Raw genomic sequence first — 57,139 nt, 5'->3', positions numbered from 1 at the left:
CGGCATGACCCGTCCCGCGGGTTCGTCGGCGGCTACGAACTGGAGACCCTGTCACTAGGGCTGCCGTTCATGGCGGCGTTCCTCGATCCCGGCGCCTGGGGCCGCGAGTTCACCACGGCGCTGGACTCCTACGAGAACATGGCCGGGCTCTGGATCGTCGGCGAAGACATGCCCCAGGAGACCAACCGGATCACCCTGAACCATGATCTCAAGGACCAGTACGGGCTGCCGGCACCGAACGTGCACTTCACCGACCATCCCAACGACATCGCCATGCGCGCGCACGCTTACAAGCAGGGCATCGCGATCTACGAGGCGGTCGGTGCAACACGCACATTCCCGACCCCGCCCTATCCCTCCACCCACAATCTCGGCACCAACCGGATGTCGGAGAATCCGAGGGATGGCGTAGTCAATCGTTGGGGCCGGACCCATGACGTGCCGAACCTCTACGTATCGGACGGCAGCCAGTTCACCACGGGCGCGGCGGAAAACCCGACACTCACCATCGTGGCTCTGGCAATTCGCCAGGCGGACCACATCGCCTCGGAGATGTCACGCGGCACGCTCTAGCTCGCGCCGGCACATTCGGAAGGCGGCTCGGCATGTAACCTGGGCTGCCTCCCGGAATGATTGCATGATTTATCATATGTATGATTTTATATCTCCCACTCACCTGCCCGGATGAGGCTCTCCTTCCTTAGGGGAACAGCATCCGGGATCTTTGTGAGCAACAATCGGGGCGAAGATCCGAACCCCGCAGCCGTGGAGGCGGCTGCCTATTCCGGAGGAAACCCATGAAGACTTTCCTGCTTGCAAGCATCGGCCTGCTGGCCGCGACATCCCTTGCCGCCGCGCAGGCGCCGGTGCCGGACAACCTCGAAAAACTGTCGAACTTCCAGAGCACCGGCACCACGGAATTCACCTTCGTGGAGCAGAGCGGCGCCTATGCCGACGGCATTCGCGAAACCTTGAAGCGCATCAAGCTTCCGGCCGGGTTCAAGATCGATCTCTACGCCGTGGTGCCCGATGCGCGCCACATGGCAGTCGGCCCGCAGGGCATCGTCACCTTCGTCGGCACGCGCAAGGACAAGGTCTGGGCCGTGACCGACCGCAACAAGGACCGGGTCGCCGACGAGGTGAAGAACTTCGCCCCTTCGCTGAAGTTCGCGATCCCGAACGGTCCGTGCTTCTCGAAAGACGGTTTCCTCTACATCGCCGAGCAGAACCGCGTTCTGGTCTATCCGGCCGCCGAATTCTTCTACGAGAGCCCGGACGTTGCCGCCTTCAACGTCGTCAAGCAGGGCGAGCTCGTGCCGGCGACGGAGGAGAGCTACAATCACACCGCCCGCGTCTGCAAGATCGGTCCCGACGGCAAGCTCTACATCTCCCTCGGCCAGCCGTTCAACGTGGCGCCTGCCGAAAAGCTGGACCTCTACAAGGAGCACGGCATCGGCGGCATGATCCGCATCAACACAGACGGAACCGGGCGTGAGGTCTACACCTACGGCATTCGCAACTCGGTCGGCCACGACTTCCATCCCGAAACCGGCGAGCTGTGGTTCACCGACAACCAGGTGGACGGCATGGGTGATGACATCCCGCCGGGCGAGATCAACCGTCAGACGGCAGCCGGGCAGCATTTCGGACATCCCTGGTATGGCGGCGGCAGCGTGCGCACGACCGAGTATGCCGGACAGGAAGTACCGGTCGAGGTGGTGATGCCGGCAGTCGAGACCGTGGCCCATGCGGCCGATCTCGGCATGACCTTCTACACGGGTCGTCAGTTCCCGGAGAAGTACAAGAACGCGATCTTCTCCGCCCAGCACGGGTCGTGGAACCGCACGGAGCCGGTAGGCGCCCGCGTGATGGTGACCTTCGTCGACAGCGAGGGCAAGGCCACCACCGAACCCTTTGCCGAAGGCTGGATCGACGAGAACGGCGAATATCTCGGCCGGCCGGTCGACGTCGCGCAACTGCGGGACGGCTCTATCCTGGTCTCCGACGACCTTGCCGGGGCCCTCTATCGCATCTCCTACGAAGGGAACTGAGTATGAGACGATCGGCGATGGCGCTGGCCTGTGCAGCGCTTCTCGCAGGTCCGGGCCTGGGCGGGATGCTTCCCGCCCGGGTGCTCGGCTCCTCCCCCGCCCTTGCCGAGACCGTCAAGGGCGATCCGGCCGCAGGGCGCAAGCGTGCCGGCATGTGCCGGACCTGCCACGGACTGGACGGGATGGCACGCATTCCGATCGCCCCGCATATCGGCGGCGAACCACCGGCCTACCTTCGGGCCCAGCTGAAAGCCTTCCGCGACGGGCGGCGCGTGCATGAGATGATGAGTGTGGTGGCGAAGTCGCTGGACGATACAGCCATTGCCGATCTCGCCGCATGGTACGGATCGCATCAGGCCAGCGCCACGCTGCCCCCTGGCGTCTCCACGGAGGCCGCGCCGACCGAATGCAGCGCCTGTCATGGTGAAACCGGCATCGGCCAGATGGAGGACGTGCCGAACCTTGCGGGGGAAAGCGCCATCTACATCGATACGCAGTTGAAAGCATTCCGGCTAGGCAAGCGCAAGCACGAGGTCATGTCGTCAGTGGCTGCAGAGCTGACGGACGACGAGATACGCGCTTTCGCCGACTGGTATGCAGCGGTGAAACTGGAGATCGCGCCGCCGTGATTCTCGACCTTCTAAAATTTCACAACAAAGCTAGCCGGATCCTTGATGATCTCACGCAATCGAATGCTAACTCCCACCTTGGAGGCCTCAGGTGATAGAGTCTTGTTTCGACCAACTTCTTTCTGCATGAGGGTAACAAAATTACTTGCGCACATCCTAGCCAACGTCTCAAAATTCGCCTCATCTTCTGGCCATTCAGAAGCTAACTGATGCGCAAGAACAAGCTGATCGAGTATTATCGGTCGATAACCACGATACGATGCACTCTCTCTAGAGTGATCGCCCACCGACTGATCGTTTAAAAAAACAAGCGACCGCGCTCAATTAACACACTAGTGCGAAGCATTAAATCGCGACGCTGCGCAAATATAACACCTTCAAAAAGCGGGGAATTTCTTTTCTCCACCAACACAGATAGCGTCTGAAGACAATCTATGCATTCGTTTGCCCAAGAAAAAACATCCTCACGCAGCAATTCAGCGGACTGACGATCCTCCCGATCACTCTGCCATTTTACAAAGGCAAGATAAAGCCCGCCAACGCCGACAAGAACTGTAACAATGGAAGTAAAAAATTGAATAGAAATCATCTTAACGCCTCAACCTAACGTGCCTGGTCAAGTATCCGCTTGCACTCCAGCAGCTCGAACAGCGTTGCCTGCAACCGGCGGATATCGTCCTTGGAGAGGTTTCCGGAAGGCCCGTCGGCGCGGTCGCCGAGCAGCCTTTCCATCAAGCGGAAGCCTGCGCGCGCCTGCGGCAGGTCCGCGTGACCCGCGTCATCGGCGATGATGCCTCGCGGCAAGGGTTCGCCGTCCTCTTCCGCATCGGAGAACTGCGGCTCGGCCTTCGCCCGGGCGCGCGGATCTTCCTGGCGAGAAACGGTGTCGGCGGTCCGTGCCTGCGGCCGCGCCGGAGAGGCTTTCGGCGCTTCGACTTCCGCGTCATCATCCGCCGCAGCGGTTTGCTGTGCGGCGAGCGCGGCAAGGGCGATCCCGTCCTCTCGCCAGACCTGCATGACGAACCGAGGCCCCTGCTCCTTCAGGATCCGCTGCACGCCCTTGATCGTGTAGCCCTCGCCGTAGAGGAGATGGCGAATGCCGCGCAGAAGGTCGATATCGTCCGGACGATAATAGCGCCGGCCGCCGCCGCGCTTCAGCGGGCGGATTTGAGCAAATCGGGTTTCCCAGAAACGCAGGACGTGCTGCGGCAGATCGAGGTCGTCGGCGACCTCGCTGATCGTGCGGAAGGCGTCAGGGCTTTTTTCGACCGTCGCTGAAATGGCGCTTCATCATCCGCCGGCGCTGTCTCAGTCGCCGCTTTCGGACGCTCCCATCATGGTCTCGTTGATACGCTTCTTGAGCACGTTCGATGGCTTGAACACCATGACCCGGCGCGGGAGGATCGGAACCTCCTCGCCGGTCTTCGGATTCCGGCCGATACGCTCCCCCTTGGAACGCACCACAAAGGACCCGAAGGAGGACAGTTTCACCGATTCCCCGGCAACGAGGCAATCCGCGATCTCCGACAGGACCTTTTCGACGAGCTCCGAGGATTCCGATCTGGAAAGGCCGACTTTCTGGTAAACCGCCTCACAAAGATCGGCGCGTGTTACTGTCCTGCCGCTCATAGTCCCTCCTTGGCCGAACCTCGTGGCTCGACGGTGTCAGGGATTGTTTTCTTTGACCCTTCAGGGCCCACCGAACCCGGAAAGCAGCCTATTGGCTCGCGCGCAGGCGGTCAACAGTCTGACAGGGCTGCGGTTCGCAAAAAGTTCACAGGGCTCAAGCCCTTGCATGTGCTACCAGCGCACCAGCGAGGCACCCCAGGTGAAGCCGCCGCCCATTGCCTCGAGCATGATCAGGTCGCCGCGCTTGACGCGCCCGTCGCGCACCGCCTGATCGAGCGCCAGCGGGATCGACGCTGCCGACGTGTTGCCGTGATCCTCGAGGGTCACGACGATCTTGTCCGGGTCGATACCAAGTTTCTTGGCGCTGGCATCGATGATGCGGCGGTTGGCCTGATGAGGAATGAACCAGTCGAGCGCCTCGGCATCCGTGCCGGTCGCCTCGAAGGCTGCCTCGACCACGTCGGTGATCATGGAGACCGCATGACGGAAGACTTCCTTGCCCTGCATGCGCAGGTGACCGACGGTCTGGGTCGTCGACGGCCCGCCATCGACGTAAAGCTTGTCGCGATGGGCACCGTCGGAACGCAGATGCGAGGTCAGCACGCCGCGATCCGTCGTCGTCCCCTCGCCTTCGGCAGCCTCCAGAACGATGGCGCCGGCGCCGTCGCCGAACAGCACGCAGGTCGTGCGGTCTTCCCAATCGAGGATGCGGGAGAAGGTCTCCGCGCCGATCACCAGCGCGCGCTTGGCCATGCCACCGCGCAGATAGGCATCGGCCGTCGCGAGCGCGTAGACGAAGCCCGAGCATACGGCATGCACATCAAAGGCGAAGCCGCTGGAAATACCCAGCTTGTGCTGCACGGTAACGGCAGTGGCCGGGAATGTGTTGTCCGGTGTCGCGGTGGCCAGGATGATCAGGTCGATGTCGGTCGGCTGGCACCCGGCAGCGTCAAGCGCCTTGCGCGCGGCGGCAACCGCCAGATCGGAGGTGAACTCACCGTCAGCGGCGATATGGCGTGCATGAATGCCCGTACGCTGGACAATCCACTCGTCCGAAGTATCCACCATCTTGGCAAGATCGTTGTTGGTGAGCCTGCGTGCAGGAAGATAGCTGCCGGTTCCCAGAACGATGGATCGCTTCACTGTCACTTATCACCTTCCGATCCGTCTCGCGGCTCGAACCGGCCGCGATGGTAGCTCTTCAAATCCTGAGAAATCTTGTTCATCAGGTCGTTGCGCGCCATGTCGTAAGCCAGTTCGACAGCGGCTGCAAAGCCTTCCGCGTCGGTCCCGCCGTGGCTCTTGATGACGATCCCGTTCAGCCCGAGGAAGACACCGCCGTTCACCTTGCGCGGATCCATCTTCTCGCGAAGCCGGTCGAAGGCGTCCTTGGCCAGCAGGTAGCCGAGCTTCGCGCGCCAGGTCCGGTTCATGGCGGAGCGCAGGTAGCTGCCGATCTGGCGGGCTGTTCCCTCGGCCGTCTTGAGCGCGATATTGCCGGCGAAACCCTCGGTCACCACCACGTCGACGACGCCCTTGCCGAGGTCGTCGCCCTCGACGAAACCGGCATAGGTGAGAGACCGCAGATTGGCCTCGCGCAACAGCCGGCCGGCGGTGCGCACCTCTTCCAGGCCCTTCACTTCCTCGACGCCGATATTCAGCAGGCCGACGGTCGGGCGCTCGATGGAGAACAGAATACGAGCCATGGCGCCGCCGAGCAGCGCGAAATCGATCAGCTGCTGCGCATCGGCGCCGATGGTGGCCCCCACGTCGAGGACGATGGACTCACCACGCATGGTCGGCCAGATCGCCGCAATCGCCGGCCTTTCGATATTGGCCATGGTGCGCAGGCAGAATTTCGACATGGCCATCAGCGCGCCGGTGTTGCCGGCGGAGACGGCGACATCGGCATGGCCGGTCTTCACCGCCTCGATGGAGCGCCACATGCTCGACTTCCAGCGCCCCTGACGCAGGGCCTGGCTGGGCTTGGCATCCATCGCGACAGAGACCTCGCAATGATGCAGGGTCGACGCCTCGCGCAGGCGCGGATGCGCCTGCAGCAGGGGCGCCACGATGTCGGAGTTGCCATAAATGGAGAAGCTGATGTCGGGGCGCCGCTCAAGCGCCAGGGCCGCGCCGGGTACGACGACTTCCGCCCCCCTGTCGCCGCCCATTGCATCCAGCGAGATTCGAACCGTTTGAGCCATTGTCCGTGTCTTCTGGATCGGCGCCCGCATCTCGTTCATCCGAGCGCGGGACGCTGCCGATCGGCACTTCTGTCCCGAATTATCCACTCCTCCACCAGGAGCGGGGCGACGCTCTGCCGCCATATTCTTTTGTCGCCTGTGCCGCCCGACGGGTGGTCTCACAAGGTCCCGCACCTCGTCGATGACAGTGCGGCCGCTCCCCTCGACGGAAACATGCCAGCATGCTCCCATCATACTGAAGCGTTGGGAACATACCCGTTTACAACGGCGAGACAACAGCTTTCTGGCGAACTGTCCCAGCGGCAGGACCGCCCAGCCTACTCGTCGCGCTTGCGAAACCGCTCCAGGACAGCGAACGGCGATGGCGGCTTGTCGTCCGCATCCTCACCATGCTCCTCCCCATAGCCTTCCGGCAGTTCCGCTCCCGGTGCACGCGGAAACGGATCGAGCGCCAGCGCGAGCTGCTCGCAAAGGATCGCTCCCAGATCGATCCTGCTGCTCTCCAGCAGGTCAGGCGGATCCTCGGCAAATGCATCCACGTCGATCTCGCCATCCTCGGCAACACCGGCCAGTGCGTCCGCATCCGGATCGAAACGCATCGAGAAGGTCTCGTCGAGAGCCTGCTCCACCGGCGCCAGCGTCACAACGCAGGTCTGCGTGGCGCGCGCCTTGAGGGTTCCCTCCACCGCGACGCCCTCGCGTCGCCACCTGCGGAGCTCGAAACGAGCCAGGACATCGGTTAGCGCGACCAGCGAGTAGGCCTTGGCAATGCGCTTCAGGTCGGCCTCGTCCGGGCACACCTCCACGACCAGCGGCTTTGTCGTCAGATGCTGCACGTCCTGGGGACGCGAGAATGGAAAGTTTGCAAGGGTCATGTCCGTCCCTGTCTGCTCCGGCTTTCAGCCGATATCCGTCGGCTCTTCAGGCCAGACCGGTCCGCCGCCGATGATAGACGAGGCATCCTGACGCGCCAGCCCGTCGGCCGCACTTCTCAGATATCGAGCGATGGCATGCGAAGCCACGGCATCGGGCGCGTCGGCGAACAGGTTGCGATCGACGACGTTCTCGAGCTCCTGCAGGCCATCGGCAGCCAGCGCTTCAGCAATGGCGCCTGCGCGACCGTAGAAGGCTTCGGCCATCTTCTTCACCTTTTTCGGCACGCCCAGATCGCCAACGCCCATTTCGCGAAGCGACCCATCCATGTCGGCGAAAAACGTGTCGAAAAGCTGCTGGGAGAAGTCGGCAGCGACATCCCCCTCGCCGCGTAGGCGATTGAGAACCAGAATCATGTGCAGCATGATCATCTCGAAACGGCCATCGACCGTGTCCGGCACATTGTAGCGTACATAGAGCCAGGGCTGCCGCGCCTGTGCCACGATCGCCGTGTAAGCGGCGATCACTTCCGGACGCTGACGCCGGCGAAAGAGACCGAAGACCATGTGTTGCCTCGCTTGGACGAAGGTTGCCAAGTGGCCTAACGCAGGTTAGGGACTTTGCCAAGGATGCGCGGAGCGACAAATACGGCACGCGGCCGCCTTCCGGCCGTGACAGCCGCCAGAAAGCAACAGGATACGCTTCACATGAAGACATGGATTCGCGGAGCATTGCTGGTGAGCGTTCTGGCGCTGCCTCTGGCCGGTTGCTTCACCACCACCATCAATCACGGCCATGTCATCCGGCCCGAGCGGGTGCGCGACATCCAGGTGGGATCGAGTCGCGAGCAGGTCGAGCTGCTGCTCGGCTCTCCGTCGACCTCCTCCCGGCTCGATGGCGAGGCCTATTACTACATTTCCCAGGTCAAGCAGACGACCGCGTTCCTGACGCCGGAGACGGTCGAGCAGCGGGTCGTCGCCATCTACTTCGATGAGGAAGGCTTCGTCCGCGACACGGCCTATTACAGCCTGGAGGACGGCAAGGTCGTCGACATTCTCAGCCGCAAGACCCGCACCGGCGGCGCCGATTACGGCTTCCTGTCGCAGATCCTGCGCGGCGCGCAGAACCCGAGCCTCAATCTCTAGCAAGACGCGAGGGGCTGCCCCCTCGCCTTGCCGGACGGACAAACAAAACGCCCGCAGCACATGCTGCGGGCGTTTTGCGTTCCAAAGGCCTCTGCGGGTCGTGAAGGCGGGGCCCCGCCGTGAAAGCGAAGCCCCCTTCCCTCAATCCCGGTCAGCCGTGTGCCAGGACCGCCAACAGCAACAGTGCGATGATGTTGGTGATCTTGATCATCGGGTTGACGGCCGGGCCGGCAGTGTCTTTGTAGGGATCGCCGACGGTGTCGCCGGTGACCGAGGCCTTGTGTGCCTCGGAGCCCTTCAGGTGCTTGACGCCGTCCTTGTCGACGAAGCCGTCCTCGAACGACTTCTTCGCATTGTCCCAGGCGCCGCCGCCGGCCGTCATCGAGATGGCGACGAACAGGCCGGTGACGATGACACCGAGCAGCATCGCACCCACAGCGGCAAAGCCCTGCGACTTGCCGGCAATGGCGGTGACCACGAAGAAGACCACGATCGGCGACAACACCGGCATCATCGAGGGGATGATCATTTCGCGGATCGCAGCCCGCGTCAGCATGTCCACGGCGCGGCCATAGTCGGGCTTTTCGGTCCCTTCCATGATGCCGGGCTTCTCGCGGAACTGCCGGCGCACTTCCTCCACCACCGAGCCGGCGGCGCGGCCGACGGCGGTCATCGAAATGCCGCCGAAGAGATAGGGAAGCAGGCCGCCGAACAGCAGGCCGACCACCACGTAGGGGTTCGACAGCGAGAAGTCGACCGAGACCCCGTCGAAATAGGAGCCCGGCGCGGCATTCGCGGCGAAGTACTTCAGATCCTCGGTGTATGCGGCGAAGAGCACCAGCGCGCCGAGACCGGCGGAGCCGATCGCGTAGCCCTTGGTGACGGCCTTCGTCGTGTTGCCGACGGCGTCGAGCGCGTCGGTGGTCACGCGGACTTCACTCGGCAGGCCGGCCATTTCGGCGATGCCGCCGGCATTGTCGGTCACCGGCCCGAAGGCATCGAGCGCAACCACCATGCCGGCCAGCGCCAGCATCGTCGTCACCGCGATGGCGATACCGAAGAGGCCCGCAAGGTTGAAGGCACCGAGAATGCCCGCAATGATCACGATGGCGGGAAGCGCCGTCGCCTCGAGCGAGATGGCCAGGCCCTGGATGACGTTGGTACCGTGCCCGGTGACCGAAGCCTGGGCGATGGACTTGACCGGCCGGTAATCCGTGCCGGTGTAGTATTCCGTCACCCAGATGATCAGGCCGGTGACGACCAGGCCGAGAACGCCGCAATAGAACAGGTGCCGTCCAGTGAAGGTCAGGCCGCCCGACGTTGTATACTCGCTGGAAAAGCCCAGCCAGAAGAACACGATACCGAACAGCGCCACCGCGGACAGGACCGCTGTCGCGACGAAGCCCTTGTACAGGGCACCCATGATCGAGTTGTTGCTGCCGAGCTTGACGAAGAACGTACCGATGATGGACGTCACGACGCAGGCACCGCCGATCACCAGCGGCAGCAGCATCAGCTCCAGCGCCGCAGCACCGGTGAAGAAGATCGAGGCAAGAACCATCGTGGCGACGACCGTCACCGCGTAGGTCTCGAACAGGTCGGCCGCCATGCCGGCGCAATCGCCGACATTGTCGCCGACATTGTCGGCAATGGTCGCCGGGTTGCGCGGATCGTCCTCCGGGATACCGGCCTCGACCTTGCCGACCAGATCACCGCCGACATCAGCGCCCTTGGTGAAAATGCCGCCGCCGAGACGGGCGAAGATCGAAATCAGCGAGGCGCCGAAGCCGAGAGCCACAAGCGCGTCGATGACCACCCGGCTCTGAGCGTCGTAGTTGAGCACGCCGGTGAGAATGGCGAAGTAGACGGCAACACCGAGCAGCGCGAGGCCAGCGACCAGCATGCCGGTAACCGCGCCCGCCTTGAAGGCGATCTCGAGACCCGCGGCCAGCGAGGTGCTGGCGGCCTGGGCGGTGCGGACATTGGCGCGCACCGAGACGTGCATGCCGATATAGCCCGCCGCCGCCGACAGGATCGCCCCGATGGCGAAGCCGATGGCGACGAGGATGCCGAGCAGCCAGAAAACCAGAGCGAAGATGACCACGCCGGCGATGGCGATGGTCGTGTACTGACGGTTGAGATAGGCCTGCGCGCCTTCCTGGATCGCGCCGGCGATTTCCTGCATGCGGGCGTTGCCGGCATCGGCTGCCATCACGGACTGGATGGCCCATACGCCGTAGGCAACGGACAGCAGACCACACAAAATTACTATTACGAGCTCGAGCATTCTTCCCCCCAATGAAGGACGCGGAAGGACCTTTCCTTGGATTGTTATGCGGTCCTGCGGGAAGAACGGTATCTGTCCTGTGCGTCCCGTCAAGGACGAGTTTCCAACGTGCCGGGACGCGGCACCCTGCTTGCAGCAACAGGCAATGGCCATTTTGTCAGGCCATATCGACATCTCTTACGCTGCGGAAACAACGCCGAACGCGCGCCTCGGCAACATCTCTGCCGCAGGGGAAGATTTGCTCGCAATATCAAAGAAAAAGCCACGGCAGATCGCCGTGGCTCCATAAATGCACTGAGAGGACGGAAAGGAGGGGTTTCAGGCGCCCTCTTCCGGCTTTTCCGGCTTGGCCGGGCCGTCGAACTCGCTGCTGCGGAATTCGCGCGCCAGCTTGTCGAGCACGCCGTTCACCATGCGCGGCTCTTCCGCCTCGTAGAAGGCACGGGCGACGTCGATATACTCGCTGATCACCACGCGCGCCGGAACGTCCTTGCGCCGCATCAGCTCGAATGCGCCGGCGCGCAGAATCGCACGCAGCGTCGTATCGATGCGCCGAAGCGGCCAACCGGCCACCAGCGAGCGATGAATCACCGGATCCAGATAGCGCTGCTCGGCGACGACGCCCTTGACGAGATCGCGGAACCAGGACGCATCCGCCTCGCGGTACTGCTCTCCGTCGAGCTCCGCGCCCAGGCGAAACGCTTCGAACTCGGCCAGCACATCGGCAAGGCTGGAGCCGCCGACATCCATCTGATACAGCGCCTGGACGGCGGATAGGCGCGCCGCGCCGCGCTTGTTGGCGGGGCGGACGGCAGGCTCCGTCCGGGCTTCGTTGTCTTCAGTCATCGTCAGATTCCGAAACGGTCCCTGATCGCGATCATGTCGAGGGCAGCCTGCGCCGCGGCGCCGCCCTTGTTCTTCTTCGCCGGATCTGCGCGGACCCAGGCCTGCTCGCCGTTTTCGACCGTCAGGATGCCGTTGCCGAGCGGGAGCGCGGCGTCGATGGTGAGCTCCATCACTGCACGGGCCGACTCATTGGCGACGATGTCGTAGTGCGAGGTCTCGCCGCGGATGACGCAGCCGAGCAGAACGAAACCGTCATAGTCTGCGGTGCCTGCCTCCATGGTGGCGAGGGCCATGGCGAGAGCGGCCGGGATCTCCAGCACGCCCGGCACGGAGACGCGGGTGACGTCCGCGCCCTGCCCTTCGAGAACGTCCATGGCGCCGGCGACCAGGGCGTCGGCGATGTCGTCATAGAAGCGGGCGTCAATGATCAGGATGCGAGGGGTCGTCATGTCGCTCTCTTCGCTTTCATGTCGTGGCAAGCCGGGAGCCGGACGCGCAAACAGCAGCGAAGCAGGCCGGCTGAACAGCCGGTCGAGCCGGCATCAAGGTGCCGGTAGGAACCATGCCGGGCCGGTTTTGTCCAGAGCGGATTGTCAAACCCGCCATGCCGCCAGCGGGCATCTGAGGCAACGCCCCCGCTACGAGCGGAGCATCACCGATATTCCGCAAGCCGCGCTGCGTAACGCGCCATCATGTCGACTTCGAGATTGATGCTGTCGCCGGCCTTGCGATCGCCCCAGGTCGTCACCGCCAGGGTGTGCGGAATGAGGAACACCGTGAACGTATCGCGGTCCACTTCATTCACCGTCAGCGACGTGCCATGCAGGGCGACGCCGCCCTTCTTAGCGATGAAAGGCGCGCAATCCGCCGGGGCACGAAAGCGGAAGAACACCGAATCCGGATGATCGACCCGCTCCAGGATTTCAGCTGTTCCGTCGACATGCCCCTGAACGATATGACCGCCGAGCTCGTCGCCGATCTTCAGCGAGCGTTCCAGATTGACTCGGTCTCCAGCCTTCCAGGTTCCGACGGTGGTCAGGCGCAGGGTTTCTGCCGCCGACTCGATCTCGAACCAGTTGCCACCGTCCTCTCGGCCCTTGGCAGTGACCGTGTGGCACACACCGTCGCAGGCGATGGAGGCGCCGATATCGATGCCGTCCGGATCATAGGCGGTGACAATACGCGTGCGCAGGCCGGCCGGAATCGACTCGACCGAGGCAATGCGTCCCATGTCCGTGACGATACCGGTGAACATGTCAGCTCCTTTCGCGGACAAAATGCGTCATCGTGTCGGCGCCGATCCTGCGGGCTCCGACATTGCGGAAACGGACACTGGCGGTGACCATGTCGGCACCGCGCGAGCCGAACGGCAGGATGCCCCCTTCCCCGATCACCAAGTCGCTTTGCGAGATGATGACCTCGTCGGCAAGATCTGTATCGAGGAAGGCGCGCGCAACTGTCGAGCCGCCCTCCACCATCAGCTTGGTGATGCCGCGCTGTCCCAGAGCCCGAACGGCCGTGCGCGGGTCGATCGGCTCTCCCTTGGCTCTGGCCAGCCGGATCACGGTGCACCCGGCGACCGTCAGCGCCTCCACCTTTTCAGGATCGGCATCGGCGGCGACAAGCAGCCAGAGCGGGATTTCGCCCGCGGTCTGAACCAGCTTGCTGTCGAGCGGGAGCCGTGCATTCGTATCGAGAATGATGCGCACGGGAGACCGGTGCGACAGCCCGGGCAAGCGACAGTTGAGCGAGGGGTCGTCGGCGAGTGCCGTGCCGATGCCGACGAGGATGCCGTCGCATTCGGCCCGCAGGATATGCACCCGCCGAAACACATCCTCGCCGGTGATGGCAACCTGTCCGGCGCCACGGCGGCCGATGAAGCCGTCGCGCGACACAGCGAGCTTCAGAACGACCAGCGGGCGGCCACGCGTCAGCCGGCTTACATGGCCGGCATGCAGGGCGCTGCAGAGCTCTTCGCGCACGCCGGAACGGACCTCGACACCGGCGGCCTCCAGCATCGCGACGCCGCGGCCGGCAACGCGCGGATTGGGGTCGAGCAGGCCGATCACGACACGGCGAATGCCGGCTTCGGCAAGTGCCACGCAGCATGGACCGGTGCGCCCCTGGTGAGAGCATGGTTCGAGCGTGACATAGCATGTGGCTCCGCGCGCAGCCTCGCCCGCCTGCGCAAGCGCGACGACTTCCGCATGCGGACCGCCCGGAGGACGGGTGTAGCCGCGGCCGACGATGACGGGGCCGTCACCATCGTCGCGCACGATCAGTGCGCCGACTGCCGGGTTGGGCCACACGCGGCCGAGCGCACGCCGCGCATAGGATGCGGCGGCTGCCATGAATCGTTCGTCGTGCCAGCTGTCCGGCATGGTCAGGTATGTCCGAGGGTCAGGTCTCGTCGAAGGCCGCAGCGTCCGGCCCGCTCATTTCGTCGAGAAGGGCCTCGAAGTCCTTGGCTTCCCGGAAATTCTTGTAGACGGAGGCAAAGCGCACATAGGCGACGTCGTCGATCACCTTCAACCCTTCCATCACCAGGTTGCCGATGTCGCTCGCCTTGATGTCGCTTTCGCCCGAGCTTTCGAGCTGGCGAACGATACCGCTCACCATCCGTTCCAAGCGCTCCGGTTCGACGGGACGCTTGCGGGTGGCGATGCGAACCGACTGCATCAGCTTGTCGCGGTCGAAGGGTACGCGACGACCGCTGCGCTTGATCACGGTCAGCTCGCGCAACTGGACGCGCTCGAAGGTGGTGAAGCGACCGCCACAGGCGGTGCAGATCCGGCGACGACGGATTGCGGTGTTGTCTTCCGTGGGACGCGAGTCCTTCACCTGGGTATCGTCACAACCGCAATAAGGGCACTTCATGCGCTATGGGCTCCGGACCAGTGAGCCGCCTTCGCGGCGGCCCACAAGACTGGGTGCCGGCGCGCCTTTGGCGCACCGGCTGTCAATCAAAGGTTCGGGTAGATCGGGAAGCGATCGGTCAGAGCGATCACCTTTTCCTTCACCCGGGCTTCGACCTCGGCATTGCCGTCGTCGCTGTTGCTGCTGCGCAGGCCGTCCAGCACCTCGACGATCAGCCGGCCGATCTCGCGGAACTCGCCCTGGCCGAAACCGCGGGTAGTACCGGCCGGCGTCCCGAGACGGATGCCCGAGGTGACAAACGGCTTTTCGGGATCGAACGGAATGCCGTTCTTGTTGCAGGTGATGTTGGCCCGGCCGAGAGCCGCCTCGGCGCGCTTGCCGGTGGCGTTCTTCGGGCGCAGGTCGACCAGCATCAGATGGTTGTCGGTACCGCCGGAGACGATATCGAGCCCCTGCTCCTGCAGGCTAGCGGCAAGCGCCTTGGCGTTGGCGACGACAGCGTGGGCGTAGGTCTTGAACTCAGGCTGCAGCGCCTCGCCGAGGGCAACGGCCTTCGCGGCGATGACATGCATCAGCGGACCACCCTGCAGACCCGGGAACACCGCCGAGTTGATCTTCTTGGCGATGGCCTCGTCATTGGTGAGGATCAGACCGCCGCGCGGACCGCGCAGAGACTTGTGCGTGGTGGTGGTGACGACATGCGCATGCGGCAGCGGCGAAGGATGCGCGCCGCCGGCGACGAGGCCGGCGATGTGCGCCATGTCGACCATGAAATACGCGCCGACCGAGTCGGCGATCTCGCGCAGTCGCTTCCAGTCCCAGGTGCGGGAATACGCCGTGCCGCCACCGATGATCAGTTTGGGCTTGTGCTGCTCGGCGAGGCGCGCGATCTCGTCCATGTCCAGCATGTGGTCGTCCTGGCGCACGCCGTAGGACACGACGTTGAACCACTTGCCGGACATGTTGACCGGCGAGCCGTGGGTCAGGTGACCGCCCGAGTTCAGATCGAGACCCATGAACGTGTCGCCCGGCTGCAGCAGCGCCAGAAACACGGCCTGGTTCATCTGGCTGCCGGAGTTCGGCTGCACGTTGGCGAACTGGGCGCCGAACAGCGCCTTTGCGCGATCGATGGCAAGCTGCTCGACCACGTCGACATACTCGCAGCCGCCGTAATAGCGCTTGCCCGGATAGCCTTCGGCATACTTGTTGGTGAGGATCGTGCCCTGCGCCTCGAGGACGGCCAGAGACACGATGTTCTCCGACGCGATCAGCTCGATCTCGTGGCGCTGGCGACCCAGTTCGCTGGTGATCGCAGCGTTGATCTCGGGATCCGCATCGGCAAGCGAGCGCGTGAAGAAATTCGGATAAATCGCCGTGTCGAGCGAGGTGTCAGTCATCGACATCGTCGGTCCCCTCTAGCAGTCCTGAAGTGAGATCAATCGCGCATGGCGACCATTGGCGCCGTCGGAACAATGCCGAACCGGCCAGACCAAAAGGTCACGCCAGATAGCACAGCCACTCGCGGGAACCAAGGGCCATTGCCCCGGCCGCGACATCTCGCCGGCTCAGCTCCACGCAGCAGGATCAGCGTGCCGGCGCCTCTTCCGCAAGACGCCTCATCAGCTTCCGCAGCGCGAGTTGCTGCAGGTCGGACTGCGTCGCCTGAACAGGACCGAGCACGACGACCTCGATACCGGTCGTGGCGTCGATCGCCGTTACCTTGACCTGCCGGCCGACGGGGTAGAACTCGAAATAGACATCGCCTTTCGGCTGCCTTCCAACGGTCACGACATCATCCGTCCGACACGAGCAAGACTGCCGCGCTCCGACCGGACGAGACCGCCCCAAGGCGACCCGTCCTTGTCCGGATGCGACAGCCTGCCGATCACTGCAGGGAAGCGCTTCCGACAGCGGCCTCGCTCATGAGAACGCCGTCGCGATTGTAGATGTCCTCACGGAAATGGATCACGCCTTCGGCGGTCGCCCAGGCGGTGACGTAGGACATGTAGATCGGGATCTTGGTGCCGAGCTTCACATCTTCACGCGCGCCGGAGCGGATCGTCTCGTCGACCCGTGCGCGGCTCCAGTCGGATGTCGTGCTTTCCAGCAGCCAGGTGATCAGCTCGCGGACGTTCTGCACGCGCACGCAACCGGACGAGTGGAAGCGGTAGTCGGAGCCGAACAGCGACTTGGACGGCGTGTCGTGCAGGTAGACCTGGTGCGTGTTGTGGAAGTTGATACGCACCGACCCCAGCGAATTGATCTCGCCCGGCTCCTGGCGGAACTGGTACTGAGTCGCCTCGTCGGTGTTCCAGTTGATCTGCTGCCAGGCGAGCTCGTTGCCCTTCCAGTCGAAGATCCGGATGCGATTCTTCTCCAGGTATGCCGGATCCTGGTTCATCTTGGGGATCAGGTCCTTGCGGATGATCGAAACCGGCACGGTCCAGTACGGATTGAAGTTGAGTTCGTAGATCGACGAGTTGAGAATCGGCGTCTGACGATCGATCTTGCCGACGACCGCCGTATGGCGCGAGCGCACCCGGCCGTTCTCGACCGCCTCGATCTCAGCCGCCGGGATGTTGACCATCACGTAACGGTCACCGAGGAAGCCGGACATGGAGCGCAGGCGCACCAGGTTGGTTTCGAGCTGCCCCAGACGCACATCGGCCGGAACATTCATGGCAACGAGCGTGGTCTGCCCCACCACGCCGTCCGGCGTAAGGCCGTGGCGCAGCTGGAAACGACGCACGGCAGCGTCGACATAAGAATCGAAGGTATCGGACAGGCCGGCGGTCTGCTCGAGGTCGCCCGACACCATCAGTCGGCGGCGCAGCGAGAGCACATGCTCATCGCGCATACCCAGGCGCATTGCCTTCTTGCCGCTGGTGACCGGCTGCCAGCCACCCTGCTGCACGATCATCGAGTAGCGCTGTATCGCGGTCTCGACATAGGTCGCGGTATCGGGAGACAGGGTGGGAAACGAGGATTCGACGGCCTGCAGGCTGCGCATGGTCGTATCGAACTGATCGTTCCATTCGACGCGCTGCTGCTCGAGCCTCATCTGCACGGGCGCAGGCTGCGCAAGCGCATCGCCCCCGATTGCGACGGACGCGAAAAGCCCCGTCAGTGCCAGTGCGGCGCCACGCGCTCCTGCCCGAAGGCCGAGAAGGCGCCCATCGAAGAGGTCGGTTGCTGCAAATCCCACCGTATCGACTCCAGTCCCAGGTCAAGCTCAGAAAGGTCTCGTTAGGGATACGCCGACGGCATTAACAAATGCTCACAGCCGTCGACAAAGGAGACCCGCCCCGGCCCGACGCGGCAAGAACTCTGCCCGGACCACGCTTCATCGCTAACGGATGACGCAACGGTTCCTAAGCCATCCTATTATGGCGCATTCATGTCGCGGCGCAAAAAAGCGCGAGACGACAGCCGGACACAGCGAAGCCGCCTCGCGCGTTCTGCACGAGGCGGCTTCGATGAGGACGAACCGGGCAATCCCCCGATGGTCAGAGACGGTAGAGGATCTGATCGGTCCAGAAGCGCTCCAGGCGACGCAGCGAACGGTTCAGAACCTTGAAGTCGTCGGGGCCGATCTCGCCAACCTGCTCAACCGACAGCATGTGCCGCTCGTACAGGGCATTCACCTTCTCCGCCACGTCCTTGCCCTTCGCCGTCAGGCTGACACGAACCGAACGGCGGTCGGTCCGCGACCGCTGGTGATGGATGAAGCCCATGTCGACAAGCTTCTTCAGGTTATAGGACACGTTCGAGCCGAGATAGTAGCCGCGGGTCCGCAGTTCGCCGGCGGTCAGCTCGGCATCGCCGATGTTGAACAGCAGCAGAGCCTGCACGCTGTTCACGTCTGCACGTCCCTCGCGGTCGAACTCATCCTTGATCACGTCGAGCAGTCGCCGATGCAGACGCTCGACCAGCGTCAAAGCTTCCAGGTAGAGCGGCTTGATGTCATCGCCCTCTTCAGCCTGCAACGCGACGTCGACTGCCTTCTTTGCGGTCATCATTTGTTTGCGCCTCATGTATTGTTAGCGGTGCGTTTTTTGTCACCTTGAGACTGACAATACGGGACGGTCTCTAAAATCCGCTTAAAAAGGAGACTAAATCTCCGGTTAACGCGCAAATGCGATGCAGGACGCGACGAAATACAGTCTGTTAACGATATTTTCTCGCGAAGTTCACGGTTTTCAGCGACCGCTCAAACAAGTCAGGCGCGAAACGGTCTCCCGTTCCGCGCCTGCTGCAGTGCCAGGTGTCCAGCGTGAGGACGGTTCAGGCCTCGGTCTTGCCGCGCAGGAACCGGACGATGCCGGAAAAGTCCGTGTTCGCGTCGCCGCCATTGCAGAAAAGATTGTAGAGGGCCGCGGCCTCGGCACCGAGCGGCGTGGATGCGCCGCTGGCATGCGCCGCTTCCTGTGCCAACTTGAGGTCCTTGAGCATCATTGCTGCCGCAAAGCCCGGCTGATAGTCGCGATTGGCCGGCGACGTCGGAACCGGCCCCGGCACCGGGCAATAGGTCGTCAGCGACCAGCATTGGCCGGACGCCGTGGAGGAAATGTCGAACAGCTTCTGCGGGTCGAGACCGAGACGCTCGGCGAGAACGAACGCCTCGCAGGTGCCGATCATCGAGATGCCCAGCAACATGTTGTTGCAGATCTTCGCGGCCTGACCGGTGCCGGCGCCGCCCGCGTGCACGATCGTCTTGCCCATCACGTCCAGATACGGACGGGCCGCCTCGAACGCCGCATCCGGACCGCCGACCATGAAGGTAAGCGTACCGGCCGAGGCGCCGCCGACACCGCCGGACACCGGCGCGTCGACCATCGGCATGCCGGCCTTCTCGGCAGCGGCCGCAACAAAGCGCGCACTTTCGACGTCGATGGTCGAGCTGTCGATGAGCAGCGTCCCCGGGCGGGCATGGGCCAGGATGCCGTCCTCGCCGGCATAGACCTTGCGCACATGCGCCCCTGCTGGAAGCATGGAGACGATCACATCGGCGTCGGAGGCCAGTTCCGCGAGATTGTCCGCCGTCTTGCCGCCAGCCTCGACGAGGCGCGCCTTCGCCTCCGCCGAAAGGTCGAGGCCGCGCACCTCGTGCCCCGCCTTGACCAGATTGGCGGCCATCGGACCACCCATGTTCCCAAGCCCGATAAACCCGACCTTTGCCATAAGCACTTCTCCCTTTTCCGCCCCGACGGCGGCACAATCACTCCCACCCGCGGCAGAACGCGGACCTAGCAGTTCAAGCGATCCGGAGCCGGCCTCCCTGCCCCGGGCCGCAATCTTGCGCGATCAGCGTCGCTGCTCTCTCTCGCTGAGGTAGAGCAGGATGAGGTAGATCGCGATGGTCGTCAGATAGAAGGCAATCTCGTACGGGCGCCGCCCGAAGATGTCGGCGAAGAGCGTGTGCATCACCACCTGGGTGAGCGCCCGGGTCAGCCACATGACCGTGCCCCAGGACACGGTCAGCCACAGGCCGATGGCCGCGACCAGATCGAGAACACCGAAGAAGACCGTCGCTGCCTGCCATTCGACGGGCATTTCCCAGAACCATTGGCCGCGCCAAGGCGAGAAGCCGACAATGCGCGCCCAGTGGATCAGGCCGCTGAAGATCAGCAGCACGGCAATGGCCCGCAAGTACCAGACAAGCGTCACGGACCAGGCCGGCCTGTGCTTCAGATAATCCAGAAACAGCGTGGTCATGGACGAACCTTTCTGCTCCGCCCGGGCGCCTTAAGATTCCCGGGCAGACGACATCACACATCGAGATCGCCGCCGACGGGCATCTCGAAATGCGCCAGGATGTCCGCTTCGGTCACATCGGCCAGTTCGGCGGGCGACCACTTCGGCGCATTGTCCTTGTCGACGATGACCGCACGCACACCCTCGTAGAAGTCGGCGCCCTGGAGGATATGGCAGACGATGCGGTATTCGAGGCGCATGCAGGCCTCGAAGTCGAGGGTGGCGCCGCGGCGGAGCTGCTGGAACGCAAGCATCACGCTGGTCGGCGACTTGGACCGAATTACGGCCGCCAGATCGCCGGCCCACCCGGCATCCGCACCCTCCGCCTTGGCAGAACGCTCGTCGAGCGCAGAGAGGATCTCGGCAACCGATCCGCGGCCGAAGATGTCGGCGATGGCCGGCGCACGCGCGGCAAGCGGCGCCTCTCCGGCGTCGTGACGTGCCGCGTAGCGCGCGATCGCTCCGTCGACATCGCCGGTTTCGGTCAGCTCGCGGGTCAGCTCTTCCATGTCGGCGGCAGCGATGCCGTGGGTCAGAATGCCGGTCCACAGGCAGTCCGCCTGCTTCAGCCGGCCCGCAGACAAGGCCGCCATCATGCCGGTCTCCTGCGGCATGCGCGGCAGGAACCAGGACCCACCGACATCCGGGAAGAAGCCGATTCCCGTCTCCGGCATGGCGAAAGTGGTGCGCTCGGTGCCGACGCGGTGGCTGCCGTGAACGGATACGCCGACGCCGCCGCCCATGACGATCCCGTCGATCAGCGCGACATAGGGCTTGGGAAAGCGCTTCACGCGCACATTGAGGCGGTATTCGTCGCCGAAGAACTGAGCGCGCGTCGGATCGCCCGACATGCCCTGATCGTAGATCTTGCGGATGTCGCCGCCGGCGCAGAAGGCGCGGTCGCCGGCACCACGCACGATCACATGGCCAATGGCATCGTCGATCGCCCAGCGTTCCAGCTGGTCGATCATATCCAGCACCATTCCCTGCGTCAGCGCATTGAGCGCCTTCGGACGGTTCAGGGTCACAACGCCGGCACGGCCGATCCGCTCAAACAGGATCTCGGGTTCGCTCATCAAGTATCCTCAACAAATTCGCCAGAAGTCTCGTCTTATTCCAAACGCCGACGGAACATCGCGCGCAAAAATACGGTCGCCCCGTCAATCTTTCAGGAGGTCTCGAGCGATGATCACACGCATGATCTCGTTGGTACCTTCCAGAATCTGATGCACGCGGACGTCACGCAGATAACGCTCCACCGGATAGTCACGCAGATAGCCGTAACCGCCGTGCAATTGCAACGCCTCGTTGACGACGGAGAAGCCCACATCGGTTGCCATGCGCTTGGCCATGGCCGCCATGCGGGTGGCATCCGGCGTCTTCGCGTCGACCAGGGTCGCCGCCTTGTGGAGCAGCAGGCGGGCCGCCTCCAACTCCGTCGCCATGTCGGCAAGTCGGAACTGCAGCGCCTGGAATTCGGCCAGCGGGCGCCCGAACTGCCGGCGCTCCTTCAGATACGCGATGGAGCGGTCAAGGCAGCTCTGTGCCGCCCCGAGCGAGCAGGCGCCGATGTTGAGACGCCCACCGTCGAGACCCGCCATGGCGATGCGGAAGCCTTCGCCTTCCTCACCGATCCGGTTCGCGACCGGCACCCGGCAATCCGAGAAGTTCACCTGCGCGGTCGGCTGGCTCTTCCAGCCGAGCTTGACCTCCTGGGCGCCGAAGCTGAGGCCGGGCGTGTCCTTCTCGACCACGAGGCAGGTGATACCCTTGGGGCCCTCTCCTCCGGTGCGCACCATCACGACATAGACGTCCGATACGCCCCCGCCGGAGATGAAGGCCTTCGAGCCGTTCAGCACATAATGATCGCCGTCGAGCGCCGCGCGCGTGCGCAGGCTCGCCGCGTCCGATCCGGATCCCGGCTCCGTCAGGCAATAGCTGGCAAAGCGCGCCATCGAACACAGGTCGGGGAGAAACCGCTCGCGCTGCTCCTGCGAGCCGAAGCGGTCGATCATCCAAGCGGCCATGTTGTGGATGGAGATATACGCGGCCGTCGAGGTGCAGCCTGCGGCCAGTTCCTCGAAGATCACCGCCGCATCGAGCCGCCCGAGCCCAGACCCGCCGACATCGTCGCCGACATAAATCCCGCCGAAGCCGAGTTCGGCCGCCTTGCGGAGCGTCTCGACCGGAAAGAACGACTTCTCGTCCCACTCCGCGGCGTGCGGTTCCATCTCGTCGCGCGCAAACTGGCGAGCGACATCCTGAAACGCACGCTGGTCTTCCCCGAGTGCAAAATCCATTGTCAGCCTCCTCCCAGAGCCCTGTCGCGACGCGAGGCCGCACAGCCCCGATCTCCCGACGGTAGATTGCTGGATTATCCAGCCCCCGGGCCTGCGTCAATCCGGCCAAGGGTCAGAGCCTCCGGCAGGCTTCCGATTGGCCCCGTCACAGTGCTAGGGTCCGCCCAAACCGATCAACACCCCTGCAGGGAAGTCCAGATGACCGCTCACCAGCGCCCCACACCGAAGGCCCACGACGTCGACAGCATCGTCGGCGGACGCCGCATGCGCCGGAACCGCCGCACGGATTGGTCGCGCCGGATGGTGCGCGAGAACACGCTGACGGTCGACGACCTGATCTGGCCGCTGTTCCTCACCGAGGGCACCGGCATCGAGCAACCGGTTCCGTCCATGCCCGGCGTCATGCGCTACAGTGTCGACAACATCGCTCGCCAGATCGAGGAAGCCGCGGAGCTGGGGATTCCCGCAGTCGCGCTCTTCCCCAACACCGATCCCTCGCTACGGGATGCCGACGGTTCGGAAGCTCTCAACCCGGAAAACCTGATCTGCCGCGCCTGCCACGCCATCAAGGATACCGGCCTGCCGATCGGCATCGTCACCGATGTGGCGCTCGACCCTTACACCAGCCACGGCCATGACGGCCTGATGAAGGGCGAAACGATTCTCAACGACGAGACAGTGGCCCAGTTGGTGGCACAGGCGCTGCTGCAGGCCGAGGCCGGGGCCGACGTCATCGCACCGTCCGACATGATGGACGGGCGTATCGGCGCGATCCGCGCCGGGCTCGACGCCGCCGGCTATCGCGATGTCCAGATCATGTCTTATGCGGCGAAATATGCGTCCGCCTTCTACGGTCCGTTCCGAGACGCGGTAGGGACTAACGCGACGCTCGTCGGCGACAAGCGCACCTACCAGATGGATCCGGCCAACAGCGACGAGGCGCTCCATGAGGTCGCACTGGATCTGGAAGAAGGCGCCGACATGATCATGGTCAAGCCGGGCATGCCCTATCTCGACATCATCCGCCGGGTGAAGGACACGTTCGAGCGGCCGACCTTCGCCTATCAGGTGTCCGGCGAATACGCGATGATCATGGCTGCGGCCGGAAACGGCTGGCTCGACGGCGAGCGCGCCATGATGGAGAGCCTGATGGCCTTCAAGCGCGCCGGCGCAGACGGGGTTCTGACCTATTTCGCCCCGCGCGCAGCGCGCAAGCTCAAGGGACTCGACTGACCAGAACCGGTCCTGCCCCGCTCAGGGCAGGATCTGCGGCCCGCGCGGCGGGCGCGCCATGAGGCTCGCAAGGTCCTCCAGTGCTCGCCGGTAAACATCTTCGCCGGCAATGCTGCCGAGACACAGGCGCACCGCTTCCGGTGCGCCGCGTGGCTCGGCGGCGAAGAAACGCGCCGGCGCAACACGTACGCCAAGCGCCTCAGCTTCCGCCGCGAACGCATCGGCCAACCACCCACCCGCAAGCTCCAGCCAGGCCAACCCGCCCTGCAATGCCTCCGGCTTGAGCTGCGGAAAAAACTGCTGCGCGATTGCGGCCCTTTCAGAAATCCCCAGGCGCACCTTCGCCAACCGGGCCTCAAACCCGCTGTCGGACAGGATATGCGCGGCGACCCGCGTCAGCAGTGGCGACACCATCAGACTGAGTGCGTTCTCGACCGCGAGAATCTGACGCGCAAGCGGTCTGGGCGCTGCGACGAAACCGACGCGCAGGATCGGCGCAACGCATTTTGAAAGACCCGTGACGAGCACCGTGCTGCCCGGAAGAAATTCCGAGACCCCGGTACGCGCGTCCTCTTCTGCCAGGAAATCGTAGATTCTGTCCTCGACAACCACGACGCCATGGCGTGCGGCGACCTCGGCGAGTTGCTCACAGCGCCGGGCCGACATCCTTCGCCCTGTCGGATTTTGCGTCGAGGGCATGAGAAAGACGCAGGCAATGTTGGAGCGCCGGCACAAGGCCTCGAACGCCTCCGGGTCCATCCCCTCGTCATCCATCCTCACAGGATGGAGCCGCGCGCGGGCAGCGCTCGTCGCACTGATCACCCCCGGATAGGTGAGCGCATCGCAAGCGATCCCGCCGCCATTTTCGGTGAGAGCCAGAAAGGTGGATGCAATCGCCGCCTGCGCCCCGGCCGTCACCACGATCTCGTCGACGTTCAGCTCTCTGCCTATCGGGCTGAGGAAGCGCGCCGCGATGTTCCTGATCTCTTCGTCCTCTCCGGGCGTGAGATAGGCCAGCGGCATGCCTCCCTGCGCAAGCTCCGTCTGGGCGGCGGCCAGCGCCGCGGCGATCAGCGCCGAGGCGTCTTCGATCAGGAAGCTGTTGACGGCGAGATCGGCGATATCGTCACGCCCCCTTCCGCCAGGCTGGGGAAAGGAAAGCTTGCGGTCGCCCGAGGTTATGAATGTGCCGCGGCCCACTTCGCCATGCGCGAGGCCCGCCAACTCGAGCGCCCGATAGGCGCGCGCAACGGTTCCCGGTGCGCAGCCAAGCTTCCACGCGGCTTCGCGAATCGGCGGCAGACGGTCGCCGGGCGCCAGCAGACCTCGCTCGACGCAGGAGCGCAGATGCGTCTCGAGCGAACGTACCGTGACCGGCTCGTCGAGGCCGGAGGGGATGTCTGGCAATATTGTCACAAGAACAATGTTACGATTGTAACACGAATTGTTTCAAGTCAATTCTGCCGGCGAAACACAATCGCGATCCAGCCGGTCGCCCTGATGAAGTCGCTGCCAGATGCCCTCCGATCTCCTGATGCCGATTGCCCAGTTCGGGCTGCTTGCCCTTTTCGTCTCCGCCATGGTCGGCTCTCCCGGCCCCGCGAACATGGCCCTGATGGCGAACGGCATCTCCTTCGGCGCGCGCCCGGCCGTCCCGTTCATGCTGGGCCAGATGTCCGGCTTCCAGGTCATCTACTGGATGAACGTCGCCGGGCTGTTCGCGCTGCTGAAGAGCGCTCCGGAGGTCTTCGAGATCCTTCGGCTTCTGTGCCTCGGGTACATTCTCTATCTTGCGTGGGTGATCGTCCGCAGCCCGGTGCGTGGAGGCGTGAAGGCCGACCGCATCCCCGGCTACGGGCGCGGTTTCTGGGTGCATCCGCTGAACCCTAAAGCCTACGCGATGCAGATCGCCGGGATCAGCCAGTTCGTTTCGGCGGAGCGCTACTTCGCCGATGCACTGGTCCTGTCGCTGACATTCTTCTGTCTCGGCGGCTTTCTGAACGGCCTTTGGCTGCTCGCCGGAAGCTGGCTGCGCAGCAATGCCGGCGGCACCAGACTGCTCAACGCACTGCGGATCGCCTTGGCCGGCCTGATGGTCGGCTCCACCATCCTGAGCTTGCAAATGATCCCTGCTTGATGGCAGGTGAGCGGACCTTTTCCGCAGCTTCAGGCCCTCCCGATGCAGGTATCCCTCGAGACGATCACTCAGGCGGCAGCACTCATCCGCGGGGCCGTGATGCGGACCCCGTGCCTGCCGGCACCGAAGCTGTCGCTGCTGACCGGCGCTGATATCTTCGTCAAATACGAGAACCTGCAGGTCACCAACGCGTTCAAGGAGCGCGGTGCGCTGGTGAAGCTGTCGTCGCTCGCCGACAGCGAACGCAAGCGTGGTGTCATCGCCATGTCGGCCGGCAATCACGCACAGGCCGTTGCCTATCACGCCGCCCGCCTCGGTATTCCCGCCACCATCGTGATGCCGGAGCCCACCCCCTTCGTAAAAGTCGCCGCAACGCGCGGTTACGGCGCCCGCGTGGTGCTGGCCGGCGAGGTGCTGGCAGATGCGCAGGCCGAGGCAGAGCGTATCGCCAATGAGGAAAATCTCGTCTGGGTTCACCCCTATGACGATGCGGCGATCATTTCCGGCCAGGGCACGATTGCGCTGGAAATGCTGGAGGACCAGCCGGATCTCGACTGCCTCGTCGTTCCGGTTGGCGGCGGCGGACTCATCTCCGGCATGGCCGTTGCTGCGAAGGCTCGAAAGCATGGGATCGAGGTCGTCGGCGTCGAGGCGGCGCTTTACCCCTCGATGCTCGGCGCATTGCGCGGAGAAGCGGTCACCTGTGGTGGAGCGACCCTTGCCGAGGGCATCGCCGTCAAGAATGTCGGCCGCCTGACGCTGGAGATTGTCCGCCAGACCGTCGACGACATACTGCTTGTCGACGAAGCCACGCTGGAGCGCGCGGTGAACGCCTATCTGACCCGGCAGAAGACGATGGCCGAGGGCGCGGGCGCGGCCGGCCTTGCCGCCCTTCTCGCCTATCCGGAGCGCTTTGCCGGCAAGCGTGTCGGCCTTGTCTTGTGCGGCGGCAATATCGATCCCCGGCTGCTCTCATCCATCATGGTGCGCGAACTGGCGCGCGAGGGACGGCTGTTGTCGATCCGCATCACCACAGCCGACCGGCCGGGCATCCTCGGCGAGATCTCGACGCTGATCGGCCGGCTGGGCGGCAACATCCTCGAGGTTTCGCATCACCGGTTGTTCCTGAACGTTCCGGCCAAGGGCACGACCCTCGATGTCACCATGGAAACGCACGACCCGGACCACGCAGGCCGCATCCTGTCTGCGCTGGAACAGGCCGGGCACTCGGTCCGCACGCTGGATCTCGGCGAATCGCGCATCTGAGGCGGCGGCGCGCGTCACGGCTCCCGGGGCATTTGACATGGGCCGCCATCGTCACCACCTGCAAGGGTAACAAGGAGCACGCCGCCAATGCAGGACCGCAGCGCACAGGGCATCGACGACATGAACGACGGACGTGGCGTGAGCGGACTGGATCCGCGCCTCTTCGACAGCGTGCGCACCAATCGCATCATCGCTTTCCTCATCGATGCGGCGGTCATCATTGCGCTGACGCTGGCCGGCGGCTTGCTGCTGCTGTTTCTCGGGCTGTTCACGTTCGGCCTCGGCTGGCTGCTGTTCCCGGTTCTGGGACCGGGTGTCGCGCTCGCCTATGTCGGCTTCACGCTTGGCGGTCCGCACAGCGCCACTCCCGGCATGAGGGCCATGGGCCTGACCATGCGGATGCTGAACGGCCGGCGTCCGGACATCCTGATCGCGGCGATCCACGCGCTGCTGTTCTGGTTCTCCGTCAGCCTTCTGACGCCGTTGATCCTGCTCGTGAGCTTCTTCAACGCCGAAAAGCGGCTGCTGCACGACATCGTTCTCGGAGTGGCCGTGGTGAACCGCGGACGCGCAATGGATTGACCGGAATTTCCACCCGGCAAGCAAAACCATTTCGAACAACCAGCGGTGGATGACCCCTTTGCCGCTTTGCTTAAGCCCCTCGGCCCGTTAAAAAAGCACATGACGCGCGCTGCGCCGCACGCGCCCGCGTGCGTCCCGAACGAGGAGATGGGCCCGACGCATGCTGCCTGCCGATCCCGCGATGCTGCTGACCTTCGTGGTGATCGTGGTCACCGTCGTATTGTATGCGATGGAGCGCCTCGCACTCGAAGTGGTCGCACTCGGCTCCGTCGTCGCCTTCCTGCTGATTTTCACCTTCTTCCAGCCGGCTGACCCGTCGGTCACGGTCAGTGCATCCGAGCTGCTCTCGGGCTTCGCCAATCCTGCGCTCGTCACTGTCATCTGCCTGCTGATCGTCGGCCAGGGTCTGTTCCAGACGGACGCGCTGGAAAAACCGGCCAAGATCATCGTCGACGCCACGCGCAAACGGCCAATTCTGGCAGCGGTGCCGATACTGATTGCGGTGGCAGTGATCAGCGGCTTCCTGAACAACACCCCGGTCGTGGTGATGTTCCTTCCCATCCTCTCGGCAGTCGCCGCTGCCCAGGGCAAGCCGGCCGGTCGCCTGCTGATGCCCCTATCGTTCATCGCCATTCTCGGTGGCATGACGACCCTGATCGGCTCGTCCACCAACCTTCTGGTGGCCGATGTGGCGGCCCGAACGAGTGATGTCCGGCTCGGTTTCTTCAGCTTCACCGGGATCGGCGTGATCCTCGCCAGCGTCGGCATTCTCTACGTGCTGGTGGTGATGCCGTTCCTGCTGAAGCCGCGCCGATCGATGGCGGAGGAGATGCAAGTCTCCTCGGGCAAGCAGTTCATTGCTCAGATCGCCATCACCGCCGGCCACCCGCTGGAGGGCGTCACCTCCGTCGCCGGGCTCTTCCCTGCACTAAAGGACATGACGGTCCGGCTGGTGCAGCGCGGCGAGCGGCCCATCCTGCCGCCGTTCGAGAACGTCACCCTGATGCCCGGCGACACCGTGATCGTCGCGGCAACCCGCAACGCGCTGACGACCGCCCTTTCGCAGCGCCGGCCGCTGATGGCGACCGAAAGCGAAGAGCCATCGGATGTCGAGACGTCGGCGCCGCAGCGCTCCCTCACCCTCGCCGAAGTGGTGGTTGCGCCCGCCTCGCGCCTTTCGGGGCGTACGATCGCGCAGAGCGGCTTTCACAGCGAGACGGATTGCGTGGTTATGGGCGTCCAGCGACGGTCTCGCATGCCGCGCATGGCGATGACCGAGATCCGTCTGGAACCGGGCGACGTGCTGCTGGTGGCCGGTCAGTCCACCGCCATCCAGAAGCTGCGGACGAACCGCGACGTTCTCCTGCTCGACTGGTCGGCGGCCGAGCTGCCGCCACGACGGCTGGCGCCGAGAGCGCTGGCGATTTTCACGATAATGGTGATTGCGAGCGCCAGCGGCCTTGTTCCCATCGTGACGGCCTCGATCGCCGCGACCTTCGCCATGGTGATGTCCGGTTGCCTCAACGTGCGCCAGGCGCTGCGCGCCGTGGACAGCCGGATCTTCATGCTGATCGGCGCGTCGATCGCCGCCGCAACCTCCCTCGAGGTGACAGGCGGAGCAAAGACCATCGCCGACCTTCTGGTCATGGTGCTGGAGGGTCAGCCGCCGATGATCATGTTGTCGGCGCTGTTCCTGCTGGTGATGCTGCTGACGAACGTGCTGTCGAACAACGCCACGGCCGTCCTGTTCACCCCCATCGCGGTGAACATGGCGATCCAGAGCGGCATGCCGGTGGAGGCGTTCGTGACCTGCGTCATCTTCGCCGCCAACTGCTCCTTCGCGACGCCCATCGGGTATCAGACCAACCTGATCGTCATGGGCCCCGGCCACTACCGCTTTTCGGATTTCATCGTCGCGGGAGCTCCGCTTGCCTTGCTCCTTTGGCTGACTTTTACTTTTGTTGCGCCCATATATTATGGATTCTCGATGCTCTGAGACGCGCTGAGCGGGAAGGACGGACTTGACGCGACATCCGACCGACACACCGCAGTTCTACCTGACGGCGCCCTCGCCCTGTCCCTACCTGCCCGGCCGGCAGGAGAGAAAGGTCTTCACGCATCTCGTGGGATCAAGGGCGCAGGTCCTGAACGACGTGCTGACGCAGGGCGGGTTCCGGCGCAGCCAGAACATCGCCTACCGACCGGCCTGCGAGAATTGCCGTGCCTGCATCTCGATCCGGGTGCGGGTCGACGACTTTCGCTGGACCCGCTCGTTCCGCCGCCTGTGGAAGCGCAATGCCGACATCGTCGGCTCGACCAGCGAGCCGGCGCCCTCCTCTCAGCAATACGATCTCTTCCGCCGCTATCTCGATGCTCGCCATGCCCATGGCGGCATGTCGGACATGACCGTCCTCGATTACGCGATGATGGTCGAGGACACGCATGTCGAGACGATGCTGGTGGAATATCGCCGGCGCGGACCCGACACGTTTCTCAATGGCCGGGGCACAGGTCCGTTGCTGGCCGTCGCCCTGACCGACCGGCTGAGCGACGGCCTGTCGATGGTCTATTCGTTCTTCGATCCCGACGCGCAGAGCCGCAGCCTCGGCACTCACCTCATTCTCGATCACATCGAGAGAGCGCGGGCGCTGGGTCTGCCTTACGTCTATCTCGGATACTGGGTGAAGGGATCGCCGAAGATGGACTACAAGGCGCGCTATCAGCCGCAGGACCATCTGGGGCCGCGTGGCTGGTTTCCCGCATCTTCACCTGACGACGACCCGGTCGACTGACCAGGTCACGCTAGGCGCTGCACGCGTCGACCTGCGCACGGACAGCCGTGAAGACGTCGCGAAACATCTCGCGCGTCAACCTGCCGGTATTCGTGTTGTAACGGGAGCAGTGATAGCTGTCGAAAAGCGTGAGGCCGGGACGCACGTCGTGCCGCGCGTTGTGCCCGAAGGCATGGGCAGCACGCCGAAGACCCAAGGCCGACAGGGTGGCGTCGTGAGCGATGCGGCCGAGCGCGACCACGGCAACCAGAGACGGAAGAGCGTCGATCGTCTGCGTGAGAAACGGCAAACACGTCCGGATCTCCGGGCCGGTCGGCTTGTTCTCCGGCGGGACGCACCGCACGGCGTTGGTGATGGCGGCGTCGACCAGTTCCAGACTGTCGTCCGGCCGGGCTTCGTACTGGCCACGCGCGAAGCCGAAATCGACAAGCGTCTCGTAGAGCAGATCGCCGGCATAGTCGCCGGTGAAGGGGCGTCCCGTCCGGTTCGCCCCTCTCAGACCGGGCGCAAGGCCAACGATAAGCAGCCGCGGCCCGGGCGCCGCGAACGTGCGCACGGGTGCATTGTACCAGTCAGGCTGCGCCGTCCTGTGCTTCTCGCGGAATGCCACGAGCCGCGGACAGGACGGACAATCCTTCGCCGGGTTCGGCAGATGCAGCACGCTCACCGGTCTCTCAATAGTCGTCGTCTTCGTCTTCTTCCACGTCGCGGCGCGGAGCGGGACGCGGGGTGCGTTCGGACGGGTCGCGGCCGACCTTCTTGGTGAGCGTGGCCAAGTCGATGAAATGGTCCGCCTGGCGCCGCAGATCGTCGGCGATCATCGGCGGCTGGGTCTGCAAGGTGGAGACGACGCTTACCTTGCGTCCCTTGCGCTGCAATGCCTCTACCAGGGGACGGAAGTCGCCATCGCCCGAGAACAGGACGATGTGGTCGACATGTTCGACGATCTCCATGGCATCGACGGCCAGTTCGATGTCCATGTTGCCCTTGATCTTGCGGCGGCCGGTCGAGTCGACGAATTCCTTCACCGGCTTGGTCACGACCTTGTAGCCGTTGTAATCAAGCCAGTCGATCAGCGGACGAATCGACGAATACTCCTGATCTTCAATCAAGGCGGTGTAATAATACGCCCTCAAGAGATATCCGGTCTTCTGGAATTCCTGGAGAAGCATTTTATAATCGATGTCAAAACCGATGCTGCGCGCGGTGGAATACAAATTCGCGCCATCGATAAACAACGCCACCTTCTCTCGCGGGTCGAACATTTCGCAGAATACCTTTCGTTGCAATGCAGACGATCGACGGCCCCGGATAAAGAAGAGATACCCCGGGAAAATATCTAGAGTTGCCCTTCAACGCGGGTTCGCCCACCGCGTCAGGAGATAAAGGCTGTACTCCGCACCGTTTTCGGATCGACCTGCAAGCCGGATTTCCATCCGGTTTCCGTGCCCAAGGGATGCATTCCTGCAAGCATCCCCTTGTTTTTGCTTTGGGCGGTATACTCGACCGCCGTTTAGTAGTTCCACCTACACCATTTTACCACACAACGGCAACTGAGCTTTGGCAGGTTTCCAAAAGGAGTCTACAGGAAATCATGGCGAAATTAGAAACGTGATTAAAAAACAAAACTGTAGCGCGATACCGAGCAAGGCTTGCGTCTTGCGGTGCAACACAGTACATATCGCCGCTTGCTGATAACAGTTTAAATGGAGCATACCCATGGCGCGCGTGACAGTCGAAGACTGCATCGACAAGGTCGAGAACCGCTTCGAACTGGTGCTGCTTGCGAGCCATCGGGCGCGGATGATCTCGAACGGTTCGCCGCTGACCATCGATCGCGACAACGACAAGAATCCTGTCGTGGCGCTGCGTGAGGTCGCCGAACAGACCGTCAGCCCCGAGGATCTGAAGGAAGATCTGATCCACTCGCTGCAGAAATATGTCGAGGTCGACGAGCCGGAGGCGGATGCCGTGCCGATGGTTCCGAACACCTCGTCGCAGAATCAGGGCGGCACCGAGGTGAACGCCGTAGACGACAGCGCTGTCGAGTTCGACCGCATGTCCGAGGAAGACCTGCTGCGCGGTCTCGAAGGCCTTGTTCCGCCGGAGCGCAAGGACGATATCTGAACGGAGACGTCCGGCGGCATCCGGCCGCCGCACCACGTCGTGCGGTCGTCTGTCGCGGCGTCCCCTGGGGCAGCGGCACCGGCCGGCCGCACCGATGTGTGAGGCGTTTCCGCAATGATGCGGCAATACGAGCTGGTCGAGAAAGTCCAGCGGTACAATCCGAACGCCGACGAGGCGCTGCTCAACAAGGCCTATGTCTATGCCATGCAGAAGCATGGCAGCCAGAAGCGCGCCTCGGGTGATCCCTACTTTTCCCACCCTCTCGAAGTCGCCGCGATCCTGACCGATCTGCGGCTCGACGACGCGACCGTTGCCGTTGCCCTGCTCCACGACACGATCGAGGACACGACGGCAACACGCGACGAGATCGACCGCCTGTTCGGGCCCGAGATCGGCAAGCTGGTCGACGGCCTGACCAAGATCAAGCGCCTCGACCTCGCCTCCAAGAAGGCCAAGCAGGCGGAGAACTTCCGCAAGCTCCTCCTAGCCATCGCCGACGACGTGCGCGTGCTTCTGGTGAAGCTCGCAGACAGACTCCACAACATGCGCACGCTCCATCACATGCCGGAGCACAAGCGCGGGCGGATCGCCGAAGAGACGATGGAAATCTATGCGCCGCTTGCCGGACGCATGGGCATGCACGACATGCGCGAGGAGCTGGAGGACATCGCCTTCCGGACCCTCAATCCGGACGCCTTCGCGACGATCACCGACCGCCTGACCGCGCTCCGTGAGAAGAACAAGAGCCTGATCACCGACATCGAGCACGACCTGATGTCGCGGCTGGAAGAGCGCGGCATCGCCGCTCTCGTCAAGGGACGCGAAAAGCGGCCCTATTCGATCTTCCGCAAGATGCAGTCGAAGTCGATCGCCTTCGAGCAGCTGTCCGACATCTACGGCTTCCGCGTCGTCGTCGGCACCGTCGAGGCCTGCTATCGGGTGCTCGGCGTCGTCCACACGACCTGGCCGGCCGTGCCCGGCCGGTTCAAGGACTACCTGTCGACGCCCAAGCAGAACGACTATCGCTCGATCCACACGACGGTCGTCGGTCCGAGCCGACAGCGTGTAGAGCTGCAGATCCGCACCTCCGCGATGGACCGCGTCGCCGAATACGGCATCGCCGCGCACGCGCTTTACAAGGACGGAGAGCTCGGCGGGCGCAACATCAACAAGCTCAACGACGAAAGCCGCGCCTATGAATGGCTGCGCCGGACCATCGAACTTCTGTCGCAAGGCGACACGCCGGAAGAGTTCCTCGAGAACACCAAGCTGGAGCTCTTCCACGATCAGGTGTTCTGCTTCACTCCGAAGGGACGGTTGATCGCCCTGCCGCGCGGCGCAACGCCCATCGACTTCGCCTATGCCGTTCACACGGACATCGGCAACACCTGCGTCGGCGCCAAGGTCAACGGCCAGATCATGCCGCTGGTCACGGAGCTGCGGAACGGCGACGAAGTCGACATCATCCGCAGCCAGGCGCAGACGCCGCCGCCGGCCTGGGAGACGATCGCCGTCACCGGCAAGGCACGCGCGGCCATTCGCCGCGCCACGCGCGAGAACGCCCGCCAGCAATACGGCTCGCTCGGCCAGCACATCCTGGAGCGGGCGTTCCGGCGCGCCGGGCATGCCTTCAGCGAGGAGCGTATCGAAGGGGCGCTGCAGTCGCTGGGCTATGGCAGCTTGGCCGACCTGCTTGCCGCGGTCGGCCGCGGGGAAATTCGCGCCCACGAGATCGTGACGGCACTGCATCCGGAGTACAAGGACGACCGTCTGCCCAATCAGCTACAAGCTGGCGAACCAGGCTGGTTCGATCTGGAAGCGGCCAGCGGCATGAAGTTCCGGATCCCGGATGGCGAGGATCCGCGCACCGGCGCAAATTCGCTGCCCATTCGCGGCCTGGCGGGCGACCTGCCGGTGTCCTTTGCGCCCGACGGAGGCGCGGTGCCTGGAGATCGGATCGTCGGCATCCTTACACCGGGCGTCGGCGTCACCATATATCCGATACAGTCGCCTGCACTGCAGGCCTTCGAGGACGAGACCGACCGCTGGCTCGATGTCCGCTGGGACATGGCCGGAGACAAGCGCGAGCGCTTCCCGGCACGGATCAACGTCTCGGCGCTGAACGAACCTGGATCACTTGCGACCATCGCCGCGACCATCGCTGAACTGGGTGGCAATATCGACAACCTGAAAATGCTGAGGCGGGCCACAGATTTTCACGAAATCCTTATCGATCTTGAGGTATGGGATCTGAAGCATCTGAACCGCATCATGAATCAGCTCAGGACGCAGGCGAATGTGTCCAGCGTGGTGCGCGAGATCGGTTGACCTGATCGCCCCTTGCCGGCAGGCAGACACAAGGATTTGAAGACCAGGCATGCTTTTCAAACGCCGCGACAAGCCGTCCCATCTCGAGCGTTTGCGCGTGGCCGTCTGGCCGCGACACAGCTTCGCTCGCTCTGCCCGCTACTTTTCCAAGCGGGTATTGCGGCTGACCGCGAGCCCGCACGCCATCGCCATGGGTTTTGCTGCAGGCGCCTTTGCATCCATCACGCCTTTCATCGGCCTCCATTTCCTGCTGAGTTTCGTGATCGCCTTCGTCGTCGGCGGCAACATGGTCGCCGCCGCCCTCGGCACCGTGGTCGGCAATCCCCTGACCTTCCCCTTCATCTGGGCTTCGACCTACAAGGTCGGCTCGATGATCCTCTATGGAGAGGCGAAGGAACTGGACCACACGGCCATCGACAAGCATCTGGACGGAGGCTTCCTGGAGAAGTCGCTCGACACGCTTCTGCCCTTGATCAAGCCGATGCTGGTGGGGGCAGTTCCCCTTGGTCTGATCACGGCGGCGTTCTTCTATTTCCTGGTGTTCTACAGCGTACGCGCCTACCAGCGAACACGCCGCCTGAAACTCTCCTCCCGCAAACTGCCAGCCGCCGTAAAGGCAGCTGCCCGCGACGTCGACGCCTGAGGCTTTTCAGCACGCCTTTGCAGAGCTGTTTACCGTTGAAGGTGCGGCGTCGAAGCCACATAGTGTCGCTCCACCGCACTCTTCCGGCACTGTCAGCCACCCTTCCCGGGAGCCTCTCATGACCACCAAGCGCCTGCGTCTCGGCGTCAACATCGACCACGTCGCCACTATCCGCAATGCACGCGGCGGCCGCTTCCCGGACCCGGTTCGCGCAGCAGAACTTGCGGCCAAGGCCGGCGCGGACGGCATCACCGCGCATCTGCGCGAGGATCGCCGGCACATCTCCGATCATGACATCGCGCGGCTGAGCCGCGAGATCGACCTGCCGCTCAACTTCGAGATGGCAGCGACCGACGAGATGCTCAAGATCGCGCTTGAAGCTCGCCCGCACGCGGCCTGCATCGTGCCGGAAAAGCGCGAGGAACGCACGACGGAAGGCGGCCTCGACGCGCACGGCCAGCGCAACCACCTGAAGCCGATCATTGCCGAGCTCAGCGACAACGGTACGCGCGTCTCGCTGTTCATCGAAGCGGACACGCTTCAGCTCGATGCAGCGGCGGCATTGGGCGCGCCGGTGGTGGAACTGCATACCGGACGGTATTGCGATCTGCACAATGACGGCGACGCGGACGGCGCAGCGCGCGAACTCGCCCGCATCCGCGAGGCGGTGGCGCACGGCACGTCACTCGGCCTGGAGGTTCATGCCGGCCACGGCCTCGCCTTCGATACGGTGGAAGGCGTCGCTGCGATTCCGGAGCTGGCCGAACTGAACATCGGTCATTTTCTGGTCGGAGAGGCGATCTTCATCGGCCTGGAAGCCGCGATCCGCGAGATGCGCCGCCTGATGGACAAGGCGCGAGGCAGCTGATCCACAGGACGCGCGGCATGTATTCGTCGCGCCCATCGCTCCGCAACACGAATGCCTTTGCATTGCGTCAATTCGGGCGAGCCGGTACAAGCCTTGGAGACAAGGCGGAATCCCCTCCCCGAGCCTTGACGGTCTTCAGCGGAAGCCCGACTCCGGCGAGGGTGTCCCATGAGTGCCGCCACCCTGCGGTAGGCCTCGGCAAGTGACCGTCACGAAGGAAGAAATGAGCGTGTCCGACGAAAACAAGAGCAAGGAAGGCGGCCTTTACGAGACGGTGAAGGTGCTTGTGCAGGCGCTTCTGCTGGCCCTCGTGGTCCGGACGCTGCTTTTCCAGCCGTTCAACATCCCCTCCGGGTCGATGATGGATACGCTGCTTGTTGGCGACTACCTGTTCGTCTCCAAATACAGCTATGGCTATTCCCAGTATTCGTTCCCTTACGGCCTGGTTCCGATCGAGGGGCGCATCTGGGCGGCCGAGCCCGAGCGCGGCGATGTTGCTGTCTTCAAGCTGCCGAAAGACACGTCCGTCGATTACATCAAGCGCGTGATCGGCCTGCCTGGCGACGAGATCCAGATGATCGACGGCGTGCTGCACATCAACGGCACGGCGGTCGAGCGTACGCAGATCGACGACTTCATCACCACCGACCAGTTCGGAAATGTCCGCCGGGTACCGCGCTTCCGCGAAACCCTGCCCAACGGCGTGTCCTACGACACGCTCGATCTGACGCCCCGCGGGACCTGGGACAATACCGGCGTGTACAAGGTGCCGCCCGGCCACTATTTCATGATGGGCGACAACCGCGACAATTCGACCGACAGCCGCGTGCTGTCCGCCGTCGGCTACGTTCCGTTCGAGAATTTCGTCGGCCGCGCCGAGATGCTGTTCTTCTCGGTGGACGAGGACGCCTCGGCCTGGATGTTCTGGAAGTGGCCCTGGACCGTGCGCGGCAGCCGTCTGTTCAAGCTGCTTTGAGACAGGCAGCCTAGAGACACCGACATGAGCTCCGATGTACAGAAAAAGGCCGAGGCGCAACTTCAGAAGCGCCTCGGCCATGATTTTCGCGACAGCGATCTGCTGTCGCGCGCCCTCACCCATGGCAGCGCGACCGCGCGCAGCGGCCCGGCGACAAGCTACCAGCGGCTGGAGTTTCTCGGCGATCGCGTGCTGGGCCTTGCCGTCGCCACGATGCTGCACAAGAGCTTTCCAAAAGCGGAGGAAGGCGAGCTTGCACGGCGGCTGAATCAGCTGGTGCGCAAGGAAACCTGCGCGGAAGTTGCCAGGGACCTGAAGCTCGGCGATGCCATTCGCCTTGGCGAGAGCGAGGCGCAGACCGGCGGCAAGCGCAAGATGGCGATCCTTGCCGATGTCTGCGAGGCAGTGATTGCAGCCGTCTATCTGGACGGCGGGCTCGAGGCGGCGCAAACTCTCATCGAGCGGCACTGGGGGCCGCGCATGACCGGCTACAATGGCCCGCTGCGCGATGCCAAGACCATGCTGCAGGAATGGGCGCAAGGGCGCGGCAAGGCCGCCCCGCGCTACGTGATGACGGAGCGCAGCGGTCCGGACCATGCGCCCAACTTCACCGTGCAGGTGGAGATCGACGGATACCAGCCGGCGACAGGCACCGGCGGATCGAAACGGCTCGCGGAACAGCGGGCGGCAGAGACGGCTCTCCTGCGGGAAGGCGTCTGGACGGAGACGGATATCAAGTGAGCAACAGCGACCAGGCCCCGACCGAGGGCACCGGCATGTCCCCCGAGACGAACGAGACCGCCACCAGGGCCGGCTTCGTCGCGCTGATCGGGGCACCGAATGCCGGCAAGTCGACCCTGCTCAATGCGCTTGTCGGCGTGAAGGTCTCCATCGTGACCCACAAGGTCCAGACCACGCGCGCCCTTGTGCGCGGCATCGCCATGCACGAGGCCTCGCAGGTGATCTTCGTCGACACGCCGGGCATCTTCCGCCCGAAGCGCCGGCTTGAGCGCGCCATGGTCGACACGGCCTGGGGCGGTGCGCGCGAGGCGGATGTCGTTGCCCTGCTGATCGATGCGCGCAAGGGCATCGACGATCAGGTCGCCAGCATCCTGGAACGGCTGGCCGACGTGAAGCTGCCGAAGTTGCTGATCCTCAACAAGATCGACGTCACCAGGCGCGAGAAACTGCTGGAGCTGGCGCAAAAGGCCAACGAGATCGTCCAGTTCGACAAGACCTTCATGGTGTCGGCCGTAACGGGATCTGGCCTCGACGACCTGATGGAAGATCTGGCCGAGCGCGTCCCGCCGGGCCCCTGGCTCTATCCCGAGGACCAGGCGTCGGATCTGCCGATGCGGATGCTGGCGGCCGAGATCACCCGAGAAAAGCTGTTCCTGCGCCTGCACCAGGAACTGCCCTACATGTCGACGGTGGAAACCGAAGCCTGGCAGCAGCGCAAGGACGGATCGGTCCGCATCGAACAGACGATCTATGTCGAACGTGACAGCCAGAAGATGATCGTACTCGGCCAGGGCGGACGCACCATCAAGGCGATTTCGCAGGCCGCCCGGGGCGAGATCGCCGAGGCTGCGGGCTGCCCGGTCCACCTTTTCCTCTTCGTCAAGGTACGCGAGAACTGGTCGGATGACCCCGAGCGCTACCGCGAAATGGGCCTTGAGTTCCCCCGGTAAAGCATACGAACCTTATCGCGAGCCTCTGGAGTTTACGCCTTCAGAGCTCGCAAAAGAGCAGCCGATGGAAAAACAGCCCCCGAAAAACCTGATTTTAACGATCATCCAAGTCTTATTTTGTTACTTGTCGCTACAATTTATAATTGACTTAGCATTAAATATAATTTTTGGAAAATCCATATTCGCACTAATTTATCAGGCATCCGGCATCTCACAAGGCCTTCTTGGAGACGCCGACACCTCCACGCTGAAATTTTTCTACCTTACGAGCGTCGCAATAACGTCTGCTTGTTGGATCACGCTTTTTGCGAGCCGATTTCTCCGACCCGCTGGCGTATTCATCATGCCGTATGGCTTCGAGATTTTAATGACCCTCGGATTAATACTTTTGAATATATTCATACTATCATGCATATCTAATCTGGAATCGATGAATTACGCTTCATGGGATCGAAATCCCGAGATATCTCGTCTTCTGCTCTATGGATCTGGTACATTTGGTTCGTTGATGATGACATACGGCTGGCTTGGATTTGTTCATTTGGCTTTCTGGGGCAGTGAGAAGGAGAGGAATTATTGGGACGTGATGATGCGTGCTTACGCGTTCATGAAACTCCCACACGAAAAATAGGAACCCGAGCAATACCCTCTACCGGTCGGCATCGCTCGCGGCGCTGCCGGTTTGCCGTCTTTGCATCACCCGTTTGTCTCGGGTAGTCCTTTCTCCTGTCCCCGCCCCCCGGCAACGAGAACCGCAACAGAGATGGAATGGAGCGCTGACGGCATCATCCTGGCGACGAGGAAACACGGCGAAAGCAGCCTGATCCTCGAAGCGATGACGCGCGAGCGCGGCCGGCATCTGGGCCTCGTACGCGGCGGGCGCAGCCGGCGCATGCAGGCAGCGCTGCAACCGGGAAACCGCGTCGGCCTCGTCTGGCGGGCCCGTCTCGACGATCACCTCGGCCTCTATGCCATCGAGCCGCTGGAGCTACGCGCCGCCCAGCTGATGACCAGCTCGACCGGCGTCTACGGCATCCAGGCGCTTGCGGCCCTGCTGCACTTCCTTCCCGAGCGCGATCCGCATCCGCAGCTTCACGACGGGCTCGAGGCGATCATCGCCCATCTGCACGAGCCACTGGTCGCCGGCGCGCTGATGGTGCATTTCGAGCTGCAGGTCCTTGCCGAACTCGGCTTCGGGCTGGACCTGACGGAATGCGCGGCAACGGGACGCTGCGACGACCTGATCTACGTGTCCCCGAAATCGGGACGCGCGGTCTGCCGCGAGGCGGGGCTTCCCTATGCCCCTCGCCTGCTGCCCCTGCCGCCATTTCTTGCACCAGAAGCCTCCCCCTCGCGCGTGGACGGCATGCCTTCCGAGCTTTCAGGACGGCTTCCGGATCGACAGGCGCTGGAGGATGCCTTCCGCCTCACCGGCTACTTTCTCGACCGGCACGTTCTCGCCCCGCGCCTGCTTCAGATGTCGCCTGCGCGAGACGGGTTCGTGGAGGCAATCCGGCGCCACCTTCAAGAGGCGGAAAGCGGCTGAAAACCGCCATCGGCGGCGCCTCGCGCATTGCTTCGGGCGGCGAATGCCTGTAGCGAATGAAACATGGGAAAAGACCTGATTCCGCCAGGTGGCATTGAGCCTGTCGACCTTCGCTCGGCGCTCGAGGAGCGCTACCTCTCCTACGCGCTGTCGACCATCACCCATCGTGCGCTGCCGGATGTGCGTGACGGGCTGAAGCCGGTCCACCGCCGGCTTCTCTACGCGATGCGGCTGCTCAAGCTCGATCCGAATGCGGGCTTCAAGAAGTGCGCCCGCGTCGTCGGCGACGTGATGGGTAAGTACCACCCGCATGGCGACCAGGCGATCTACGACGCGCTGGTCCGCCTGGCTCAGGATTTTGCCGTTCGCTATCCGATGGTCGACGGCCAGGGCAACTTCGGCAATATCGACGGCGATAGCGCGGCGGCCATGCGCTACACCGAAGCGCGCCTCACCGACATCGCCGTGCGCACCCTCGACGGGCTGGACGAGGATGCGGTCGACTTCCGCGAGACCTATGACGGGCTCGACAAGGAGCCCATCGTCCTGCCGGGCGGATTTCCCAACCTGCTGGCCAATGGCGCAGCCGGTATTGCCGTCGGCATGGCGACCTCGATTCCGCCGCACAATATCGGCGAGCTTTGCGCTGCCGCGCAGCATCTGATCAAGACACCCGGCGCCTCGACCGCGGAGTTGCTGCAGTTCGTCCAGGGGCCGGACTTCCCGACCGGCGGCATTCTGGTGAAGAGCGATGCCGCCTACCTGGAGGCCTACGAGACCGGCCGCGGTGGCTTCCGCGTGCGCGCCCGCTGGGAGGTCGAGGATCTCGGCCGCGGCACATGGCAGGTCGTGGTCACGGAGATACCCTATCAGGTCCAGAAATCGCGGCTGATCGAAAAGATCGCGGAGCTGCTGCAGGCCCGCAAGCTGCCGCTGCTGGACGACGTACGCGACGAGTCCGCCGAGGATGTCCGCCTTGTCCTCGTCCCGCGCAGCAAGAACGTCGATGCGGCACTCCTGATGGAGTCGCTGTTCAAGCTGACCGACCTGGAGAGCCGCTTCTCGCTCAACATGAACGTCCTGTCCGGCGGTCGCATTCCCATGGTCATGGGGATCAAGCAGGCCCTGCAGGAATGGCTCGACCACCGCAAGGACGTTCTGGTGCGGCGCTCGCAGCACCGGCTGGCCCAGATCGAGCACCGGCTGGAAGTGCTGGGCGGCTATCTGATCGCCTATCTCAATCTCGACGAGGTGATCCGCATCATCCGCGAGGAGGACGATGCCAAGGCCTCGCTGAAGGCCGCGTTCGACCTGACGGACGTCCAGGCGGAAGCCATCCTCAACATGCGCCTGCGCTCTCTGCGCAAGCTCGAGGAAATCGAGATCCGCAAGGAGCACGACAAGCTCACGGCGGAGCGCGACGAGCTGTTGACGCTGCTCGGCTCCGAGGCGCGACAGTGGACGAAAATCGGCAAGCAGATCGCCGAAATGGCGAAGGCCTACGGCCCCGAGACGCCGCTCGGCAAGCGCCGCACGACCTTCGGCGACGCTCCCGAACACGATCTGACGGACATCCACCAGGCGATGATCGAGAAGGAGCCGATCACCGTCGTCATCTCGCAAAAGGGCTGGATCCGCGCGCTCAAGGGGCACCAGAGCGACCTGTCGTCCCTGTCCTTCAAGCAGGACGACAGCCTGAAGCTGCACCTCCTGGCAGAGACCACGGACAAGCTTCTCGTCTTCACGACGGGCGGCAAGTTCTTCACCCTCGGCGCCGACAAGCTGCCGGGGGGGCGCGGCCACGGCGAACCGATCCGCCTGATGGTCGACATGGAGGAAGGGCAGGACGTCGTCGACGTGTTCGTCTATCGCGGCGACCGCAAGCTTCTCGTCGTCTCCGACGAGGCGCGCGGCTTCGTGGTCAACGAAGCCGACGTCATCGCCAACACGCGCAAGGGCAAGCAGGTCCTCAACGTCACGATGCCGACGGAAGCACGGCTTTGCGTTGCCGCCGAGGGCGATCAGGTGGCGATCATCGGGCGCAACAGGAAGCTGCTCGTCTTCCCGCTTGCGCAGGTTGCGGAAATGTCGCGCGGACGCGGTGTGCGGCTGCAGCGTTACCGCGATGGCGGCGTCTCCGACGTGACGGTGTTCAAGTCCGAGGAAGGCCTCTCCTGGGTCGACTCGTCCGGGCGCAGCTTCAACCGCAAGATGGAAGAATTGACGGACTGGCGCGGCGACCGGGCGCAGGCCGGGCGCCTGCCGCCCAACGGCTTCCCGCGCACGAATACGTTCGGGCGCCGGACGCTCTGAAGTTTCCGAGGAGCGATCAGAATGCCCCGTGCCGTACCGCTGACCCGCAACGACTTCCAGCTCTTCCGGGAAATCCCAACGCGCTGGATGGATGTCGACATCTACGGCCACGTCAACAATGTCGAGTATCTGAGCTATTTCGACACGGCGGTAAACGGCTGGCTGATCGAGGAAGGCGTGCTCGATCCGCGCAACTCCGAGACGGTGTTTCTCGTCGTCGAGACGCAGTGCGCCTATTTCGCCGAGCTGACGTTTCCAGGCACGGTGACTGCCGGCATCCGGGTCAGCCGGCTAGGTGGCTCATCCGTGTCCTACGAGATCGCGCTGTTTGCGGACGAGAGCGAAACCGCCAGCGCACAAGGGCGTTTCGTGCATGTCCAGGTGGATCGATCCACAAGACGGCCGGTTCCGGTCGAGGGCGAAAGACGGGATCTTCTGGCCACCATCCTGCAAGGCTAATTCTTCATATTTGCGAATCTGTTGACATAATTTCTTCAAGCAAGGTCAGAAGAACAAAATAAAAACACGCCTTCAGCAATTCACAGCTTATCCAGCTGTTTTTAACAACCGTGCTTTCTCCCGATTCCAGTCGCGCTTGCGCTCGGTCTCGCGCTTGTCATGCAGCTTCTTGCCTCTGGCAAGCGCCAGCTCCAGCTTCGCCCGCCCCTTCTCATTGAAGTAGAGCTTCAACGGGACGATCGTCTTGCCGTCCTTGTCGACGGCCAGCGCGAGCTTTGCCATCTCCCGCTTGTGGAGCAGGAGTTTGCGCTTGCGACGCGGCTCGTGGTTGAACCGGTTCGCCTGCAGATATTCCGGGATATAGGAGTTGATCAGCCAGAACTCCCCGCCTTCGAAGCTGGCGTAAGATTCGGCGATCATCGACTTGCCGTCGCGCAGCGCCTTCACCTCGGTTCCCTTGAGCTCGATCCCCGCCTCCAGCGTGTCCTCGATCTCGTAGTTGAACCGGGCCTTGCGGTTGTCAGCGATAAGCTTGCGGTTACTGTCGGCGGCGCTCTTGCTGGCCATCGTCACTAGCGGCGCCGGGCAGCGCGAAGCACCGCCCGGCAAGCCGTCCTTGTCAGTTGAGCAGGCCCGCGTGCGTCATCGCATCGCGGATCGTGGCCTTGGTGGTCTCGGAGACGGGAACCAGCGGCAGGCGCAGTTCATTCTCGAGCTTGCCGAGGAGCGACAGGGCATATTTCGCGCCCGTCGGGTTCGGCTCGATGAACAGCGCATTGTGCAGCGGCGCCAGCCGGTCCTGAATCGACAGGGCAGTGGCGAAATCGCCCGCCAGCATCGCTTCCTGGAACTGGGAGCATAGCCGCGGCGCGACGTTCGCCGTGACAGAGATGCAGCCCGTTCCGCCATGAGCGTTGAAGCCGAGCGCGGTGATGTCCTCGCCCGACAGCTGCACGAAGTCCGGCCCGCACAGCTCGCGCTGGCGGCTGGCACGCGCCATGTTCGCCGTTGCGTCCTTCACGCCCTTGATGTTGCGCGACGTCTGGAACAGCTCCGCCATCGTCTCCGGCTGCATGTCGATCACCGACCGGCCGGGGATGTTGTAGATGTAGATGGGGATACCGACAGCCGCGTCGATCGCACGGTAGTGGGCGATCAGGCCGGGCTGGTTCGGCTTGTTGTAATAGGGCGTCACGATCAGCAGCGCATCCGCACCCGCCTTCTCGGCATGGGTCGCGAAATCGATGGCCTCGACGGTGTTGTTGGAGCCCGCACCGGCCATTACCGGCACGCGGCCACCTGCGGCCTCGATGCACAGCTCGATGACGCGCTTGTGCTCCGCATGGCTCAGCGTCGGGCTTTCGCCGGTGGTTCCCACCGGGACGAGACCGTGGCTGCCCTCTTTTATCTGCCAGTCCACAAACTCCTGAAACGCTTTCTCGTCGACCGCTCCATTGCGAAACGGCGTGACGAGTGCGGGGATGGATCCCTTGAACATGCTGGACCTCTTGGAGTGTGGCGTTTGGCCCGGACCGACCGTCCGGGAGGCGCACAATAGTCGTCACACGGGACCGACGCAACATCGACCCGGTGTCGGGACCGCATCCGCCGCAACGTTCGCCGACAAAGCGCTTTCCGCGGCTCCACCACGGCGCCTATCATCTTCCCGAACTCAGCGAGTCCTGGCGAAAAACGTGGTGGCGGAAATGGATACAGCAGACACGGCCGATATGCAGCCGCGCTATCGCGAATGGCAGTCCGATGACGGGATCACCCTGTCTGCGGCTTTTTGGGAACCGAGGCAGCCGACCGGCATTGACGTGCTGTGTCTGCCGGGCCTGTCTCGCAACACGCGCGACTTCGCGCCGCTCGCCGACTATCTCACCGGCTGCGGACATCGGGTCATCGCCATGGACTATCGCGGACGGGGTCGCTCGGGGCGCCATCCGGACTGGCGCACCTATTCCATCGAATGCGAGGCAAAGGACATCGATGCAGGGTTCGCCGCCCTCTCGCTGGGCCGCATCGCTGTCGTCGGAACGTCGCGTGGCGGACTTCACGGGATGCTGCTTGCCTGGCGAGCGCCGGATCGTGTTGCCGGCCTCGTCCTGAACGATATCGGTCCGGAGATCGCACGCGCCGGCCTGAAGAGAATTTCCGGCGAGATCGGTGGCCGCATGCGTGCCGCCAACTGGCAGGAGGCGGCAGAGCGCCTGCGCGGCGCGCTCGCCAGCCAGTTTCCCCGTGTCGATGCCGAAGGCTGGCTGCGCCTGGCCCGACAGCTCTACGTGGAAACCGGGGACGGTATCCAGCTCGACTACGACGCCCGTCTCGCCAACACGTTGGGTGTCATCGACGAGGAGACGGAGCTGCCCGATCTCTGGCCCGTTTTCGATGCGATCTCGCGCGTCCCAATGCTGGCGATCCGCGGCGCCCATTCGGACATATTGAGTGTCGAAACCTTCTCCAGGATGAAAGAGCGCAGTCCGGACCTCGAAAGGCACACGATTGCCGATGAGGGCCATGCCCCGTTGTTGTGGGACGCGGAGACCCAGGTCGTGATCGCCAGGTTCCTGTCGCGCTTACGCTGACTGTCCGCGCCTGTCCTTACCTGAGATCCAGCGTCACGCGCGCCGAGTTCCCGTCCGCATCGATGACCGAGATGGTGGAGGCTCCGGGCCCGTCCGGCTGCCAGACCAGCGATGTCGCGAAAGGACCGCTGGCAACGGGCGCCCCGTTCGCCAACCAGAGGAACGGCGCCTTGCCCCGCCGCAGCTTCACCACCAGCGCCGCCTGACTGCCCTCGCCGAGCCCAAGGTCGACGGTCGCACCGTTCGGCGGATAGAAGATCTCCGGCCCGCTCTGCGTGTGCATCCCGTCGGGACGCGTCACGGTACGGGCATAGCGCAGGGGGGCGGGCACGGCATCCGCGACCGGGTCAAACTCCTTCGGCGGCTGCGGCAGCGGTGTCCTGCGGGCAGCCACCCGCTGGAAGGCATCGAACAGAAGCGGTGCGGCGGACTTGTAGCCCGTAAGCCCCGGCACCGGTGTGCCATCGGCGCGGCCGACCCAGACCCCGATGGTGTGGCGCCCGTCGAACCCGACGGCCCAAGCATCTCGGTAACCGTAGGACGTACCGGTCTTGTAGGCGATGCCGGCACCATTCGCCGTATCGGGCGGCGGAACTTCGGACAGGATGTCGGCGATGCGCCAGGATGCCATTTCCGACAGGAACCGGCGATCCTCACTGCGCAGGGCTTCGTTCGCGCCCGTTTCCAACGTCTCGTGCAACGGCACAGCAACGCCGCCGCGCGCGATGCCGGCATAAAGCGCGACGAGCTCGCGAAGCGAGATGCCGAAACCGCCGAGTGCCGCTGCCAGGCCCGGCGCCTCGCCTTGCGGGAAACGCGGCGTCGCGCCGGCCCGCTTCAGTCGCGACATGAAGCGCGACACGCCGACCGCATCGAGCAGCGTCACCGCCGGCACGTTCAGCGAGGCGGTCAGGGCCTCGCGAACACGGACAGTCCCCTGGAACGACAGATCGAAATTGGTCGGGCTGTAGCCGGCAACGGTCGTCGGGCGGTCCTCGATCAGGCTGTCGGGATGGGCGACCCCCTGCTCAAAGGCAAGCCCGTAGATCAGCGGCTTCAGCGTGGACCCCGGAGAGCGGATTGCACCGCTCATGTCTACATGGCCGCGCCGCGCCTGCGACAAGAGCTCGGCGGAGCCGACACGCGCCAGAATCTCGCCGCTCGCATTGTCGGCAACGATCAAGGCAACGGACACATGGCTGCCGAGTCGGCCGGCCCGCTCCGCCACCATCGCCTCCAGCCGCGCCTGCAATTCCGCTTCGATGGTCAGTCGTTGATCGGTGGCATCGTTGCGGGCGAGCGCCTGCCGGGTCGCGTGCGGGGCGAGCATCGGCACCGGCCGTCGGCGCGCAGGAACCGCCTCGCGCCTGGCTGCCACAACATCCTCGGAGGTAAGCAGCCCCGCCTCCACTGCGGCCTGCAGAACCCGGTCGCGGGCTGTGCGCGCAGCCTCGGGAAACCGGTCAGGACGACGCGCCTCCGGCGATTGCGGCAGGGCCACCAGCAGTGCGGCCTGTGCCGGGGTCAGCCGTGCCGGCTCCTTGCCGAACCATGCATGGCTTGCCGCCCGCACACCCTCGATATTGCCGCCGAAGGGTGCGCGCGCGAGGTAGAGCGACAGGATCTCCGTCTTGTCGAGATGGCGCTCAAGCGCCAGGGCCAGCACGATCTGACGCCACTTCGAAAGGGGCGAGCGTGTCGGGGCTTCCGTCAGAAGCCGGGCGGTCTGCATGGTCAGGGTCGAGGCACCCGAAACGATCCGCCCGTGGGTCGCAAGCTGCCAGCCGGCCCGCAGGATCGCCAGCGGATCGACACCGTGATGGTCGCGAAAGCGCCGGTCCTCGTAGGCCAGCAGCATCGACAGGTAGAGCGGGTCCACCTCATCCGGCGACACCGGCATCCGCCAGCGGTCGTCGCTGGTCTGGAAAGCGCGAAGAAGCCTGCCGTTCCTGTCGCTGACCGAACGGGACATCTCCACGGCACCGGGCAGATCCTCACGGCCGAGCGACAGGACCTGGAAACCCAAGGTGGCGCCAATGGCAAGAACGCACAGGGCGGCAATGCAGCACAGGCTGATCGCCAGCCGCCGCAATTGCCTGCCTCGTGCTGTCCGGGCCATTCGCCGCCCCTTCCCCGGTTACGGCGTCAGCGCAGCGGGCCGAGCACCTCGAGCCGCCCCGTATCGGTGCGGGCCGCAAGGTCGGGCCGATACATGTCCTCCACCGTCGCCGGCGGATGGGCGAAGCTGCCCGGCAGCGCCGCCCGCGCCAGATAGGCGAAGGTCATGACGTCGATGTTCTGCTGGGACTCGTCCAGCGCGACGACGAAGCGGTCGTCGCGGAACTCGACATGGTCGGTGTTGTCGACCGTCGACAGCCAATCGAGACCACCGAGATCGCCCGAGCGCACCAGACGCGGATTGTCGATGACCAGACCGGCCGGCAGCCGGTCGACCACCATGATGCGCCCCTTGCCCGGCCGGTCGCGCGTCACCGTCAATACGACCGCAACGCGGGTGTTGAGCGGCACCGCATCAGAGCTGAGCTCGTTGCCGTCGAGGTCGTAAAGCGCACGGGTAATGCTGTAGCCGGTTCCGCCGGCCGGTTCCGGTTCGACCGGACGTCCGCTGACAGTGATCACCACATCGGCTGGCTTGTCGCCCCGGTTCTCGACCCGCATGGGCTGTCCGGCGACGGCCTCGCCAGTCAGCCGCCGGTCGAGACGTCCGCTGACCACCGTCCCGTCGACCGCGAAGCTCGCAGCCTCCGCCTTCTGCTCCAGCTCATGGCCGGCCACCAGCAGCCAGGCCATGTCTTGCGTCGACAGAGCGGGCGTTGCGTCCTGCCGGTTCGCGACATCGCGTGTCAGGGCGGCCGTATCGATGGAGTCAGCGCTAGCCCGGGTCACATAGGCCAGCACGCCGGCGGAGTCGCGCAAGGCCGTGCCGTAGTCGGCGCGATAGCTCGTGCTTTCGGGCTGTCCGGTCTCCCCGACGGCCGTCTCGAAGGCACGCTCCGCCCGTCCGCTCTCGCCGTAAAGAGAAAGGGCCGCGGCGATCTGCGATTTGGCGAGCGGCGTTCCAAAATCGCTGAGCTTTACATCTGCGTAGTAGCGCAGATCGCCGATCGATGCGCGCCCGGCACTGGCCAGAACGTAGAGCGCATAGGCGATCCCCTCCCCGCCATCGTCGAAGTCCGAAGCATAGGCAATGCGGTTTTCAAGGTTCTCCAGAGCCGATTCCAGCGCCTGGGTCGGGATGTTGTAGTCCCGGTCGCGGGCACGCAGCAGGAAGTCGGTGACATAGGCATCCAGCCACGTGTCCTGTGTGCCGAAGCTCGACCACAGGCCGAACGACCCGTTCGAGCTCTGGTTGCCCAGCACCCGCACAATGGCCTGCTCGATCCGACCGCGGATCTCGCCGTCGGTCTTCAGGCCGCTCGCGACGGCCAGCTCGTTGAGATAGAGCAATGGCAGGGCGCGGCTCGTCATCTGCTCGGTGCAGCCATAAGGATAGCGGTCGAGCGCACCGAGAAGACCCGGGATATCGATCCGCGCGGCTCCGCCGGCGGCCACGCTCACGCTGGCGCTTGCCGGCACGATGCCGGCCAGCGTGCCGTCGTCCAGCGTCAGGCCGGCACCGGCGGCCAGCGTCACGAAGGACCGGCGCGTCAGCGGCGGCATCGTGTCGCGAACACCGAGCGACAACACTTTTTCAGCAACCGAACCATCCGGCCCTTCCAGCGTCAGGGTCAGCGTCGCATCGCCCGTGCCGGTTTCTGCCATCAGAGGCATGCGCAGCGTCTGCCGCTCGCCGGCGGCCAGCGAAAGCGTGCGCGAGACGTCTTCCGCCTGCAGCCAGACCGGTCCTTCGACGGCCGCCTGCAACACGTAGTCGCCCGCAGCTCCCTCGACATTGTCGATCTCCACCAGGAGACGCGACTGGTCTTCCGGAGCCAGGAAACGCGGCAGCGTGGCAGTTACCACGACCGGATCGCGCACCGTCACATCCTTCTCGGCATGTCCGACGCCGCTCTCGCTCCAGGCGACCGCAGTCAGACGCACGGTGCCGTTGAAGTCAGGCACCTCGAACGTCACGGTCGCCTTGCCGTCCGCATCCGTCTCGACAACGCCTGAGAAGAGCGCCATCGGCTCTTCCTGCGGCGGAGGCGCAGCAAAGGAGAGGCCTCCGCCATCGCCACCGGAGCGCACCACGCCGAGGTCCCCGACCGTGCGGTCGATCAGTTCGCCGTAATAGTCGCGAATCTCGACGCCGAGGCGCCGCTGGCCGAAATACCAGCCGGCCGGATCCGGCGTCTGGAAGCGGGTGAGGTTCAAGATGCCGACATCGACGGCGGCCACGGTGACAAAGGCCGGCTTGCCGGCAGGCTGGCCGGAGATCGTCAGCCCGACCTCCATGGTCGAGCGCGGACGCATCGTCTCCGGCGCGTCGATTTCCACAGTGTGGCGGCGCTCGCCCGGATCGACGGACAGCCACTGCAAGCCGAGCGCACGCGAGGGCATGCGCTTGGCCTCGATGTCCATCGGCCGCAGAAGGGTCGCCGTGACATAGGCGCCGCTGCCCCAATCGTCGGTCACGGCAAGGTCGACTTCCGTCTCGCCTTCGGAAACCTCGACAACGCGGCTCTCGATCAGCCGGTCAGCCATCACCGAGACCAGCGCGATACCGTCGAAACGCGGCTTCAGACGGAGCTTTGCCGTCTCGCCGGCGCGGTAGGCCTTCTTGTCAAGTCCGACATCGAGCACGTCCGGCGTCTGCGAAGAGGCCGAGGAGACATACCAGCCGGCGTTGAAGGTAATGCTGGTCGCAGCCGGCTCTGCTCCGTTCGCCGCGACCTCAAGGCGGTACTCGCCCCACTCGACCGGCACGGACAAGCGCGCAGGCTGGTCGGCGGCAAGGCTCGCCTCGCCATTCGCGACGCGCCGGCTCGTGGTCACCGGCTCGAAGGACCAGCGACCGTCGGCGCGGTACCACTGGTAGCGGGTATCGATGCGCGACAGCGTCCACTGGACGTCGGCCGCGATCCGATCCCCCTGCTTGTCGAGCGCGACAAGCTCGAACTCGGCGGGTGCGCCTTCATCGACGCCCCCCTCGAAGGCCGGCTTAACGCCGATGCGGCGTCCGTCGGCAAGAACAGGGAGATCGAGGGTCCGCTCGACATAGCGCCCGCCCGCCTCGACAACGCGCGTGATCACCTTGGCGGTGTAACCCGCCGTCGTCGGCTGCAACTGCGGCACGGGCAGCGTGAAGCTTGCCTTGCCCTCCTCGTCCGTGGTCACGCCGTCCGGCAAAGAAGTCCGCTCGGGCCAGATCTGCTCGTCGACAAGGCCGAACGTGTAGCCATCGAAACCGGGGAACTGGCGGGTGGGCGACACCACGACCTCGCCCTCGACCCGCTGACCGGATGCCGGAGCGCCGTAGAGGAAGCTGGCCTGCAGCGACACCGTGGGCGGCGCCTCGAGATCGAAGACCTTCGCCTCGGTCTGCGGTGTGAAGTCCACGCGCTCCGGCTGGTAGTCCTCCACGAGGAACGACAGGCGCGCCAGAGCGTCGCTTTTCGGATCGGCATAAATGGCGACGGACCAGCTTCCCTGCTGGGCACTCACCGGAAGCTCCAGCGCATGGGCACGGCCACCGGCTCCTACCTCCGAGACCTGAACGCGGCTGTGCTCGACGCCGTCGGGACGCTCGTAGATGAAGGTGAGCGGCAGACCGTCGACGGCCATGGCGCCGCGGTCGCGCGCCATCGCGCCGACATGAACCGTTTCGCCGGGCCGGAAGACACCCCGATCGAGCCAGGCAAAGACATCGACGGGTCCAGGGGCTGCACGCCCTTCCACGCCTCGATCCGACAGATCGAACGCCGGCTTGGTCAAGTCGAGGAAGGCATAGTCGCCATTGCCCGAGGTCTCGACGCTTACAAGCGCCGGCGCACGTCCGCCCGTTCCGCGCGACAGACCGGGAGGAAACGTCGCAAAACCGTCGGCATCGCTCGTGGTTTCCCCGAGCACATCGTTGTTCACCGCGACAAGCCGCACCTTGGCCCCTTCGACGGGGCCGGCATCGGAGAGCTTGCGAACGGAAACGACGGTTTCCTGCGAGCCGGTATAGGAGCTGACGCCAAGATCGGACACCAGGAACCACTGGGTCGCCCAGGGCCCCCATTCGTTCTGTTTGTCCTCGCGCGCGCGGGCGACCATTGCGTAGATGCCGGGCTGCATGGTCAGCTCGAAGTCCGCGACCGGGACCGCGGTCGTCACGTCCTGGTTCAAGCGCAACTCGGTTTCAACGGTCCCGGACCACAGCTTCTCGCCGTATTGATCGCGCACCTGCTCCGCTTGGTAGCTGTTGAGCTGCGACAGGATGCGGCTGTCCCGCAGGGCCGGCGTCAATCCGCGCTCGCCGATGCGATAGATTTCCGTCTCCACGGTCTTCGTGTTCACCGTGACCAGAGGGATCGTTGCGCCGTCGCCTGCCGGCAGCACATAGGCCCGACCGAGGAACCGCACGGACGGCGCGCGGTCTCGAACGTACACGGTCAGATTGGCGGACTTCTCGAGCTTTTCTCCGTCCGCGGAGGGAATTCCGGAGCGGAGCTGCAGCGCGTAGCGCTCGCCGTGGCGGATCCCGTCGACACAAATCTGGGAGCCGTCGCCCTCGACCGAATAGGTGCCCTCGCCTGTCACCTGCACGAAGGGCGAGAAATCGGCGCCGCGCTGAAGCGTATCGGAGAACACGACGCAGATGCGCGGGCTCACCGCGTCGGAATCGACCTGATGGTCGAGAATTCGGAAGCCGTGGGTTGCGACCATCTGGTCGTAACGCGCGCGCCGCGCGGGCGTCTCGTCCATGGCAAGGCCGGCGCGCAGGGCCTTGATCGCCGGCTTGTAGAGCTGGCGGCGTTCCAGCGAAGACGCGAGCGAATCGAGAGCTTGGACCTGCTCATCCTCGCCAGCCGAGGTCAGGTAGGCGTTGATGGCTGCAAGCGTTCCATCGGTTTCGACCTGGTTGCGCCGCTGCCAGTCGGACGGCTCCTGCGCAAGCAGGGAGCCGACCAGCCCCATCCAGAGATCGTTGCTCTCGGCATCCAGCGTCAGTGCGCGAGCGAACTGGCGCTCCGCCTCGTCGAAGTTGCGAGATCCAAAGGCTGCCCGCGCCTGTGATTCGAGCTGGCCGGAGCTCTCTCCGCCAGCCTTGAAGTTGCGCGGAAGCCGCCGGGCATAGGCGGCCGCATCGTCCATCAGCGAGCGTGAAAGAAAGGAGAGCTCTTCGTTTCTGGCCTTGCGACTCGCATCGTCCCGGCGCGCCACCGTCACCACGCGGCCAGCAACTGCGCCGGCGAAAGATTGCAGCTGCCCGACGTCGGACTTCATGAAGCACCAGCGGGCGGACGTGTTGTAGGTGAAGGCCCGGCACTGGTTGCTGTCGAGGCAGGCGGTCTTGCAGGTGTCGAGATCGACGTCCTTCAGCGTGCGGAAATCGGCTCCGAAATAGTCGGCATCGTCGACCGTCACGATGCGTCGTTCGCCGCTCTCTTGAGCGATAGCCCGCGGAGCAGTCGCGAGCCCGAGAGCCATCAACCCGGCCAAGGCCGGGACAAGGATGCCACCCAGACCGAATTTTCCGAATTTGCCGTGCATGACGTCCCCCCGGGCTTCCGGCCTGGCTTGCGGGTCCATTACGGCCCGCCCCTCCCGAGGGCGCCAGTCGCCGGTGCGGTTCTCAACTCACCGAGCGCGGATCGGAGCATGCAATCGTGACAAGTCCAAGACCAAAAATCGCACTTTGCAGGACAAGCGCCTGGGGTGACTGGCCACCTCGAGAAAACACGCCGCGACAGCTCCGTCCGGATTTCCTAAGAATGGCACACTCACACAGCTTCCGGGAGCAGACCCATGGCGTCACTTGCCGACTTTCCGATCACGCGCCGCTGGCCGGCGGCCCACCCTGACCGTCTTCAGCTCTACTCGCTGGCAACCCCGAATGGCATCAAGGTATCCGCAGCTCTGGAAGAGCTCGGCCTTCCCTATGAGGCCCACAAGATTTCGTTCGACACGAACGACCAGATGACGCCGGAATTCCTGTCGCTGAACCCGAACAACAAGATCCCGGCGATCCTCGATCCGGACGGTCCGGGCGGCAAGCCTCTGGCGCTTTTCGAGAGCGGCGCGATCCTTCTCTATCTTGCCGAGAAGACCGGCAAGCTGATCCCCGCCGATCCTGCGGGCCGCTATCACTGCATCCAGTGGCTGATGTGGCAGATGGGCGGGCTAGGCCCGATGTTCGGTCAGCTCGGCCACTTCCACTACTTCGTCGCCGACAAGGTCAAGGATCCCTATCCGCGCGAGCGCTACACGGCGGAGGCCAAACGCCTGCTCGCCGTGCTGGAGCAACGCCTCGACGGGCGCCCCTACATCCTGGGCGACGACTATTCCATCGCAGATATCGCCGTATGGCCCTGGATCCGCACGCTCGGCGGCTTCTATGGCGCGGGCGAGATCACCGGCCTCGACAAGCTGGCCAACGTTCAGCGCTGGTTCGCCGACTGCTCCGGGCGGCCGGCGTCGCAACGCGCCATCTCGATTCCTTCCTGACGGACAACAACTGTTCCCATGCCGGTCTCAGGCCGGCATGGGGATCCCGGCGGTCACGCTCGGCACGTCATAGCCGCGCTGGACGGCCGGCCGGGCGGCAACCTCCAGATACCAGCGGCGCACGTTGGGATAGTCGGCCAGGTTGATGCCCTGCCATTCGAAGCGGCTTGCCCAGGGCCAGATCGACATGTCGGCGATGGAATATTCGCCCGCGACGAACTGATGCTCCAAAAGCTGGCGGTCGAGCACGCTGTAAAGCCGCTTGGCCTCGCTCGCGTAGCGTTCCTCGGCATAGGGTGCCTTGCCCGGATTGAAATGCAGGAAATGATGGGCTTGGCCCAGCATCGGGCCGAAGCCGCCCATCTGCCACATCAGCCATTCGATGACACGCAGCCGCTCCGGCCCCTCCGGCGGCAGAAAGCGGCCGCTCTTCTCGGCGAGGTACAGCAGGATCGCCCCCGATTCCATCAGGCTCACACCGGCTTCGCGGTCGATGATCGCCGGGATCTTGCTGTTCGGGGAGATGTGGACGAACGCAGGCGCGTGCTGCTCTGAATTGGTGATGTCGACCGGGAATACCTCATAGGGGAGCCCGCATTCCTCCAGCATGATCGAGACCTTGCGGCCGTTCGGCGTGCTCCATGTGTACAGGTCGATCATATTCCGCATCTCCGTTCCCGATCCGGCCGGCCCGTCCAAGGCCTCGTCGCCGCGCAGCCTGCGCGCGGTCGTTGGCGAAAGTGCCCGACCTGATGATTTCACGCAAGCGTCATACAGTGAGGCCGCACATCCTTTTATTGTTCACGCAGCGCGTACAGTGAATTCAGCTGCATGCGGTTGATGACGCAACGCCTTCATACGATTTCCTCGGCAGGCCGCAGGAGCGGTCGGTACCTCTTATCGCCAACAGAAATGCCAGGAGTTCCGTATGATCCGTCTGACTGCCGCCGCACTTGCGCTCGCCCTCGCCGCTGCTCCCGCAATCGCAGAGCCCGTCGCCTACGACTTCGACAAGTCCCACGCCAATCTGACCTTCTCCTACAACCATCTCGGTTATTCGACGACCGAAGGTCGCTTCGGCGACTGGGAGGGCGAGCTGGTGATCGACCAGGAAACGCCGGCCAACTCGCGCATCTCGATGACGGTCAACACCGACAGCCTCGACACGTTCTGGGGTGAGCGCGACACGCACTTCAAGAGCGCCGACTTCTTCGAGGTGGCCGCCCACCCGACGGCCACCTTCGTCTCTACCGGCGTCGAAAAGACCGGCGAGAACACGCTGGCCGTCTCCGGCGATCTGACCATCAAGGGCATCACCAAGCCGGTGACGTTCGACGTGACCATCAACTCGATCGGCGAGCATCCGATGGCGAAGACCCCGGCTGTCGGCCTCGACGCGACGACCGTCGTAAAGCGTTCCGACTTCGGCATGAACATGTTCGTGCCCTATGTCGGCGACGAGGTTACGATCTCCTTCAGCGCCGAAGCGCTGCAGGCGAAGTAATACGGTTTCCGGGAACGGGCCTCCTCCCGGGCTCGTTCCCGCCCCTCCGGCCGCGAGGAATCAAAACGCCATGCATCTGCGCAACACACGCTCTGGCTATGGTCTGGTTGCGATCCTGTTTCACTGGACGATGGCACTGCTCATCATCGGGCTGTTCCTGTTCGGCAAATACATGAGCGATCTCGATCCGATGGCACCGGACACTTTCGCGCTGTACCAGCTGCACAAGTCCCTCGGCTTCGTGGTGCTCACTCTCATGGTGGCGCGGCTCGCCTGGCGTTTCGCCAACCCCTCGCCCGCCTTGCCCGAAACGATGCCGAGGATAGAGCGTCTCGCCGCCCATCTCGGCCATGCCGGCCTCTATGCGTTGATGCTGGCGATCCCGCTGTCCGGTTGGCTGATGGTGTCCGCCTCGCCCTGGGGAATCCCGACCGTGGTGTTCGACACGCTGCCTGTCCCACACCTGCCCGTGCCGTCGGCGCTGGGCACGAAGGCAGAGGCCGAAAGCGCATTGAAGGAAGTCCACGAGTTGCTGGCCAACGGATTGCTTCTTCTGGTGCTGCTGCATGCAGCCGCTGCGCTCAAGCATCATTTTCTCAACAAGGACGACGTGCTGCGGCGCATGGTCCGGACCGGGCCTGCCGGTCGTACGGACTGAAGACCGACGGTCCGCCGCCCCCTGCAGCAGCTTTGCCGCGCTTGTCCTCTCCTCCCGGGCACCGTCTGCGAAGCCAAGACACAAGGATCATCACAATGCTTGAATCCCGAAACATCCGGGGCCGAGTGCTCGGCCTGACGCTTGCAAGTCTTCTCGTTGCCGGCCCGGCCGCTGCCAGCGACTGGACGGTCGATATGGCGCAAAGCAGCCTCTC

The 57,139-nt window shown here is 64.1% G+C and carries 55 protein-coding genes (2 of these 55 running past the window's edge); 26 read left to right on the top strand and 29 right to left on the bottom strand.

Annotated elements, in window-relative coordinates; translation table 11 throughout:
• The 3 genes from BBX35_RS00550 to BBX35_RS00540 all read left to right on the top strand — a co-directional run.
• Positions 1-573: the final stretch of a GMC family oxidoreductase gene (locus BBX35_RS00550; RefSeq protein WP_067214826.1), read on the top strand. 999 nt of this gene lie to the left of the window's left edge; only the last 573 of its 1,572 coding nucleotides appear in the window; its start codon lies beyond the left edge, outside the window; its stop codon occupies positions 571-573.
• A gap of 224 nt (positions 574-797) precedes the next feature.
• Positions 798-2,051: a PQQ-dependent sugar dehydrogenase gene (locus tag BBX35_RS00545; protein ID WP_067214823.1), complete on the top strand. Its 1,254-nt coding sequence runs from the start codon at positions 798-800 to the stop codon at positions 2,049-2,051.
• A 2-nt stretch (positions 2,052-2,053) separates the two neighbouring features.
• Positions 2,054-2,680, top strand: coding sequence for a c-type cytochrome (locus tag BBX35_RS00540; RefSeq protein ID WP_088946029.1), 627 nt, complete (start codon positions 2,054-2,056; stop codon positions 2,678-2,680).
• Positions 2,681-2,978: 298 nt separating this feature from the next.
• On the opposite strand, the gene BBX35_RS23275 is transcribed toward BBX35_RS00540, so the two are convergent.
• From BBX35_RS23275 to BBX35_RS00510, 7 genes are all read right to left on the bottom strand, one after another.
• Positions 2,979-3,269 carry a hypothetical protein gene (locus tag BBX35_RS23275; RefSeq protein WP_141687790.1) on the bottom strand — a complete coding sequence of 97 codons (291 nt, stop codon included), beginning with the start codon at positions 3,267-3,269 and terminating at the stop codon, positions 2,979-2,981.
• 14 nt (positions 3,270-3,283) lie between these two features.
• Positions 3,284-3,961 carry a MerR family transcriptional regulator gene (locus BBX35_RS24050; RefSeq protein ID WP_067214818.1) on the bottom strand — a complete coding sequence of 226 codons (678 nt, stop codon included), beginning with the start codon at positions 3,959-3,961 and terminating at the stop codon, positions 3,284-3,286.
• Positions 3,962-3,988: 27 nt separating this feature from the next.
• Positions 3,989-4,309, bottom strand: a complete 321-nt coding sequence (locus BBX35_RS00530; RefSeq protein WP_067214816.1) for an integration host factor subunit alpha — start codon at positions 4,307-4,309, stop codon at positions 3,989-3,991.
• A gap of 171 nt (positions 4,310-4,480) precedes the next feature.
• Positions 4,481-5,452 (bottom strand): beta-ketoacyl-ACP synthase III, encoded by a 972-nt coding sequence (locus tag BBX35_RS00525; RefSeq protein WP_067214813.1) that lies wholly within the window; start codon positions 5,450-5,452, stop codon positions 4,481-4,483.
• 2 nt (positions 5,453-5,454) lie between these two features.
• The gene (gene plsX, locus BBX35_RS00520; RefSeq protein ID WP_067217977.1) at positions 5,455-6,516 is read right to left on the bottom strand and encodes a phosphate acyltransferase PlsX; all 1,062 of its coding nucleotides are present in this window, start codon (positions 6,514-6,516) and stop codon (positions 5,455-5,457) included.
• A gap of 317 nt (positions 6,517-6,833) precedes the next feature.
• On the bottom strand, positions 6,834-7,391 hold the full coding sequence (locus BBX35_RS00515) for a YceD family protein (RefSeq protein WP_067214810.1): 558 nt from the start codon (positions 7,389-7,391) through the stop codon (positions 6,834-6,836).
• A 24-nt stretch (positions 7,392-7,415) separates the two neighbouring features.
• Positions 7,416-7,955, bottom strand: a complete 540-nt coding sequence (locus BBX35_RS00510; protein ID WP_067214808.1) for a ubiquinol-cytochrome C chaperone family protein — start codon at positions 7,953-7,955, stop codon at positions 7,416-7,418.
• Positions 7,956-8,096: 141 nt separating this feature from the next.
• On the opposite strand from BBX35_RS00510, the gene BBX35_RS00505 reads away from it, so the two are divergent.
• Positions 8,097-8,534: an outer membrane protein assembly factor BamE gene (locus tag BBX35_RS00505; RefSeq protein ID WP_067214805.1), complete on the top strand. Its 438-nt coding sequence runs from the start codon at positions 8,097-8,099 to the stop codon at positions 8,532-8,534.
• Between the two features lie 151 nt (positions 8,535-8,685).
• Here the strand turns inward: BBX35_RS00505 and BBX35_RS00500 are convergent, their stop codons facing one another.
• The 14 genes from BBX35_RS00500 to BBX35_RS00435 all read right to left on the bottom strand — a co-directional run bounded on the left by BBX35_RS00500 (position 8,686) and on the right by BBX35_RS00435 (position 22,598).
• Positions 8,686-10,821 carry a sodium-translocating pyrophosphatase gene (locus BBX35_RS00500; protein ID WP_067214804.1) on the bottom strand — a complete coding sequence of 712 codons (2,136 nt, stop codon included), beginning with the start codon at positions 10,819-10,821 and terminating at the stop codon, positions 8,686-8,688.
• 318 nt (positions 10,822-11,139) lie between these two features.
• On the bottom strand, positions 11,140-11,667 hold the full coding sequence (gene nusB, locus BBX35_RS00495; protein ID WP_067214802.1) for a transcription antitermination factor NusB: 528 nt from the start codon (positions 11,665-11,667) through the stop codon (positions 11,140-11,142).
• A 2-nt stretch (positions 11,668-11,669) separates the two neighbouring features.
• On the bottom strand, positions 11,670-12,116 hold the full coding sequence (ribH, locus tag BBX35_RS00490) for a 6,7-dimethyl-8-ribityllumazine synthase (RefSeq protein ID WP_067214800.1): 447 nt from the start codon (positions 12,114-12,116) through the stop codon (positions 11,670-11,672).
• 203 nt (positions 12,117-12,319) lie between these two features.
• Positions 12,320-12,922: a riboflavin synthase gene (locus BBX35_RS00485; protein WP_067214797.1), complete on the bottom strand. Its 603-nt coding sequence runs from the start codon at positions 12,920-12,922 to the stop codon at positions 12,320-12,322.
• A gap of 1 nt (position 12,923) precedes the next feature.
• Entirely contained in the window at positions 12,924-14,018 is a 1,095-nt protein-coding gene (gene ribD, locus BBX35_RS00480; protein ID WP_244271544.1) for a bifunctional diaminohydroxyphosphoribosylaminopyrimidine deaminase/5-amino-6-(5-phosphoribosylamino)uracil reductase RibD, read from the bottom strand.
• 49 nt (positions 14,019-14,067) lie between these two features.
• Positions 14,068-14,544, bottom strand: a complete 477-nt coding sequence (gene nrdR / locus BBX35_RS00475; protein ID WP_067214791.1) for a transcriptional regulator NrdR — start codon at positions 14,542-14,544, stop codon at positions 14,068-14,070.
• A gap of 86 nt (positions 14,545-14,630) precedes the next feature.
• Positions 14,631-15,941 (bottom strand): serine hydroxymethyltransferase, encoded by a 1,311-nt coding sequence (gene glyA / locus BBX35_RS00470; protein ID WP_067217975.1) that lies wholly within the window; start codon positions 15,939-15,941, stop codon positions 14,631-14,633.
• Positions 15,942-16,128: 187 nt separating this feature from the next.
• Entirely contained in the window at positions 16,129-16,332 is a 204-nt protein-coding gene (locus BBX35_RS00465) for a DUF6898 family protein (RefSeq protein WP_067214790.1), read from the bottom strand.
• Between the two features lie 97 nt (positions 16,333-16,429).
• Positions 16,430-17,605 carry a L,D-transpeptidase family protein gene (locus BBX35_RS00460; protein WP_088941616.1) on the bottom strand — a complete coding sequence of 392 codons (1,176 nt, stop codon included), beginning with the start codon at positions 17,603-17,605 and terminating at the stop codon, positions 16,430-16,432.
• Between the two features lie 445 nt (positions 17,606-18,050).
• The gene (ldtR, locus tag BBX35_RS00455; RefSeq protein WP_067214786.1) at positions 18,051-18,563 is read right to left on the bottom strand and encodes a transcriptional regulator LdtR; all 513 of its coding nucleotides are present in this window, start codon (positions 18,561-18,563) and stop codon (positions 18,051-18,053) included.
• A 265-nt stretch (positions 18,564-18,828) separates the two neighbouring features.
• A complete protein-coding gene (gene mmsB / locus BBX35_RS00450) occupies positions 18,829-19,725 on the bottom strand; it encodes a 3-hydroxyisobutyrate dehydrogenase (protein WP_067214783.1) in 897 nt (298 codons plus the stop codon).
• Positions 19,726-19,848: 123 nt separating this feature from the next.
• Entirely contained in the window at positions 19,849-20,259 is a 411-nt protein-coding gene (locus tag BBX35_RS00445) for a DUF6163 family protein (RefSeq protein ID WP_067214781.1), read from the bottom strand.
• Positions 20,260-20,312: 53 nt separating this feature from the next.
• Complete coding sequence (locus BBX35_RS00440) at positions 20,313-21,374, bottom strand: enoyl-CoA hydratase/isomerase family protein (protein WP_067214779.1); 1,062 nt, start codon at positions 21,372-21,374, stop codon at positions 20,313-20,315.
• An 84-nt stretch (positions 21,375-21,458) separates the two neighbouring features.
• Positions 21,459-22,598 carry an isobutyryl-CoA dehydrogenase gene (locus BBX35_RS00435; RefSeq protein ID WP_067214776.1) on the bottom strand — a complete coding sequence of 380 codons (1,140 nt, stop codon included), beginning with the start codon at positions 22,596-22,598 and terminating at the stop codon, positions 21,459-21,461.
• Between the two features lie 264 nt (positions 22,599-22,862).
• Between BBX35_RS00435 and hemB the strand changes: the two genes are divergently transcribed.
• Complete coding sequence (gene hemB, locus BBX35_RS00430; protein ID WP_244271581.1) at positions 22,863-23,831, top strand: porphobilinogen synthase; 969 nt, start codon at positions 22,863-22,865, stop codon at positions 23,829-23,831.
• Between the two features lie 21 nt (positions 23,832-23,852).
• On the opposite strand, the gene BBX35_RS00425 is transcribed toward hemB, so the two are convergent.
• Complete coding sequence (locus tag BBX35_RS00425) at positions 23,853-25,238, bottom strand: aminotransferase-like domain-containing protein (protein WP_141687789.1); 1,386 nt, start codon at positions 25,236-25,238, stop codon at positions 23,853-23,855.
• 109 nt (positions 25,239-25,347) lie between these two features.
• Between BBX35_RS00425 and BBX35_RS00420 the strand changes: the two genes are divergently transcribed.
• From BBX35_RS00420 to BBX35_RS00400, 5 genes are all read left to right on the top strand, one after another.
• Positions 25,348-25,968, top strand: coding sequence for a LysE family translocator (locus BBX35_RS00420; RefSeq protein ID WP_067214769.1), 621 nt, complete (start codon positions 25,348-25,350; stop codon positions 25,966-25,968).
• 42 nt (positions 25,969-26,010) lie between these two features.
• Positions 26,011-27,234: a threonine ammonia-lyase gene (locus BBX35_RS00415; protein ID WP_067214767.1), complete on the top strand. Its 1,224-nt coding sequence runs from the start codon at positions 26,011-26,013 to the stop codon at positions 27,232-27,234.
• A gap of 87 nt (positions 27,235-27,321) precedes the next feature.
• Positions 27,322-27,816, top strand: a complete 495-nt coding sequence (locus BBX35_RS00410; RefSeq protein WP_244271543.1) for an RDD family protein — start codon at positions 27,322-27,324, stop codon at positions 27,814-27,816.
• 160 nt (positions 27,817-27,976) lie between these two features.
• Positions 27,977-29,812: an SLC13 family permease gene (locus BBX35_RS00405; protein WP_067214766.1), complete on the top strand. Its 1,836-nt coding sequence runs from the start codon at positions 27,977-27,979 to the stop codon at positions 29,810-29,812.
• 25 nt (positions 29,813-29,837) lie between these two features.
• The gene (locus BBX35_RS00400; RefSeq protein ID WP_067214763.1) at positions 29,838-30,608 is read left to right on the top strand and encodes an arginyltransferase; all 771 of its coding nucleotides are present in this window, start codon (positions 29,838-29,840) and stop codon (positions 30,606-30,608) included.
• 10 nt (positions 30,609-30,618) lie between these two features.
• On the opposite strand, the gene BBX35_RS00395 is transcribed toward BBX35_RS00400, so the two are convergent.
• Positions 30,619-31,275: a uracil-DNA glycosylase gene (locus BBX35_RS00395; protein ID WP_067214762.1), complete on the bottom strand. Its 657-nt coding sequence runs from the start codon at positions 31,273-31,275 to the stop codon at positions 30,619-30,621.
• A 7-nt stretch (positions 31,276-31,282) separates the two neighbouring features.
• Positions 31,283-31,873 (bottom strand): LabA-like NYN domain-containing protein, encoded by a 591-nt coding sequence (locus BBX35_RS00390; RefSeq protein ID WP_067214759.1) that lies wholly within the window; start codon positions 31,871-31,873, stop codon positions 31,283-31,285.
• Between the two features lie 454 nt (positions 31,874-32,327).
• Between BBX35_RS00390 and rpoZ the strand changes: the two genes are divergently transcribed.
• The 11 genes from rpoZ (at position 32,328) to BBX35_RS00340 (ending at position 43,559) form a co-directional block, all read left to right on the top strand.
• Positions 32,328-32,735, top strand: coding sequence for a DNA-directed RNA polymerase subunit omega (gene rpoZ / locus BBX35_RS00385; protein ID WP_067214757.1), 408 nt, complete (start codon positions 32,328-32,330; stop codon positions 32,733-32,735).
• Positions 32,736-32,849: 114 nt separating this feature from the next.
• Complete coding sequence (locus BBX35_RS00380) at positions 32,850-35,063, top strand: RelA/SpoT family protein (RefSeq protein ID WP_067214754.1); 2,214 nt, start codon at positions 32,850-32,852, stop codon at positions 35,061-35,063.
• A 49-nt stretch (positions 35,064-35,112) separates the two neighbouring features.
• Positions 35,113-35,706, top strand: coding sequence for a DUF2062 domain-containing protein (locus tag BBX35_RS00375; RefSeq protein WP_067214751.1), 594 nt, complete (start codon positions 35,113-35,115; stop codon positions 35,704-35,706).
• A 118-nt stretch (positions 35,707-35,824) separates the two neighbouring features.
• Positions 35,825-36,574: a pyridoxine 5'-phosphate synthase gene (locus BBX35_RS00370; RefSeq protein ID WP_067214750.1), complete on the top strand. Its 750-nt coding sequence runs from the start codon at positions 35,825-35,827 to the stop codon at positions 36,572-36,574.
• A 223-nt stretch (positions 36,575-36,797) separates the two neighbouring features.
• Entirely contained in the window at positions 36,798-37,550 is a 753-nt protein-coding gene (gene lepB, locus BBX35_RS00365) for a signal peptidase I (protein WP_067214747.1), read from the top strand.
• Between the two features lie 24 nt (positions 37,551-37,574).
• Positions 37,575-38,291 (top strand): ribonuclease III, encoded by a 717-nt coding sequence (rnc, locus tag BBX35_RS00360; RefSeq protein ID WP_067214745.1) that lies wholly within the window; start codon positions 37,575-37,577, stop codon positions 38,289-38,291.
• Between the two features lie 35 nt (positions 38,292-38,326).
• A complete protein-coding gene (era, locus tag BBX35_RS00355; RefSeq protein ID WP_067217969.1) occupies positions 38,327-39,241 on the top strand; it encodes a GTPase Era in 915 nt (304 codons plus the stop codon).
• Positions 39,195-39,872 carry a hypothetical protein gene (locus BBX35_RS23270; RefSeq protein WP_141687788.1) on the top strand — a complete coding sequence of 226 codons (678 nt, stop codon included), beginning with the start codon at positions 39,195-39,197 and terminating at the stop codon, positions 39,870-39,872. Before era ends, BBX35_RS23270 begins: the two co-directional genes overlap by 47 nt.
• A 132-nt stretch (positions 39,873-40,004) precedes the next feature.
• Entirely contained in the window at positions 40,005-40,787 is a 783-nt protein-coding gene (gene recO / locus BBX35_RS00350) for a DNA repair protein RecO (protein WP_067214742.1), read from the top strand.
• 63 nt (positions 40,788-40,850) lie between these two features.
• Positions 40,851-43,100 (top strand): DNA topoisomerase IV subunit A, encoded by a 2,250-nt coding sequence (parC, locus tag BBX35_RS00345; protein WP_067214739.1) that lies wholly within the window; start codon positions 40,851-40,853, stop codon positions 43,098-43,100.
• A gap of 21 nt (positions 43,101-43,121) precedes the next feature.
• Positions 43,122-43,559: an acyl-CoA thioesterase gene (locus BBX35_RS00340; RefSeq protein ID WP_067214737.1), complete on the top strand. Its 438-nt coding sequence runs from the start codon at positions 43,122-43,124 to the stop codon at positions 43,557-43,559.
• A gap of 87 nt (positions 43,560-43,646) precedes the next feature.
• Here the strand turns inward: BBX35_RS00340 and smpB are convergent, their stop codons facing one another.
• Together smpB and dapA are read right to left on the bottom strand one after the other, a co-directional pair.
• Positions 43,647-44,126 (bottom strand): SsrA-binding protein SmpB, encoded by a 480-nt coding sequence (smpB, locus tag BBX35_RS00335; RefSeq protein WP_067214734.1) that lies wholly within the window; start codon positions 44,124-44,126, stop codon positions 43,647-43,649.
• Between the two features lie 52 nt (positions 44,127-44,178).
• Complete coding sequence (gene dapA / locus BBX35_RS00330; RefSeq protein WP_067214733.1) at positions 44,179-45,057, bottom strand: 4-hydroxy-tetrahydrodipicolinate synthase; 879 nt, start codon at positions 45,055-45,057, stop codon at positions 44,179-44,181.
• Between dapA and BBX35_RS00325 the strand changes: the two genes are divergently transcribed.
• Positions 45,056-46,150, top strand: coding sequence for an alpha/beta fold hydrolase (locus tag BBX35_RS00325; RefSeq protein ID WP_244271580.1), 1,095 nt, complete (start codon positions 45,056-45,058; stop codon positions 46,148-46,150). The genes dapA and BBX35_RS00325 overlap by 2 nt on opposite strands.
• A 16-nt stretch (positions 46,151-46,166) precedes the next feature.
• Here the strand turns inward: BBX35_RS00325 and pbpC are convergent, their stop codons facing one another.
• Both pbpC and BBX35_RS00315 read right to left on the bottom strand, forming a co-directional pair.
• The gene (pbpC, locus tag BBX35_RS00320; protein ID WP_067214723.1) at positions 46,167-48,269 is read right to left on the bottom strand and encodes a penicillin-binding protein 1C; all 2,103 of its coding nucleotides are present in this window, start codon (positions 48,267-48,269) and stop codon (positions 46,167-46,169) included.
• A gap of 26 nt (positions 48,270-48,295) precedes the next feature.
• Positions 48,296-53,683 carry an alpha-2-macroglobulin family protein gene (locus BBX35_RS00315; RefSeq protein WP_208979729.1) on the bottom strand — a complete coding sequence of 1,796 codons (5,388 nt, stop codon included), beginning with the start codon at positions 53,681-53,683 and terminating at the stop codon, positions 48,296-48,298.
• A gap of 381 nt (positions 53,684-54,064) precedes the next feature.
• On the opposite strand from BBX35_RS00315, the gene BBX35_RS00310 reads away from it, so the two are divergent.
• Positions 54,065-54,763, top strand: coding sequence for a glutathione S-transferase C-terminal domain-containing protein (locus BBX35_RS00310; protein ID WP_067214721.1), 699 nt, complete (start codon positions 54,065-54,067; stop codon positions 54,761-54,763).
• Positions 54,764-54,790: 27 nt separating this feature from the next.
• Here the strand turns inward: BBX35_RS00310 and BBX35_RS00305 are convergent, their stop codons facing one another.
• Positions 54,791-55,423: a glutathione S-transferase N-terminal domain-containing protein gene (locus BBX35_RS00305; RefSeq protein ID WP_067214718.1), complete on the bottom strand. Its 633-nt coding sequence runs from the start codon at positions 55,421-55,423 to the stop codon at positions 54,791-54,793.
• Between the two features lie 268 nt (positions 55,424-55,691).
• On the opposite strand from BBX35_RS00305, the gene BBX35_RS00300 reads away from it, so the two are divergent.
• The 3 genes from BBX35_RS00300 to BBX35_RS00290 all read left to right on the top strand — a co-directional run.
• On the top strand, positions 55,692-56,267 hold the full coding sequence (locus BBX35_RS00300) for a YceI family protein (protein ID WP_067214715.1): 576 nt from the start codon (positions 55,692-55,694) through the stop codon (positions 56,265-56,267).
• A gap of 70 nt (positions 56,268-56,337) precedes the next feature.
• Positions 56,338-56,925 carry a cytochrome b gene (locus tag BBX35_RS00295; RefSeq protein ID WP_067214712.1) on the top strand — a complete coding sequence of 196 codons (588 nt, stop codon included), beginning with the start codon at positions 56,338-56,340 and terminating at the stop codon, positions 56,923-56,925.
• Between the two features lie 95 nt (positions 56,926-57,020).
• Positions 57,021-57,139: the start of a YceI family protein gene (locus tag BBX35_RS00290; protein WP_067214709.1), read on the top strand. 448 nt of this gene lie beyond the right edge of the window; the window shows 119 of its 567 coding nt (coding positions 1-119); its start codon is at positions 57,021-57,023; the stop codon falls past the right edge of the window.

Source organism: Stappia indica (assembly GCF_001696535.1).
Lineage (GTDB): Bacteria > Pseudomonadota > Alphaproteobacteria > Rhizobiales > Stappiaceae > Stappia > Stappia indica.
The sequence above is the reverse complement of the archived record's forward strand: the minus strand, read 5'-3'. Positions and strand labels throughout refer to the sequence as shown.

Coding starts and splice junctions, on each gene's coding strand:
- BBX35_RS00340 (WP_067214737.1), top strand. CDS start 43,122: ATGCCCCGTGCCGTACCGCTGACCCGCAACGACTTCCAGCTCTTCCGG.
- BBX35_RS00485 (WP_067214797.1), bottom strand. CDS start 12,922: ATGTTCACCGGTATCGTCACGGACATGGGACGCATTGCCTCGGTCGAG.
- BBX35_RS00295 (WP_067214712.1), top strand. CDS start 56,338: ATGCATCTGCGCAACACACGCTCTGGCTATGGTCTGGTTGCGATCCTG.
- BBX35_RS00420 (WP_067214769.1), top strand. CDS start 25,348: ATGCCCTCCGATCTCCTGATGCCGATTGCCCAGTTCGGGCTGCTTGCC.
- BBX35_RS00540 (WP_088946029.1), top strand. CDS start 2,054: ATGAGACGATCGGCGATGGCGCTGGCCTGTGCAGCGCTTCTCGCAGGT.
- BBX35_RS00515 (WP_067214810.1), bottom strand. CDS start 7,391: ATGACCCTTGCAAACTTTCCATTCTCGCGTCCCCAGGACGTGCAGCAT.
- dapA (WP_067214733.1), bottom strand. CDS start 45,057: ATGTTCAAGGGATCCATCCCCGCACTCGTCACGCCGTTTCGCAATGGA.
- BBX35_RS00445 (WP_067214781.1), bottom strand. CDS start 20,259: ATGACCACGCTGTTTCTGGATTATCTGAAGCACAGGCCGGCCTGGTCC.
- plsX (WP_067217977.1), bottom strand. CDS start 6,516: ATGGCTCAAACGGTTCGAATCTCGCTGGATGCAATGGGCGGCGACAGG.
- BBX35_RS00370 (WP_067214750.1), top strand. CDS start 35,825: ATGACCACCAAGCGCCTGCGTCTCGGCGTCAACATCGACCACGTCGCC.
- BBX35_RS00305 (WP_067214718.1), bottom strand. CDS start 55,423: ATGATCGACCTGTACACATGGAGCACGCCGAACGGCCGCAAGGTCTCG.
- pbpC (WP_067214723.1), bottom strand. CDS start 48,269: ATGGCCCGGACAGCACGAGGCAGGCAATTGCGGCGGCTGGCGATCAGC.
- ldtR (WP_067214786.1), bottom strand. CDS start 18,563: ATGATGACCGCAAAGAAGGCAGTCGACGTCGCGTTGCAGGCTGAAGAG.
- mmsB (WP_067214783.1), bottom strand. CDS start 19,725: ATGGCAAAGGTCGGGTTTATCGGGCTTGGGAACATGGGTGGTCCGATG.
- recO (WP_067214742.1), top strand. CDS start 40,005: ATGGAATGGAGCGCTGACGGCATCATCCTGGCGACGAGGAAACACGGC.
- BBX35_RS23275 (WP_141687790.1), bottom strand. CDS start 3,269: ATGATTTCTATTCAATTTTTTACTTCCATTGTTACAGTTCTTGTCGGC.
- rpoZ (WP_067214757.1), top strand. CDS start 32,328: ATGGCGCGCGTGACAGTCGAAGACTGCATCGACAAGGTCGAGAACCGC.
- BBX35_RS00410 (WP_244271543.1), top strand. CDS start 27,322: ATGCAGGACCGCAGCGCACAGGGCATCGACGACATGAACGACGGACGT.
- BBX35_RS00300 (WP_067214715.1), top strand. CDS start 55,692: ATGATCCGTCTGACTGCCGCCGCACTTGCGCTCGCCCTCGCCGCTGCT.
- BBX35_RS00505 (WP_067214805.1), top strand. CDS start 8,097: ATGAAGACATGGATTCGCGGAGCATTGCTGGTGAGCGTTCTGGCGCTG.
- BBX35_RS00545 (WP_067214823.1), top strand. CDS start 798: ATGAAGACTTTCCTGCTTGCAAGCATCGGCCTGCTGGCCGCGACATCC.
- BBX35_RS00390 (WP_067214759.1), bottom strand. CDS start 31,873: ATGTTCGACCCGCGAGAGAAGGTGGCGTTGTTTATCGATGGCGCGAAT.
- lepB (WP_067214747.1), top strand. CDS start 36,798: ATGAGCGTGTCCGACGAAAACAAGAGCAAGGAAGGCGGCCTTTACGAG.
- BBX35_RS00380 (WP_067214754.1), top strand. CDS start 32,850: ATGATGCGGCAATACGAGCTGGTCGAGAAAGTCCAGCGGTACAATCCG.
- parC (WP_067214739.1), top strand. CDS start 40,851: ATGGGAAAAGACCTGATTCCGCCAGGTGGCATTGAGCCTGTCGACCTT.
- BBX35_RS00325 (WP_244271580.1), top strand. CDS start 45,056: ATGCTGGACCTCTTGGAGTGTGGCGTTTGGCCCGGACCGACCGTCCGG.
- BBX35_RS00440 (WP_067214779.1), bottom strand. CDS start 21,374: ATGAGCGAACCCGAGATCCTGTTTGAGCGGATCGGCCGTGCCGGCGTT.
- ribD (WP_244271544.1), bottom strand. CDS start 14,018: ATGGCAGCCGCCGCATCCTATGCGCGGCGTGCGCTCGGCCGCGTGTGG.
- BBX35_RS00415 (WP_067214767.1), top strand. CDS start 26,011: ATGCAGGTATCCCTCGAGACGATCACTCAGGCGGCAGCACTCATCCGC.
- glyA (WP_067217975.1), bottom strand. CDS start 15,941: ATGACTGACACCTCGCTCGACACGGCGATTTATCCGAATTTCTTCACG.
- BBX35_RS23270 (WP_141687788.1), top strand. CDS start 39,195: ATGACCCCGAGCGCTACCGCGAAATGGGCCTTGAGTTCCCCCGGTAAA.
- nusB (WP_067214802.1), bottom strand. CDS start 11,667: ATGACTGAAGACAACGAAGCCCGGACGGAGCCTGCCGTCCGCCCCGCC.
- BBX35_RS00405 (WP_067214766.1), top strand. CDS start 27,977: ATGCTGCCTGCCGATCCCGCGATGCTGCTGACCTTCGTGGTGATCGTG.
- BBX35_RS00375 (WP_067214751.1), top strand. CDS start 35,113: ATGCTTTTCAAACGCCGCGACAAGCCGTCCCATCTCGAGCGTTTGCGC.
- nrdR (WP_067214791.1), bottom strand. CDS start 14,544: ATGAAGTGCCCTTATTGCGGTTGTGACGATACCCAGGTGAAGGACTCG.
- BBX35_RS00530 (WP_067214816.1), bottom strand. CDS start 4,309: ATGAGCGGCAGGACAGTAACACGCGCCGATCTTTGTGAGGCGGTTTAC.
- smpB (WP_067214734.1), bottom strand. CDS start 44,126: ATGGCCAGCAAGAGCGCCGCCGACAGTAACCGCAAGCTTATCGCTGAC.
- rnc (WP_067214745.1), top strand. CDS start 37,575: ATGAGCTCCGATGTACAGAAAAAGGCCGAGGCGCAACTTCAGAAGCGC.
- hemB (WP_244271581.1), top strand. CDS start 22,863: ATGCGCCGGAACCGCCGCACGGATTGGTCGCGCCGGATGGTGCGCGAG.
- BBX35_RS00310 (WP_067214721.1), top strand. CDS start 54,065: ATGGCGTCACTTGCCGACTTTCCGATCACGCGCCGCTGGCCGGCGGCC.
- BBX35_RS00500 (WP_067214804.1), bottom strand. CDS start 10,821: ATGCTCGAGCTCGTAATAGTAATTTTGTGTGGTCTGCTGTCCGTTGCC.
- BBX35_RS00435 (WP_067214776.1), bottom strand. CDS start 22,598: ATGGATTTTGCACTCGGGGAAGACCAGCGTGCGTTTCAGGATGTCGCT.
- ribH (WP_067214800.1), bottom strand. CDS start 12,116: ATGACGACCCCTCGCATCCTGATCATTGACGCCCGCTTCTATGACGAC.
- BBX35_RS00510 (WP_067214808.1), bottom strand. CDS start 7,955: ATGGTCTTCGGTCTCTTTCGCCGGCGTCAGCGTCCGGAAGTGATCGCC.
- BBX35_RS00460 (WP_088941616.1), bottom strand. CDS start 17,605: ATGAGGCTCGAGCAGCAGCGCGTCGAATGGAACGATCAGTTCGATACG.
- era (WP_067217969.1), top strand. CDS start 38,327: ATGTCCCCCGAGACGAACGAGACCGCCACCAGGGCCGGCTTCGTCGCG.